The 57,671-nt window shown below is 67.1% G+C and carries 46 protein-coding genes and 1 riboswitch (1 of these 47 running past the window's edge); of the genes, 20 read left to right on the forward strand and 26 right to left on the reverse strand.

Annotation, left to right across the window (positions count from 1 at the left end):
• Nucleotides 1-705: 705 nt before the first annotated feature.
• Both NXI30_25860 and NXI30_25865 read right to left on the reverse strand, forming a co-directional pair.
• A complete protein-coding gene (locus tag NXI30_25860) occupies nt 706-1,863 on the reverse strand; it encodes an acyl-CoA dehydrogenase family protein (GenBank protein ID MCR9097658.1) in 1,158 nt (385 codons plus the stop codon).
• A gap of 2 nt (nt 1,864-1,865) precedes the next feature.
• The gene (locus NXI30_25865) at nt 1,866-2,999 is read right to left on the reverse strand and encodes an acyl-CoA/acyl-ACP dehydrogenase (GenBank protein ID MCR9097659.1); all 1,134 of its coding nucleotides are present in this window, start codon (nt 2,997-2,999) and stop codon (nt 1,866-1,868) included.
• A 729-nt stretch (nt 3,000-3,728) separates the two neighbouring features.
• Between NXI30_25865 and NXI30_25870 the strand changes: the two genes are divergently transcribed.
• Nucleotides 3,729-6,746, forward strand: coding sequence for an AAA family ATPase (locus NXI30_25870; protein MCR9097660.1), 3,018 nt, complete (start codon nt 3,729-3,731; stop codon nt 6,744-6,746).
• 7 nt (nt 6,747-6,753) lie between these two features.
• Here the strand turns inward: NXI30_25870 and NXI30_25875 are convergent, their stop codons facing one another.
• The 9 genes from NXI30_25875 to NXI30_25915 all read right to left on the reverse strand — a co-directional run bounded on the left by NXI30_25875 (nt 6,754) and on the right by NXI30_25915 (nt 20,298).
• Nucleotides 6,754-9,474 carry an ATP-binding protein gene (locus NXI30_25875; GenBank protein ID MCR9097661.1) on the reverse strand — a complete coding sequence of 907 codons (2,721 nt, stop codon included), beginning with the start codon at nt 9,472-9,474 and terminating at the stop codon, nt 6,754-6,756.
• A 34-nt stretch (nt 9,475-9,508) separates the two neighbouring features.
• Nucleotides 9,509-11,608 (reverse strand): MMPL family transporter, encoded by a 2,100-nt coding sequence (locus NXI30_25880; GenBank protein ID MCR9097662.1) that lies wholly within the window; start codon nt 11,606-11,608, stop codon nt 9,509-9,511.
• Nucleotides 11,609-11,756: 148 nt separating this feature from the next.
• Nucleotides 11,757-14,207: a class I SAM-dependent methyltransferase gene (locus NXI30_25885; protein ID MCR9097663.1), complete on the reverse strand. Its 2,451-nt coding sequence runs from the start codon at nt 14,205-14,207 to the stop codon at nt 11,757-11,759.
• A complete protein-coding gene (locus NXI30_25890; protein ID MCR9097664.1) occupies nt 14,204-15,298 on the reverse strand; it encodes a radical SAM protein in 1,095 nt (364 codons plus the stop codon). The genes NXI30_25885 and NXI30_25890 overlap by 4 nt, the downstream gene beginning before the upstream one ends.
• 249 nt (nt 15,299-15,547) lie before the next feature.
• Nucleotides 15,548-15,922, reverse strand: coding sequence for a hypothetical protein (locus tag NXI30_25895; GenBank protein ID MCR9097665.1), 375 nt, complete (start codon nt 15,920-15,922; stop codon nt 15,548-15,550).
• Nucleotides 15,923-15,968: 46 nt separating this feature from the next.
• Complete coding sequence (locus NXI30_25900) at nt 15,969-16,409, reverse strand: hypothetical protein (protein MCR9097666.1); 441 nt, start codon at nt 16,407-16,409, stop codon at nt 15,969-15,971.
• Between the two features lie 71 nt (nt 16,410-16,480).
• On the reverse strand, nt 16,481-17,251 hold the full coding sequence (gene sdhB / locus NXI30_25905) for a succinate dehydrogenase iron-sulfur subunit (GenBank protein MCR9097667.1): 771 nt from the start codon (nt 17,249-17,251) through the stop codon (nt 16,481-16,483).
• On the reverse strand, nt 17,251-18,966 hold the full coding sequence (locus NXI30_25910; GenBank protein MCR9097668.1) for an FAD-binding protein: 1,716 nt from the start codon (nt 18,964-18,966) through the stop codon (nt 17,251-17,253). The genes sdhB and NXI30_25910 overlap by 1 nt, the downstream gene beginning before the upstream one ends.
• 249 nt (nt 18,967-19,215) lie before the next feature.
• On the reverse strand, nt 19,216-20,298 hold the full coding sequence (locus NXI30_25915) for an agmatine deiminase family protein (GenBank protein MCR9097669.1): 1,083 nt from the start codon (nt 20,296-20,298) through the stop codon (nt 19,216-19,218).
• A 210-nt stretch (nt 20,299-20,508) separates the two neighbouring features.
• On the opposite strand from NXI30_25915, the gene NXI30_25920 reads away from it, so the two are divergent.
• The gene (locus NXI30_25920) at nt 20,509-21,480 is read left to right on the forward strand and encodes a homocysteine S-methyltransferase family protein (protein MCR9097670.1); all 972 of its coding nucleotides are present in this window, start codon (nt 20,509-20,511) and stop codon (nt 21,478-21,480) included.
• A 20-nt stretch (nt 21,481-21,500) separates the two neighbouring features.
• On the opposite strand, the gene NXI30_25925 is transcribed toward NXI30_25920, so the two are convergent.
• Nucleotides 21,501-22,484 (reverse strand): carbon-nitrogen hydrolase, encoded by a 984-nt coding sequence (locus NXI30_25925; protein MCR9097671.1) that lies wholly within the window; start codon nt 22,482-22,484, stop codon nt 21,501-21,503.
• A gap of 154 nt (nt 22,485-22,638) precedes the next feature.
• On the opposite strand from NXI30_25925, the gene NXI30_25930 reads away from it, so the two are divergent.
• From NXI30_25930 to NXI30_25940, 3 genes are all read left to right on the forward strand, one after another.
• Complete coding sequence (locus NXI30_25930) at nt 22,639-23,205, forward strand: hypothetical protein (GenBank protein MCR9097672.1); 567 nt, start codon at nt 22,639-22,641, stop codon at nt 23,203-23,205.
• A complete protein-coding gene (locus NXI30_25935; protein ID MCR9097673.1) occupies nt 23,142-23,732 on the forward strand; it encodes a hypothetical protein in 591 nt (196 codons plus the stop codon). The genes NXI30_25930 and NXI30_25935 overlap by 64 nt, the downstream gene beginning before the upstream one ends.
• Nucleotides 23,733-23,793: 61 nt before the next feature.
• Nucleotides 23,794-23,988: a hypothetical protein gene (locus NXI30_25940; GenBank protein ID MCR9097674.1), complete on the forward strand. Its 195-nt coding sequence runs from the start codon at nt 23,794-23,796 to the stop codon at nt 23,986-23,988.
• Here NXI30_25940 and NXI30_25945 read toward each other — a convergent pair.
• From NXI30_25945 to NXI30_25955, 3 genes are all read right to left on the reverse strand, one after another.
• On the reverse strand, nt 23,976-24,275 hold the full coding sequence (locus NXI30_25945; GenBank protein MCR9097675.1) for a TRL-like family protein: 300 nt from the start codon (nt 24,273-24,275) through the stop codon (nt 23,976-23,978). The genes NXI30_25940 and NXI30_25945 overlap by 13 nt on opposite strands.
• Nucleotides 24,276-24,461: 186 nt before the next feature.
• Nucleotides 24,462-25,661 carry a caspase family protein gene (locus NXI30_25950; GenBank protein ID MCR9097676.1) on the reverse strand — a complete coding sequence of 400 codons (1,200 nt, stop codon included), beginning with the start codon at nt 25,659-25,661 and terminating at the stop codon, nt 24,462-24,464.
• A gap of 10 nt (nt 25,662-25,671) precedes the next feature.
• On the reverse strand, nt 25,672-26,502 hold the full coding sequence (locus NXI30_25955) for a kinase/pyrophosphorylase (GenBank protein MCR9097677.1): 831 nt from the start codon (nt 26,500-26,502) through the stop codon (nt 25,672-25,674).
• A 127-nt stretch (nt 26,503-26,629) separates the two neighbouring features.
• Between NXI30_25955 and leuS the strand changes: the two genes are divergently transcribed.
• The 3 genes from leuS to NXI30_25970 all read left to right on the forward strand — a co-directional run bounded on the left by leuS (nt 26,630) and on the right by NXI30_25970 (nt 33,044).
• Nucleotides 26,630-29,278 (forward strand): leucine--tRNA ligase, encoded by a 2,649-nt coding sequence (leuS, locus tag NXI30_25960; GenBank protein ID MCR9097678.1) that lies wholly within the window; start codon nt 26,630-26,632, stop codon nt 29,276-29,278.
• Nucleotides 29,279-29,404: 126 nt separating this feature from the next.
• On the forward strand, nt 29,405-31,162 hold the full coding sequence (locus tag NXI30_25965; protein ID MCR9097679.1) for an ATP-binding protein: 1,758 nt from the start codon (nt 29,405-29,407) through the stop codon (nt 31,160-31,162).
• A 100-nt stretch (nt 31,163-31,262) separates the two neighbouring features.
• Nucleotides 31,263-33,044 (forward strand): ATP-binding protein, encoded by a 1,782-nt coding sequence (locus NXI30_25970; protein MCR9097680.1) that lies wholly within the window; start codon nt 31,263-31,265, stop codon nt 33,042-33,044.
• On the opposite strand, the gene NXI30_25975 is transcribed toward NXI30_25970, so the two are convergent.
• A complete protein-coding gene (locus NXI30_25975) occupies nt 33,041-33,475 on the reverse strand; it encodes a 6,7-dimethyl-8-ribityllumazine synthase (GenBank protein ID MCR9097681.1) in 435 nt (144 codons plus the stop codon). The two genes, NXI30_25970 and NXI30_25975, sit on opposite strands and share 4 nt — an antisense overlap.
• Nucleotides 33,476-33,592: 117 nt before the next feature.
• Nucleotides 33,593-33,746: riboswitch (FMN riboswitch) on the reverse strand.
• A gap of 136 nt (nt 33,747-33,882) precedes the next feature.
• On the opposite strand from NXI30_25975, the gene NXI30_25980 reads away from it, so the two are divergent.
• The 4 genes from NXI30_25980 to NXI30_25995 all read left to right on the forward strand — a co-directional run bounded on the left by NXI30_25980 (nt 33,883) and on the right by NXI30_25995 (nt 37,454).
• A complete protein-coding gene (locus tag NXI30_25980; GenBank protein ID MCR9097682.1) occupies nt 33,883-34,794 on the forward strand; it encodes an SDR family NAD(P)-dependent oxidoreductase in 912 nt (303 codons plus the stop codon).
• Nucleotides 34,795-34,809: 15 nt separating this feature from the next.
• The gene (locus NXI30_25985; protein ID MCR9097683.1) at nt 34,810-35,475 is read left to right on the forward strand and encodes a phosphoribosylanthranilate isomerase; all 666 of its coding nucleotides are present in this window, start codon (nt 34,810-34,812) and stop codon (nt 35,473-35,475) included.
• Nucleotides 35,476-35,620: 145 nt separating this feature from the next.
• Complete coding sequence (locus NXI30_25990; GenBank protein MCR9097684.1) at nt 35,621-36,760, forward strand: epoxide hydrolase; 1,140 nt, start codon at nt 35,621-35,623, stop codon at nt 36,758-36,760.
• Nucleotides 36,761-36,788: 28 nt separating this feature from the next.
• Nucleotides 36,789-37,454 carry a DUF2959 domain-containing protein gene (locus tag NXI30_25995; GenBank protein MCR9097685.1) on the forward strand — a complete coding sequence of 222 codons (666 nt, stop codon included), beginning with the start codon at nt 36,789-36,791 and terminating at the stop codon, nt 37,452-37,454.
• A gap of 60 nt (nt 37,455-37,514) precedes the next feature.
• On the opposite strand, the gene NXI30_26000 is transcribed toward NXI30_25995, so the two are convergent.
• From NXI30_26000 to NXI30_26010, 3 genes are all read right to left on the reverse strand, one after another.
• Nucleotides 37,515-37,724 carry a hypothetical protein gene (locus tag NXI30_26000; protein ID MCR9097686.1) on the reverse strand — a complete coding sequence of 70 codons (210 nt, stop codon included), beginning with the start codon at nt 37,722-37,724 and terminating at the stop codon, nt 37,515-37,517.
• Between the two features lie 231 nt (nt 37,725-37,955).
• Nucleotides 37,956-38,939: a glutathione S-transferase gene (locus NXI30_26005; GenBank protein ID MCR9097687.1), complete on the reverse strand. Its 984-nt coding sequence runs from the start codon at nt 38,937-38,939 to the stop codon at nt 37,956-37,958.
• Nucleotides 38,936-39,274, reverse strand: a complete 339-nt coding sequence (locus NXI30_26010; protein ID MCR9097688.1) for a nuclear transport factor 2 family protein — start codon at nt 39,272-39,274, stop codon at nt 38,936-38,938. The genes NXI30_26005 and NXI30_26010 overlap by 4 nt, the downstream gene beginning before the upstream one ends.
• A gap of 143 nt (nt 39,275-39,417) precedes the next feature.
• Between NXI30_26010 and NXI30_26015 the strand changes: the two genes are divergently transcribed.
• Nucleotides 39,418-40,011 carry a TetR/AcrR family transcriptional regulator gene (locus NXI30_26015; protein MCR9097689.1) on the forward strand — a complete coding sequence of 198 codons (594 nt, stop codon included), beginning with the start codon at nt 39,418-39,420 and terminating at the stop codon, nt 40,009-40,011.
• A gap of 21 nt (nt 40,012-40,032) precedes the next feature.
• On the opposite strand, the gene NXI30_26020 is transcribed toward NXI30_26015, so the two are convergent.
• Both NXI30_26020 and NXI30_26025 read right to left on the reverse strand, forming a co-directional pair.
• Entirely contained in the window at nt 40,033-42,453 is a 2,421-nt protein-coding gene (locus NXI30_26020) for a CoA transferase (GenBank protein MCR9097690.1), read from the reverse strand.
• A gap of 118 nt (nt 42,454-42,571) precedes the next feature.
• A complete protein-coding gene (locus tag NXI30_26025) occupies nt 42,572-43,450 on the reverse strand; it encodes a heme o synthase (GenBank protein MCR9097691.1) in 879 nt (292 codons plus the stop codon).
• A gap of 225 nt (nt 43,451-43,675) precedes the next feature.
• On the opposite strand from NXI30_26025, the gene NXI30_26030 reads away from it, so the two are divergent.
• The gene (locus NXI30_26030; GenBank protein MCR9097692.1) at nt 43,676-44,425 is read left to right on the forward strand and encodes a lysophospholipid acyltransferase family protein; all 750 of its coding nucleotides are present in this window, start codon (nt 43,676-43,678) and stop codon (nt 44,423-44,425) included.
• 499 nt (nt 44,426-44,924) lie between these two features.
• Here NXI30_26030 and ptsP read toward each other — a convergent pair whose 3' ends face one another.
• The gene (gene ptsP, locus NXI30_26035) at nt 44,925-47,300 is read right to left on the reverse strand and encodes a phosphoenolpyruvate--protein phosphotransferase (GenBank protein ID MCR9097693.1); all 2,376 of its coding nucleotides are present in this window, start codon (nt 47,298-47,300) and stop codon (nt 44,925-44,927) included.
• A gap of 220 nt (nt 47,301-47,520) precedes the next feature.
• Nucleotides 47,521-47,769, reverse strand: a complete 249-nt coding sequence (locus NXI30_26040) for a helix-turn-helix domain-containing protein (protein MCR9097694.1) — start codon at nt 47,767-47,769, stop codon at nt 47,521-47,523.
• A 391-nt stretch (nt 47,770-48,160) separates the two neighbouring features.
• Between NXI30_26040 and NXI30_26045 the strand changes: the two genes are divergently transcribed.
• Nucleotides 48,161-50,920 carry a hypothetical protein gene (locus NXI30_26045; GenBank protein ID MCR9097695.1) on the forward strand — a complete coding sequence of 920 codons (2,760 nt, stop codon included), beginning with the start codon at nt 48,161-48,163 and terminating at the stop codon, nt 50,918-50,920.
• Entirely contained in the window at nt 50,917-51,426 is a 510-nt protein-coding gene (gene rfaE2, locus NXI30_26050) for a D-glycero-beta-D-manno-heptose 1-phosphate adenylyltransferase (protein MCR9097696.1), read from the forward strand. The genes NXI30_26045 and rfaE2 overlap by 4 nt, the downstream gene beginning before the upstream one ends.
• On the opposite strand, the gene NXI30_26055 is transcribed toward rfaE2, so the two are convergent.
• From NXI30_26055 to NXI30_26065, 3 genes are read right to left on the reverse strand one after another with little or no spacing between them, the layout of a single operon-like run.
• Nucleotides 51,423-52,427 carry a 1-acyl-sn-glycerol-3-phosphate acyltransferase gene (locus tag NXI30_26055; protein ID MCR9097697.1) on the reverse strand — a complete coding sequence of 335 codons (1,005 nt, stop codon included), beginning with the start codon at nt 52,425-52,427 and terminating at the stop codon, nt 51,423-51,425. The two genes, rfaE2 and NXI30_26055, sit on opposite strands and share 4 nt — an antisense overlap.
• A gap of 4 nt (nt 52,428-52,431) precedes the next feature.
• Nucleotides 52,432-52,920, reverse strand: a complete 489-nt coding sequence (locus tag NXI30_26060) for a hypothetical protein (protein ID MCR9097698.1) — start codon at nt 52,918-52,920, stop codon at nt 52,432-52,434.
• 4 nt (nt 52,921-52,924) lie between these two features.
• A complete protein-coding gene (locus tag NXI30_26065; protein MCR9097699.1) occupies nt 52,925-54,178 on the reverse strand; it encodes a molybdopterin molybdotransferase MoeA in 1,254 nt (417 codons plus the stop codon).
• Nucleotides 54,179-54,426: 248 nt separating this feature from the next.
• On the opposite strand from NXI30_26065, the gene NXI30_26070 reads away from it, so the two are divergent.
• The 4 genes in view from NXI30_26070 to NXI30_26085 are tightly spaced (at most 4 nt apart) and all read left to right on the forward strand, a layout consistent with a single transcriptional unit that may run on beyond the window.
• Complete coding sequence (locus NXI30_26070) at nt 54,427-55,554, forward strand: ATP-binding protein (GenBank protein MCR9097700.1); 1,128 nt, start codon at nt 54,427-54,429, stop codon at nt 55,552-55,554.
• Nucleotides 55,551-56,996, forward strand: a complete 1,446-nt coding sequence (locus NXI30_26075) for a sigma-54 dependent transcriptional regulator (GenBank protein ID MCR9097701.1) — start codon at nt 55,551-55,553, stop codon at nt 56,994-56,996. The genes NXI30_26070 and NXI30_26075 overlap by 4 nt, the downstream gene beginning before the upstream one ends.
• A 4-nt stretch (nt 56,997-57,000) precedes the next feature.
• Nucleotides 57,001-57,657, forward strand: coding sequence for a thiamine phosphate synthase (thiE, locus tag NXI30_26080; GenBank protein ID MCR9097702.1), 657 nt, complete (start codon nt 57,001-57,003; stop codon nt 57,655-57,657).
• On the forward strand, nt 57,654-57,671 hold the 5' portion of the coding sequence (locus NXI30_26085; GenBank protein ID MCR9097703.1) for a NupC/NupG family nucleoside CNT transporter. 1,215 nt of this gene lie beyond the right edge of the window; 18 of the gene's 1,233 nt are visible here — the first part of the coding sequence; it begins with the start codon at nt 57,654-57,656; its stop codon lies off the right edge, out of view. The genes thiE and NXI30_26085 overlap by 4 nt, the downstream gene beginning before the upstream one ends.

Here is a 57,671-nt window from a genome sequence, read left to right on the forward strand (position 1 = left end):
GTGCCGCACTCGCCGAGGGTGGACGAGCTCTAGGACACGGGTACCAGCGGTCGAGTCATCTCTCCTCGAGTTCCAGCCGAAGGGAATCGGAGGACGCTGCCGCGATTTCGGCTCGTCGCCATCAGACTAGGGCTTTGGTTGGCATCAGCGCTCGCGCAGCAGTTCGTGCCGACGCTCGAACTCCGACGCCGACGCGTTGGGTACCGAGATACCGCGGCAGTCGGGAATCAGCAGGAGAGCCCTTCGGGCGCCGGCTCATCAGCAATGAGCTGCTCGGGCGTTTTCTCTGGGGTCCTCGCTCGTCGACGGAGTCATCTAAGAGCGTCCAAACCAAGGCACTAGAGGCTCTGGTTGGACCCGTAGCGTGGTCCGACGCACTTCAGCGGGCATTCCACTCGCAGATCAACGCCTCGATCTAGGGGCGCCGCGGGCTTCGAATCTGAGGGTCGGGGGTGCAAATTTCGTCGCGAAGCCCGAGCCACGAGCGGCTGCGGGAGCCTCACGTGCCAGTAGCGGTGGACGTCCTCGGCAGCCTGCACGATGGGGCGGAATCTCGGCACGCCGATCAACGATCGCTGGCACGGCTCACCCATCGGCGAGATTCACCCGAGAGTGCGGAGGACGAGCAGCTCATCCGACATGAGCTGCTCCGTCCAGGAATCGCGCGGCACGCGCGGGTAGGCCACACGCGCCAGCCAGCCCACCTCAATCCTTCGGCAACCCCAATATCCGCTCGGCAATAATGTTCCGCTGGATGTTCGGCGTCCCACCCCCGATCACGACCTCGGGCCAGTTGAGCGAGTACTTCGCCCAGGCGCCGCCGTCGACGGCGTCGTCCCCGCCCATCAGGGTCGAGGAGGAGCCGAGGATCTCGAGCGCGAGCTCGCCGAGACCGATCTCGAGGTCAGCCCGGTGGAGCTTGTTGATCGAGGTCTCGGAGCCGAGCGGCTCGCCCTTCAGCTGCTTGGTCAGGAAGCGCATGCCGTTCAGGCGCATCGCCTCGATCTTCGTTTCCGCCTGGGCGATCCGGCGACGGATCCCGGGGTCTTCGCTCATGGCGCGACCGCCGCGGATCGTGTTGCGCGCGAGTTCCTTGACCTCTTCGATCTTGCGGATCAGGCCGTGAACCTCGGCGATCGACGAGCGCTCGCTCGCGAGCGCCGAGATCGTGACCTGCCAGCCCTGCCCCTCGTCGCCGAGTCGGTTCTCGACGGGGACGCGGACGTTGTCGAAGAAGACCTCGGCGAACATGGCGCCGCCGCTCATGTTCTTGATCGGCCGGACCTCGATTCCGGGCGTGTCCATCTCGACCAGGAGACAGGTGATCCCGTCGTGCTTCGACTCGACCTCGGTCTCGGTTCGGACGAGCAGGATCATCATCTTCGACCACATGGCGATCGAGGTCCAGATCTTCTGGCCGTTGACGACGTACTCGTCGCCGTCGCGCTCGCACTTGCACTTGAGGCTCGCCAGGTCCGACCCGGAATCCGGCTCGGAATAGCCGGTGCACCACTGGTACTTCCCGTCCAGGATGTCGGGGATGTACTTCTGCTTCTGCTCTTCGGTTCCGTACTGGATGATCGAGGGACCGACCCACGCGAGACCCATGAAGCAGGAGCCGAGGGCGGGCGCCTTCCGCTTCGCCATCTCGTCCTTGAGGATCACCTGCTCCATGATTCCGCCGCCGCCGCCGCCGACTTCCTGGGGCCAAGAGAACCCGACCCAGCGGCGTTCGCGGATCGCTTTCGTCCACTTCGCCTGGAACTCGGGCGTGCGCTCGGTTCCTTCCGGCAGGTGCTCGTCGAGGAAGGACACGACTTCCTTGCGGAAGGCCTCTTCTTCTTCGGAAAGCTGGAAATCCATGGCTAGAGGTCTCCGAGGAGCGCGACGCGCTCGTAGTGATGGTCCGCGTCACCGAACATGGGCCGAACCCACTTGGCGCGCTTGAGATAGAGCTGGATGTCGTATTCCCAGGTGTATCCGACGCCGCCGTGCAGCTGGACGCCCATGATCCCGGCCTGCGGGAACGCATCGGCGCAGTACGCCTTGGCCCGAGACACGGCGACGCGTGCGTCGTCGGCGTCCTGGTCGAGCGCCCAGATCGCGTAGTAGACGAGGGACCGGAACGACTCGACGTCGACGTAGATGTCGGCGAGCGGATGCTTCACGCCCTGGAACTTGCCGATCTGCTCGTCGAACTGGACGCGCTCCTTCGCGAACTCGGTCGTGATCTCGAGCGCCGCTTCGGCCGCGCCGACCGCTTCCGCCGTCACGAGCGCCGCACCGAGATCGAGCAGCCACTGGATCGCGGGCCAGGCCGCGCCCTGCTCGCCCAGCACGCAGTCGGTTCCGACCCGCGCGTCTTCGAGGGTGAGGCTGCCGATCCGCTTCGTGAGATCCATCGCGTCGTAGTCGACGGCCGTGGCGCCCGCGGTCCCCTTCTCGACGACGACGAGCGAGAGCGACTGGGCGTCGGACCCGGACCGGACCGCCACGACGCTGAGATCCGCAGCGGCCGCGTCGGTCACGTAGCGCTTCTCGCCCGACAGGATCAGCTCGTCCCCGTCCGGCTTGGCGAGCGTCTCGACGCCTTCCGCCCCGAGCGTGTCGCTCCGCTCCATGAACGCGAAGGTCCCGACCTTCGAGCCATCGGCCAGGCCCGGGATCCAGCGCGCCTGTTGCTCCTCGGAGCCGAAGCGCTCGATCGCCTTGGCCGCGAGGACCGTTGAGATCAGCGGCGACGGAAAGAGCGAGCGACCGGTCTCTTCGAGGACCACGAGCAGCGTCTCGAGGTCGAGCCCGACGCCGCCGTGAGCCTCGGGCATGTTGAGGCCGACCCAACCGAGCTCGGCCATCCGAGCCCAGAGCGCAGGATCGGTTCCGGGGCCGCCTTCGGCCTCCACGATCTCACGCACGCGTTCGAGGGGCGCGTTCTGGTCCAGGAATTTCCGGACCTCGGCGCGGAGAAGCTCCTGCTCCTCGGTGAATCCGAAGTTCATTGGGGGGTCTCCAGGGGTGGAAGAGCAGAGTCCGTTCCGAATCGCGGAAACCTGAGGTCCGCTCGACGCTCTTTGAGAGAGCGCCCGGCCTCTCTCCCGGAGACGCAAGTCACGCGCATCTCAGCGGCAACTCCGCGATATTCGTATCGATCTACCCACGTTTTAGTGGATCCCTCGGCGCGTGCGCCGGCGGGTCGGCGCGAACCATAGAGGAAGCCATCCCATGCGGCGACACCCCCGAATCCCTGCTCTGATCGCGAGCCTGTCAGCGTGCGCCGCGCTCGCCCTCCCCTCGACCGCAGTCGCCGACGTCTCGATCGAAGCCCAGGGCCGCTTCACCCGAACCGGCCCGAAGCAGGTCCAGTCTGAGTTCAACGGCCGCCCGATCGATGGCGCCGCCGTGGAGCGCCCGTCCGGTCGGACGCTGACCGCGCGTGGCCGAAGACTGCACGCCCAGCCGACGCAGCGCGTCTCGGTTGGGATCATCGGCTGCCCGGGGTGTACCGAGGCGCTCGAAGCGGTTGGGGGGGTTGTGGTGGATGGGCGTAGGATGAAGGCCCGCCGCCCCCGATAGACCGCGTCCGCGCCCTCGCTCCCCGAGGGATTCGAAGCCAAGGCCTAACTTGCTGATTGAAACCCACCTGAACTTGTTCCGTGGAGATACTGGGCCGTGACGCTTGCGCGCTCGAACCAATGTGGCGTTCAAGCGGAGCAGACGGGGAGCCCATCATGCCGACGCTCGGATTCGATGACTTTGAAATCGACTTGGATCTATTCACGCTCACAAGGGGCGGCGTGCAGCTGGAGATCGGAGCGAGGCCGCTAAATGCCCTCATCTATCTGATCGAGAACCGACACCGAATAGTGAATCGAGAGACGCTTCGCGAACGAATCTGGAAGGGCGCTGAAGTCAGCGCATCGACGATTCCAACCTGCATCATGTCGATTCGGCAGGTGTTGACAGACGACCCCAAGAACCCCCGGTACATAACGTCTCACCGAACGCGCGGCTACCGCTTCATTGGCGCAGTTCGTGGCATAGGCCTAGCCACGGTCGCGGACACACGCGCCCAGCTTGAACGAATTCCGTTTGTGGGTCGAGAAGCTGAGATGAGTCGACTTCACGCAGCTTGGCGCAAGGTGCGAGTATCCGGGATCGGACGACTAGTGCTGGTGTCCGCCGAGGCTGGCATGGGCAAGTCTCGCCTACTCGAGGAATTCAGCGCCACGGCCTCGGTCGAAACACCAACGTATTCGACACGAGCCGCGCCCTCGGAAGGTGCCCTCCCCTTCCTACCGTGGGCGAACCTCCTCCGAAAAGCGGTCGCTGATTCAAGCTCGGGGTCAGACGTCGAGCGTTTCGCGCGAGCGCTAGGGGACGACATTCCCGAACTCGGCCTGCGACCATCAGAAGACGCCGGTGCTGATCGTACGCGACGCGTGAACTCGTTCAGACGATGGACCTCTGCGATCTGCGCGCTCAGCGAGAGGGGGCCCGCTGTACTTCTTATCGACGACATTCATCGACTCGACCACGACTCTCTTCTGCTGCTGTACTGGATCGCAGACGAACTAGACAGAACCCCACTATTCGTCATCGCGACGACACGCCCCAGGCCCGCATCGCAGGCGACGTCAGATCTAATCGCCGACATCGCAGACCTGCAGCTTTGCTCCCAACTCTCAGTGAGCCCACTAGAGCCCCCCGACGTCGAGACGCTGCTCGACCCTCTTGGGGACGATATCCCCTCAGTCGCGAAGAGCCTCGTTGCCCAGACCAACGGCAACGCGTTCTACGTTACGCACCTAATCCGAAGCCTCTCGGCCCTGTCTTCATCGAGCAACCGAGGATTCAGCTTGGATGGACTCCCACTACACGCTCGTGAGATCGTCGCAAGGCAACTATCGGACCTACCACGCCTCACGCGCACGGCCTTAGAAGCGGCATCAGTGCTCGGGGATCGTTTCGGCCCGGAGGCACTCTGCAAGACGGCCGGCTTCGACCTCGCAGATGCGCTCGACTATCTGCAGCCGGCAGTCGATGCATGGATACTCAGAGAACAGAGTGGGACGTTCATGTTCAATCACTCGATCCTCAGGGAATCCCTGTACAGGACGTTTCCGCCGCTCGATCGTCGGCGAGCGCACCTACGATATGCCGAACATCTGAAGGGCGCACCTAGCTCCAATCCCATAGCTGCGGAAGTTGCCCACCATCTCACACAGGCCTTGCCGGTCGGTGATGCAGCAGAAGCAATGGAGGCCACGCTTCAAGCTGCCGCACAAGCATCACAGCGCCATGCGTACTCGGAGTCGAAGCGCCTCCTTGAACAAGCAGTCGAGATCCACGACCGCAATCACCTTCCCCAAGAGCCTCGGGAACGCGTCGGCCTACTCATCGAGCTCGCCCAGGCGACTCTCTATTGTGGCGACCGCGAGTCGGCGCGCGCAATCCTGCTCGACGCCGCGGACATCGCTCGATCGGCAGGCGATTCCAAGGCTATCGCCACTTGCGCGCTTTCTCTCGCACCCGATTTCTTAACGATCGAGTTCGGCGTCCAGGACACGGCACTTATTCGACTCATCGAGGAATCTCTCGAATGCCTCGACCCAGACGACGAGGAGACCCGCGCGCTGCTTCAGGCTCGCCTTTCACTTGCAACCCAATGGAGCCAGGCCCCTCCGGCAAGAGACGAGCTGGCCGCTTCTGCTCTCTCGGCCGCAAGGAAGACCGGATCCAGGCACGCAGAGATTGGCGCACTTGCGGCCCTAGCGGAGACGCTAAATGGCCCCAGTAACGCCAGTAGACGATTACGGACCTGTAACGAACTGGAGAAGCTGTCGATCGACGTCGGCGACATCCCATCAACGCTCCTGTGCCATACGCGAAAGATCGCCGCCCTTTTGGAGATCGGCGACATCTCGAGTATCCGAACTGAGAACGCACTTCACAGAGAACTCGCATCACGGTACCAGCTTCCCCAGTACGGATGGCTTTCGATCGCTATCGACAGCATGCTGTCAGCGCTCGCTGGCGACCTTAGGCAGGCGGAATTGCTGGCAAGCGAGTATGTGCTGGTGGCGAAGAACAACCACGACATGAATGTCTTTCTGACATTCGCCGGGCAACGCGCATCATGGCAGCTTGAGCGAGACCAACCAGAACTTATCGTCCCGGTTGTCCGGTCTCTTTCCGCCGCGCAGCCGACAGTCATGTTCTGGAAGGCCCTGTTGATCTGGTCGCTGGCACTCTCCGGAAGCGGCGCAGAAGCTCACGGACAGCTAGAAGCCTTCGACAGCGAGTGCATGCGCAGACTGTCCTCAGAGCCAGGTGGCGGATTGGGAATCGCGGTGCTCGGGGAAGCGGCTGCAACGTGTGGGTCGCCACAGGTCCGATCGCGGCTAATCGACCACCTCGAGCCACTCTCGGAGCATTCTGCTTCCGCGGGATACGGCGTCACCTACTTCGGCTCGTTCGCGCGATACCTGGGTGCTCTTCTACGGGAACAGCAAGACTTCCGTCGTGCTCGCATGTACCTCCAGAATGCAGTGACGGAGGAAAGGGAGCGATACGCGCCGTCGTGGCACATGTACGCGCTTGCAGAGCTACTCAAGAACGAGATCGCCGCTGGCGCCGATTTCTCTGAGCTGGCCGAGCAGGCTCGCGCGGTTCTATGCGAGTACGATCGGCTCGCCCTGCCGCGTGCGAAACGACTTCTCGGTACAGCACTACAGATTGCAGCCTAGTCGAGCACTAGATCGGCGCGTACGGAATACGAAGCTCGAAGCGCGCGCCACCGAGGGCAGATTCGGTGACGAGGAGGTCTCCGCCGTGCTCTCGCGCAACGCGACGTGAGACGGATAACCCCAGCCCCGTTCCCGTGCCAGCAGCCTTGTCAGTTGCAAATGGCTCGAAGAGTCGATCTTGCATCTCGGGCGACACCCCGGATCCGTTGTCGTCCACGCATACAGTCACATAGTCGCCGACCGGTCGCAGCGCCAAGCTGATACAACCAGTGTCGTCTGCAACCGCGTCCCCCGCGTTCTTCAGCAGATTCAAGACGACCTGCGAGATTGCCGAGCGATCCGCGTTCACGGCCGGCAGCTCTTCAGATACCAACAACTTGAGAGAGACTCCACGCTCGCGGAACGCCGGAAGAACAAGAGCAGCGGTCGACTCTACACAGTCTCGAAGGTCCGTCCTTTCAACTTCCCCGCGACCAGGAGAGGCGAAGTCGCGCAAATCGCCCACCAAAGACTGTGTTCGCTCAAGCCCTTCAAGAACGATCTCGCCGAGTTCCACAATCACGTCCGTGGTCGCGGACAGGTCTACTTCGTCAAGACCGTCACCGGGCGTGCCTCCGTCGGCCGCGAGGTGTCGCTTGGTCGCCTCCGCAAGCTGCGTCGCAAGATCTTCGATTTCGCGACGCATCGTCCTGACCGCGTTTATCGCGAAGTTCACAGGGTTGTTTACTTCGTGCGCGATTCCGGCAGCCAACTCGCCAACCGCCGCAAGTCGCTCCGCTTCGACCAGCTGAGCTTCGGCCGCCTTCAAATCATCGAGCGTAGACTGCAGCTGGTCGTTCCGCTCCTCAAGCGCAACCTGAAGAGTCCGCACCTTTACGAGCCCCCGCACACGAGCCAGAAGCTCTTTCGGATGGAAGGGTTTGGTCACATAGTCGTCGGCCCCGAGTTCGAGACCGCGGATCTTCATCTCGTTCTCCGCCTTCGACGACACCAGCATCACGGGCACGCGGGAGATTTCGTCGTCCGACTTGATGGCCTCACAGAGCTCGGTGCCAGACATCTCCGGCATCATGATGTCCGTAACGACCAGGCTTGGTGACAGCTGCTTCGCGAGCTCGAACGCCTCGGCGCCGTTTCGGGCAAGCGAAACTGAGAACTCTTTCGACAGTAGGAAGTGAAGCAACTCTCTCATATCGGAGTTGTCGTCAGCAACGACGATCCTGGGACGGCTCCGGTCAGCGTGGGAATCCAAGACCGGATCGCTCCCAACCAGTCCCTCCCGCGAGGCCCACCTGTCGATTGTCCGCGCGGCGTCTAGAGCGATTCCGCCCGCCTCGAAGACACCTTCTCCCGCGGCTGCCGACGGAGGCGAAGCAGCATCCCTATCGTCGTCCACAAGGACCTGTTCCTCGATCTCGTCAGGCTCGCCGTAAGGAATGGTAAAACTCATCCGCGTGCCAAACCCGACACCTGCACTCTCCGCCCAGATCTGCCCCTCATGAAGCTCAACGAGCTCTCGTGCAAGCGCTAGTCCGATTCCTGTCCCTTCATGTTCTCGTGTTGCTGACCCGTCGACCTGGGCAAACCGATCAAAGACCCGATCAACGTCCTCAGCTGCAAGTCCGATTCCTGAGTCTCGACAATGGAAAACCACTCCTTCCTCATCCGGGTCAGGTCCGATCTCGACGACCACCTCACCCCCCGAAGGCGTGAACTTGAGCGCATTTCCAACAAGATTGACGACAACCTTCTCGAGCGCGTCAACGTCGACACAGGCGAGTGCCGGGCTGCCCGAAGACTGCAATGAGAGATCGACCCCTTTGCTCTCGGCCATTGGCCTAGCGCCTTCGACTATCGGTTCGACGATACTCCGGAGGTCGAGTTCACGACGGACAACGGAGAAGCGATCGCTCTCTAGCTTGGCCAGATCAAGCAGATTGTTGATCAGCTTCAACAAGCGCTGACCATTGACGTGCATGGTCTGAAGCGTGCGATCCGCAGTTGCCGAGAACTCGCCATGATCGCCGGCAAGCATCGACTCGAGCGGAGCGAGCATGAGCGTCAGCGGAGTACGGAGTTCATGATGAACGTTCGCGGAGAATCGGTCTTTCGCTTCGTCGAGGGAGGCAAGCTCGTCCCGAGCGGCCTCGATCTCCTTCCGCTGCTCGAACGTGACCACTCGAGTCTTTGAAAGGTAGTTGCAGCTGAACGCACTCTCGAGAGCGCCGGAGAGAATGAAGATCATTTGGATCACGAAAGCGCGCTGATCGAAAGCTGCAGGGGAGAGTGCTGTGGCAGCAACGAATCCCGAGACACAGAAGGTCGAGACGCCAACAGACCCGCGCACCGTGATCGGTTGAAGGACTGGCATGCCAACCAGCACGAAGATCAAACCCGCGAAGTATAGGGAGTCTGCGCGATCGACCGCGTAGACCATCCCAAGGATCTCCGCGGCGACTGCGCCGCAGACGGCAAGCTGGCAGAAGTTCGGGGAAGCGAATCGCCACTTCAGCAGGACGCCGACGACGAATACGTCGACCACGAACCTCAAGATAAAGAAGAAGGCGAAGTGATCCCGGAACGCCCAGTAGTCGAGGCCAACCCAAGCAACTTGACAGGTCAGGATGAAGGCGCACGTGCCCTTGAGCTGCTCGACAGCCGCGTCGTGCCCTTCAGCTCTCCAGTAGGCGTCATGCCTGTCTGCCCAACTGCGCTCAGCGTGATCCATGCCGCCATCCTCATCGGCATGAAAGCAACGGCTCCTAAGTGCGGGTGCCTTTACCTACGAATCTTAGGAGCGCCGGCAATGCCACAACATCAAACACGAAGCAGAGAGCCATTACGACTGCCGTGAGCACGCCCAGGGTCTTAGTAAAGACGAAGCTCGAGAAACCCAAGACAGCGAAACCAACACCTACCGCGATTGTGGTAGTGAGAAGCGCGGGGAGCGCTGACAGCGCGGCCGCCATCGGGTCGAGAGACTTTCGGGCAGCAGAGGCGACGTGGATCGTGTCGTCGACCGCGATGCCCAAGGCCAGGTTCACAACGAGAACAACGCCTGCGTCTAGCGGCAGCCCGATAAGAGCGATCGCGCCGAATGCAATTGCCAACGGGGCGAGATTTGCTGCAAGAGCCGCCGCAGCTATCGGAAGAGAACGAAAGATCGCAAGAAGCACCAACGATATCGAAAGAACTGCCAGACCTGCCCCTCTGAGCTGACCGCTTACCACCTGTTCCTCTGCTCTCGCGAACTCGAACATCACTCCGGTCGCTCGAGCGCCGTAGTCGTCGGGGCCGTTCTCGTCCCACCAGTTCTCTGCGCGCTCCGCCAACCCAAGGAGGTTCCCGGAGCCGTTGTCGCCGACGCGCACCCTGATGTTCGCGCGGGTTCGATCTGCGCTGATCAGGTCCTCGATCTGCTCCTCGCTCTCAAGCAGAAGCAGGTATTGCTCGACTTGCCCCCGACGTTCAATAGATGACGCGCCAGGCGAGTAGACTTCGTGAACCTGGCTGAGCGGATCGGCAATCGATACAACCTTCCCAACGCTGTGCTCAGACGAAAGAAATTCCGCGAGCGCACCAATCGACGAAATCACCTGAGGTTCTGTGACGGAACGGCCCTCAGGCGCTTCAATTACGACATTGATCGGCGATATCCCAGACAGTCGACTCCCGATCTCGTCATAGTCATCCCTAACGTTCGTGCCGCGCGGAAACCACTTAGTCACGTCAGTCTCTAGATTCAGCCTCGGAAGGGCAAGAGAGACGAGTGCGGCGGTCCCAAAGAGGAGAAGCAAGGCGACACCGGCGCGCGCGTTGGCCGCTCGAACGAAGTTCGCCGTTGCGAGGATCACTCTTTCGGCGACTGGGTGTGACGCCAGAATGAGCGGCCACGACGACAGAACCGCGACCGGCAGAGTCAACGCCGCTGCTGTGATGCCCAGAGTTCCTATTGCGCCGAGAACCCCGACATCTCTGAGTGCTTCAATATCTGTCGTCGATATTGCCAGAAAGCCTATCGCCGTCGTCACCCCAGAGAGCGCGACCGGCAGCGCGATCGCTCTTGCTTGAGCGCGGCGGTCTTCAGCCACGGCCGAGCGAGCCATCGCGAAAACCACATGGGACGCATAGGCGCACCCCAAGGCCAGCAGCACCGATGGGAGAATCATTGTCGAAAGACTTAGCGGGATCGAGAGAACGCTCATCGAGGCCAAGAGAACCGAACACCCCGCTACTCCAACGGCCATCGGAAGCAGCGCAAGTCGAGCGCTCCCAAAGACCACCGAGAACACGAGGAAGATTACGACCACGGTCGCGGCGCTGAAGCTGCTGACCTCCCTCGCTGTCCGAATGTTGATCTCCGTTCGAAAAATCGGCACTCCCGAAACGAAGACCTCTCCGCCGGCCTCCGTTGCGACGGATCGAACCTCGAGCACTATCGACTCAAATGTTCGATCGGGCTCCGCGTCGAGATAAACGTTGATCGCAGCCGTTCTAGCGTCGTCGGAGATCAAGGATCGCGGCGCAATACGATCGAGTTCGACCTCGGCTCGAAGTCTCGCAACCTCTGATTCGGAACTGGGGAGGCCCTTCTCAAGCGCCGCGTCCAACAGCAGCTCACCGCCGTCGCCGGACCGAATGAGCGGGACGGAGGCAAGGCTATCTACTCGGCGTACCCCGGCGATCTCCTGGAGACGCTCCGTCATCACCTCCACTCGCGTCAGCAGGTCTCGCGAAAATGGCTCGGCCGTAGAAATCGCTACAACTAAGAGCTCGTCGCCCCCGAAGTAGTCGAGGCTCTCCTTGTAGAAGTGCCAGGGCTCTCCTTCACGGTCGAGAATCGCGTCGGTAGACGTATCCACAGAAACGCGAGTCCCTAGCACTCCGCACGCCACGACGACCCCTAGCCAGAGCAGCAACCAAGCACGCGGAGAAGCGAATGCTGATGAGACTGCAAGACTGGGGAGTTCAGAACGATTGCTGCTGGTCACAAAGTAGCTGGGCCTCGCACTACTCTTCGGATCGTCTCGCTACTGCGAGCCACGCCTGTGCGGGTTCCCCGAAGACCGGGACGACCTCGAGAACATCTAGTCCAGCGGCAACTAGTATCCGCGAAAGCTCCACGTCATCCCAGAATTGGAACACACCTTGCTCCTCGAGGTCCAGAAGCCTTCCCGCGTCATTGATGAAGGTGCCAAGTGCTCTCGCAGCGGCAGCCTCTCCTTCTTCGCCGAAGGCACTAAGTGCTCGTCCTTCCCGCAGCTCCAGGACTCCGTCGACGCAGATTCGGGAAGTGTCCGCGTCCTTCCGAAGCGCGGATACCGCGAGGAGGCCGCCGACGCGCAGCAGCCGCCTCGCCCCGTCAAGCAACCGAATCGGATCTCGCACGTAGTTTATTACGAGAGACAACAACACGCGGTCAGCTACGCAGTCCCTTAGAGGTAGGCCGACGTCGCCCTCCGCCGGGCTCAGATCCGCCGAGATCCAGCTGCGACGATTGGCCGGCGATTCGGGGCGCCGAGACCTCGATCTCTTGAGCGCGTCTCGGACAAAATCGACCTCAATGATCTTCGGAATGGCTTCTGGCGGTCCAGATTCGTCTAGGTAGCGAGCAAAAGATCCGATCCCACTTCCGAGATCGACAACTGTGTGCTCGCTTCGAATCTCCAGCGCGTCTGCCTGTCGACCCATCAGATCTCGGAAAGATCGAGTCTCGATCACGAGCTCCATACCTAGCGTCCCGTCGCGACCCACCAGATAGTCACGCCAGAATCCGCGCACAGCTTCAGAGCTGGCCTCGAACTCCCTAAGTCTCCCGCGCTCGTTCCGTTGTCGTGCGCGCATTTCACGGTAGTCGGTACGACCTTCTACACTGGGAGCCCGGCCAGAGGAGAACCGAAATACCTCAGAGGCGACCCACTGAAATATCATCGCCGCTTCCTTGCTAGAACGAAGCTGATGACCCGTCTCGGCTACGACATGCCTACGATTCGAGGAATCGCCGAAGGAAAGCACATCGTCCACCCGGCGACGGTCCATCCATGCGTCGTGGCGCCCGGAGATCCAAGTCGTCGGCACCGAGACTCTCGCGAAATCTCGCCGAGAGTCTTCAAGAAAGGCGATTCGCTCCTCTAGTGCGTGCGAAGCCGTCCGATCAATATCTAGTAGCAAGCCCTGAACGTCTTGTACCCCGAACGACACTCCAGCTTCGGCACCGCCCAGGTAGTCGACGCCCCCGGAAATCACTCGAATCAATGACTGAGGATCCGTTGCGCCAACGACGCTTACCCAGCCGTCGAAAGCGTTGGTCTCGTCGTCTGCGAGAGCTCTTCTGGCCTCGACGGAGGCGACACTGAAGCTGACAACGAAGACTTTCGTGGCCCCTTGCTCGCGTCGAATGTACGAAGCGGCGCCGGCAAGGTCGACAGCCCCCTGAGAGAAGGTGTAGTTCAAGTTCCCCAGATGGGGCTCGGCACATTCAGGGTCGTTGTGTGACTCCCCACGTTTCCGAACTCCGTCGAAACGCAACACTCGCAGCGGTAGTCCCTCAGCCTCGAACTGAGCGACAAGCGCCCGCGCGAGGGGTAAGAGCGTTTCCTTCGTCTTACCCCAAGCGGACGGAATCACGACAGCAGGACATTGGGTTGGGCAGTTGGCTGTCTCGTCTAGAAGCCCCACCACCGGTTCGCCTTGGGCGTTTAGGAAGCCAACCACGCATGGGACAGCAGGAACTGAGCTTGTCCGCTCCGCTGAATAGCCTCGCCTGAGGTCGCCAAAGACCTCGTCGAAGTCTTCCGCGTTCGGCGCGACTGAGGGACGTCTGGGATACACAGCGAGACCGACGCGACAGCGTCTGGAACCGATCCGCGAATCGTCCACGCTGCAAACGGTCGCAAACGGTCTGATCTCCGATCTCTCCTCGACGACCACGAACTCGTCGCCGACACCGGTGGACTGGCCCTCGTCGAGTTCAACGCCAAGTCCGCCGCCCGACTCGTCGACCACCCGAGCCTCAAGCGCACCGGCACCGGACTCGCCGGGGCGAACGAGTCGAATCCTCCTCCAACCTGGCGCGTCTCGTCGGATTCGGTCTCGCCGCTCAGAGCGATAAACGACGCGAGGGGTAGAGGCTAACACCGTGACGTCTCCGCTACGTCCAGAGTCATCCGCCGCGACCATCAAAGAGAAGAAGTGCGGAACGTGACGTACGTACCCCGAGAGAAACAGCGCCTCGCCGATTTTCCCGAAGTTCCGGCACCGGACGCGAAGCTGCGAGTCGTCGACGGACTCGATAACCGCTTCTTCTCGCTCCACTGCCCGATTCGTCCCCCGCGATAGCAGGGTTCCTTGGTCGCGGAGAGACAGGAGAATACTTCGGATCTCTTGGGGGTCCGTGATGGCAACGGGGTGGAGCCGATCGAACACCTCCGGCGCCAGCACCTCGGCGACCGGCGAACTCATCGAGATTCGAGGCGCCGCGTACGATGCAACGGGGACCAGACGAACTGCTCCCAGTAGGATTCACAGATCTCGACCCAAGTGCGGATCTCTTCCTGGCGGATGAACTCGCGGACATTCACCATTAGCCAACTGTGGACAGCCTGCGAGTCGCGACAGCTCTTGCAATCGCCGGAGGTGCAGCAGAAGGCGACGCTCTCAGTATCCGCCGCGAAGGCATTGAAACCCGGCAGAACGGGCTTCCCGTTCTTTAGTCGGTCAGCGTGGTCGGGATGTGAAACGCTGATGCTCGGGCACTCGTCGTAGCCAAACATTCCCCATTCGGTGCGACCCGTAATCAATGCGCGCGAGTAGTACGGATGAGAGAGAACGGTGTCGGGATACTTCTGAGTTACGCGCAAGACCTCGTCAAGAAGACGAGTCTCGATATCGCGGCTTGAGTCGCTGGGACCTGAAGAGCCGTAGTCCGAGTAGTAGTTGAAGGACACGACGTTTCCATTGTCCGCGATACGAGAGATTGTCTCGTCGATTAGATCGGGCCTGTGAACGTCGAGCGCGTAGATAAAGGTTGCGCGGGAGTCGCCGCGATAGTTGGCTAGCGCGGTGTCGAACAACCCCTCGAACCGTTTTCCGTTCGGCGCGATAGCCCTCAAGCGATCGTCTTCGCCGACGCCGGAAAAAAGCGTCAGTGCGATAGCGACGTTCTCGAATCCGTCGCGAGGAAGCGGCCGAAGCCCGTTCGTGGAGATCGTCACGAACTCCATCGCGTCCTGGAAGGCTTCGACCCGCTCCGGATGTAACGTTGGCTCGCCGCCGATAAGCAACGCGGCCGTCACGCCGTCCGTAGCCTGCTCCTTAGCGAACAACCTCCACCGCTCTAGGCTCGGTGGCTCAGAAGTCCGTCGATCAAAATCCTTGGCGAAGAACCAGCAGCCATCGCACCGGATGTTACAAGCGTTGGTCAGATGGTATTCCGAACTCCGGACCTGGGCGCTTATCTGCCGCACGGTGTCGAAGCGCGAGCGAAGCCCAGGTTCATCGAGAAGATCGGCGAGCCGCTTCCTTCGCGGTCGTGCACTTGCTCCGGGTCGCACCAAGAATCTCCATGAAGGTCGGCCGCCAACAGCCTGAAATCCACAACGCAATTGCTCAACGGAAAAACCACATTGTAGATAGGATTTAACCCTAACCACAACGTCGTTCTAGCATACCCGAAACCAAGAATTCGGATAATTCAGAGCGATCGAAGGGATTAACCCACGGGATAACTGAAAGGTGCGGGCCTAGGGGCCGGTGCCCTCGATGGCCCCCTCATCTCCGCGGAGAAGATGTCATCCGCCCAGCTAGATCCCCGCCACAGCCCCGATCCCCATCACGCTTCCAACGATCGCGATGAGGTAGAGCACGGTGCCGACCAGCGGGTCGCGCTCGCCGCCACCCAGGTCGACCAGGAGCGAGCGAACGTGGTGCGCGCCCTTCCAGAGCGGCAGCACGAGAAGCGCGGCGAGCAGGAGCTGCGCGACCGGGATTCCCAGGAGGCTCGCGGTGAAGAGCTCCTGCGCGCGGACGTAGTTGAGGTTCATGGGATCCACGATTCCCAGGGGCATCAGGATTCCGATGACCAGGATCCAGCCCGTCATGAGCATGGTTCCGATCATGATCCCCTGGCCGAACATGAACCAGATGATGGGCTCGAGCTTGAGAAGAAGAGTGCGCATTAGAGGACGACTCCCGTGGAAGCGAGCGAGGAGGTAACGAGGCGCATCAGAAGATCACTCCGGCGAGGGCGAGGGAAACGACGAGGGTCAGGCCGATCCAGAGGACGTAGAGGCCCGCGTGGATCACCGGGCCCGGCGGCGGCTTCGCGGGGCCGATCGCCGGGGGCTGGGCCTTCGGGAAGAGTCGGAAGAACCGCACCGCCACGAAGATCACGCTGGCGAGCGCGACGACATGGAAGAGGATGTAGATCGGGTTCTCCAGCGCCTTCATCTGGGCCTGCCAGGCGATCGGACCGGCGCCGAGCTGGCCGACGATCTTGATCGCGAGGAAGCCGACGAGGAAGTAGATGATTCCCGTGGCGTCGAAGAGCAGGTAGGTCCGGATCCGCGGCGCACTCCACCAGGTGGAGGGCATCTGGGGCGGCGCGGTTCGGGTTCGACCCGGCTTCGGCGGGGCCATCGCTTCGGGGTGGGCAGGTCCAGCCATCGTTGGATCCTCTCTCTCTCTCGAATCTCTCGTGGGCAGCGCGGCGCTCGCGCGGCGCGCTCCGGAGTCTTCTAGTCGGCGGCGTGCGGGGCGCGGGGGAGGACGAGGCCCTTGGCCCAGTCGATCACCGCTCCGAACTTCGCCTGGTTCACGGCCGCGGCCGGGTCGACGCCCTTCGGGCAGACCTCGGAGCACTCGTTGGCGTAGGAGCAGCTGAACACCGTTCCCTCGCCGCGGAAGATCTCGTGCCGCTCTTCGGTTCCCTCGTCACGGGTGTCGAGGTTGTACCGGTGGCCCAGGGCGATCGCTGCCGGCCCGAGGAACTCGGGCTCGTTCGCGACGACCGGGCAGGCCGCATAACAGAGCATGCAGTTGATGCACATGCTGAACTGCTTGAAGCGACCGAGCTCCTCAGCGGACTGGGAGTAGGTCCCCTTCTCGTTGAAGTTCTCCATGTCCTCGGCGCGTTCCTTCACGCGCTTGATCCACGGCTTCACGCTCTCGAACTTGTGCATGAACCCGTCGAGCTCGACGACGAGGTCGCGGACGACGGGGAAGTTCGCGAGGGGCTCGATCTCGACGCGATCACCGTACTCGTCGAGCGCGGTCTTGCACGTCAGCTTCGGCTCGCCGTTGACCATCATCCCGCAGGAGCCGCAGACCGCCATTCGGCAGGACCAGCGGTGGGACACGGTCGAATCGAGCTCGTCCTTGATGAAGTTGACGGCGTCGAGAACCTTCCAGCTCGGATCGCAGGGAACCTGGTACTCCTGCGTGTAAGGCGCTTCGTCCTTGTCCGGATCGAACCGGGAGATCACGATCGTCTTTTCGGTCGTCGACATCAGTACTTCCGCTCCTCGGGCACCCACTTGCCGAGCACCACGTCCTTCTTGCCGAGCCGCGGCCCGGCGGCGTCGTGGTACGCCATCGTGTGATAGAGATATTCGTCGTCGTTGCGGGTCGTGAAGTCCTTGCAGGTATGCGCCCCGCGACTTTCCTTGCGGTGGGCCGCGGAGACGGCGAGCGTCTCGGCCACCTCGACCATGTTCGCGAGCTCGAGGGCCGTGATCAGCTCGGTGTTGAACACCTTGCTGTCGTCCTCGAGTCGCAGGTCGGCGACCCGGCTGCGCAGCTGCGCGACCGCCCCGACCCCGTGCTGCATCGAGTCCTGCTCGCGGTACACGCCGCAGGCCGACTCCATGATGTTGTTGAGCTCTCGTCGGATCGCCGAGATCTTCTCGCCGCCCTTCTTGCGGCCACGGAGATCGTCGACGCGGGCGGCTTCCTCTTCGGCCTGCGCCGTGAGGGCCGCCTCGTTCCCGTCGCCCGAGCCCTTGGAGAAGTCCATGGCGTGGCGCGCCGCAGCGGCACCGAAGACCAGGCACTCCGTGAGCGAGTTCGAGCCGAGCCGGTTGGCGCCGTTGATCGACACGCAGGCCGTCTCGCCCGCCGCGTAGAGGCCGGGGAGCTCGGTCGCGCCGTTGATGTCCGTATCCACGCCACCCATCATGTAGTGGACGACCGGGCGGATCGGAATCGGTTCGTGGACCGGGTCGACGCCGACGTAGGTCTTCGCCAGCAGGCGGACGAAGGGCAGCCGGGAGTCGATCTTGTCCTCGCCGAGGTGGGTCAGGTCGAGCTGGACGTACTCGCCGTACGGGCCCTTGAACCCGCGTCCCGCCTCGATCTCCTGGACGATCGCGCGCGAGATCATGTCGCGCGGTCCGAGCTCGGCCTTGTTGCCGACGCCGTAGTCGTACTCGACCAGGAAGCGCTCGCCCTTGTTGTTGCGAAGGAAGCCACCCTCGCCGCGCGTCGCTTCCGTGATCAGGATGCCCGTGCCGGGGAGACCGGTCGGGTGGTACTGGACGAACTCCATGTCCTTGAGCGGGACGCCGGCGCGGTAGGCCAGGGCCATGCCGTCGCCGGTCTTGATCGTGCCGTTCGTCGTGAACGGGAAGATCTTGCCGCCGCCACCGGTCGTCAGGATCACGCCCCGACCCAGGATCGTGTGGTACTCGCCCGTGCGGATGTCGAGGGCCGCGACGCCGCGGCAGACGCCGTCGTCGATCAGCAGCTTCGAGACGAAGTACTCGTCGTAGCGGACGATGTTCTTGAAGCGCATCGAGTGCTGGAACAGCGTGTGGAGCATGTGGAAGCCGATCTTGTCGGCGGCGTACCACGTGCGCTTCGTCGTCATCCCACCGAACGCGCGGGTCGCGACGGTGCCATCGTCGTTCCTGGAAAAGGGGCAGCCCCAGTTCTCGAGGAGCGCGAGCTCCTTCGGCGCTTCCTCGACGAAGAACTGGATCGAGTCCTGGTCCCCGAGGAAGTCCGAGCCCTTGACCGTGTCGTAGCCGTGGAGCTCGAGGTTGTCGTCGTCTCGGGCGACGGCCGCCGCGCCGCCTTCGGCGGACACGGTGTGACTTCGCATCGGATAGACCTTCGACACGAGGGCGATCGAGGCGTCGGGATGATTCTCGGCGGCTTCGATCGCCGCGCGCAGACCCGCGCCACCACCGCCGACGATGACGATGTCATGTCGGGAAACGTCCATGGGTGAGACCTCTTGAGAGTGAGGTTGAGCCGAAATAGGAAGGCCGGAAGCACCCGCCACGAAACGGGAGGCGTCGGCAGCGACTCGGAAATCGGGTCGCAGTAGCGGACCGGGACGGTGTCGGAGACCCCCGTCACACACTCGCCCCCGGGTTTTAACTTATAGAGAGGGCACTGGAAAGATGATCGAACGATCAACCCGCTCGGGATTTCCGGGGACTCGGGTGTAGACCCGATCCCCCCGCAGGGTTCAGCCCGAGACCGGGGCCGGGCGGAGCAACTTCGGCTCCTGCTGCGTGAGGCAATGCACCGCGCCCAACCCTAGAACGAGGTTTTGAGCAGGGATCGGAACGACGGGACGATCGAGCCCCAGCCCTTCGAGCACGGCGATCGCCTCGGCGTCGGTCGGCTGGCCGAACACGGGCACCAGCAGCCCGGCATTCGCGAAGTAGAAGTTGGCGTAGCTCGCCGGCGCCCGACCGTGGGGCCCCTCGAAGGCCGCCGGCATCGGCAGCTCGACGATCTCGAGCCCCCTCCCCCGCGCGTCCGTCATGCCCGCCAGCCGCGCCCGGTTCCGGGCCAGGGTCCGGTGGTTCGGGTCGGCGGGATCGGGCTCGACGACGGTCACGACGCGTCCGGGCGCGACGAATCGGGTCAGATCGTCGATGTGGCCGTCCGTGTCGTCCCCCTCGACGCCGTCCTCGAGCCAGAGGACCCGCTCGGCGCCGAACCGCTCCGCGAACATCGCCTCGAGCGCGGCGCGCGAACGGTCGACGCCCGGCCGGGCGCGATTGGGGTTCAGGAGACACGACTCGGTCGTCAGGATCGTCCCCTCTCCGTCCCCCTCGACCGAGCCGCCCTCGAGCACGAGATCGACGGGCTCGTGACGGATCCGCGTGACCCGCGCCATCCGGGCGGCGACGGCCGCGTCGTGGTCCCACGGCGGGTACTTCCCGCCCCACGCGTCGTACTCGAAATCGAGCAGGACCCGCTCCTCGCGCCCGTCCCGCCCCTGCTCGACCACGACGATCCCGCCGTGGTCCCGGATCCAGGCGTCGTCGGTCGGGATCCCGCGGAATCGGACGTCCGAGAGATCCGCGATCCCGGCGCCCGAGAGGCGCCCGCGGACGTGGTCCGCCTGCTCGGGACTCGCCACGTTGATCTCGACGGCCTCGCCCGGAAGGATCGCGCGGACCATCTCGCAGAACGCGTCCTCGACCGCCTCGAGCAGCCCGGTCCCCGGCCAGGTCTCCCGGCTGTGGGGCCAGGAGAGCCAGGTCGCGCGATGGGGCGCCCACTCGGCGGGCCAACGGCGCTTCGGCGGATCGAGCATCGCCGCTGGATACGGCAGCGACCGCGTGCTGACAAGCGGCGAGCGGCTCTGTGGGCGAGTTCACGGTCGTCCCGGTCGCGATCGAAGAAGATGCCGATTCGACACTCGCCCTTCGTGCACCGCGCCAATGGACCCGCCCGATCCCAGAGGATTGGTTCTGGAGCCGCCCAGCGCGGCGCACGATACTCACTCGAGCCCGAGGGAGAGCTCATGCCCCGATCGATCCGACCCCTCTTCGACGAACGCCTCTACGTGACCAACGCGGGCACCGAGACCTATCTCGTCTTCCAGCAAGGCTTCGATCTCCCGGAGTTCTGCGGATTCGTCGTCTACGAAGACGAACCCGCCACCCAGCGGCTCGCCCGGGAACACCTCGAGCCGATCTTCGAGAGCGCGGCCAGGAGCGGCTGCGGGCTGCTGCTCGACATCCTCTCGTGGCGGGCCCAACCCGACTTCCTCGCCCTGCTCGGGCGCCCGGCGGAGGACCTCGGCCGGTTGAACGCCCAGCTCGTCGAGTCCACCCGCTCGATCGTGCAGGCCTGGCGGAAGCGCAGCGGCGTCTCGGAGGACGACATGCCGATCCTGCTCTGCGCGGACGTCGGTCCTCGCGGAGACGGCTACCGGATCGAGGGGGACGAGGTCTCACCCGAGCAGGCACAGGCCTACCACACGCCCCAGATCACGGCGCTGGCGGCTGCGGGGGTCGACCTCATGAGTGCGCTCACCATGACGAGTGGCGCGGAGTCGATCGGCATGACGCGCGCCGCCGCCGAGGCCGGCCTGCCGATCATCGTCTCTCCGACCGTCGAAACCGACGGACGTCTGCCGGACGGCTGGAGCCTGGGCGACTTCATCGAGCGCGTCGACCGGGAGACCGACTCGGCGCCGCTCTTCTACATGGTGAACTGCGCCCACCCGAGCCACCTGCGACCGACCCTCGATGCGGCGCAGGACGCCGGAGCACCCTGGCTCGAGCGATTCAAGGGATTCCGCGCCAACGCGTCGAGCAAGAGCCATGCGGAGCTCGACGAGAGCACGACCCTCGACCGCGGCGAGCCGGAAGCGCTCGCGAGAGAGCTCGCCGAGATGAAGCGGCGCTTCGACCTCCGCGTCGTCGGAGGCTGCTGCGGCACCGACCACGAACACATGGATCTCGTCGCACGGATGACGCCGGCAGACTGACCGGACTTCCGAGCTCGCTCTCAGTCTCGCTCCGTCGAGCCGGAGGGGGCCCTGGCGACCCGCTCATCCGGCGTCGGCGCGACCCGGGGCGGATCATCCACGAAGCGCTTCCCGATCGCCTCATAGGCGTCGATCCGGCGATCACGAAGGAAGGGCCAGTCACGGCGCGTCCGCTCGACCTTGCCGAGATCGCACTCGACCACCAGCACCGCTTCGTCGTCGTCCGGCGCCGTCGCCAGCACGCGACCGAAGGGATCGACGACGAACGACGAGCCCCAGAAGCGGATCCCGTCGCCCGGCGCGCCTTCGAGCGTCTCGTGGCCGACCCGGTTCACCGCCACGACGAAGAGCCCGTTCGCGATCGCGTGCGCGCGTTGGATCGTCGTCCAGGCGTCGCGCTGGGCGCCGTCGATCTCGTCGCCTTCGTCGAACTGCCAGCCGATCGCGGTCGGGTAGAAGAGCATCTCGGCTCCGGCGAGCGCCGTCGCGCGCGCCGCCTCCGGAAACCACTGATCCCAGCATACGAGCACGCCTAACATCCCCGCCTCGGTCGCGTGGACCTGGAAGCCCAGATCGCCCGGCGTGAAGTAGAACTTCTCGTAGTAGAGCGGATCGTCGGGGATGTGCATCTTGCGGTAGCGGCCGGCGAGACGGCCCGCCGCGTCGAGGACCACGGCCGTGTTGTGGTAGATCCCGGCGGTTCGCCGTTCGAAGAGCGAGCCGACGATCGAGACCCCGAGGTCCGAGGCCTGCTTGGCGAGGGCCTCGGTCGTCGGCCCGGGGATCGGCTCCGCCCAGTCGAAGCGTTCCGGATCCTCGCTCTGGCAGAGGTAGGGCGTGCGGAAGAGCTCGGGGAGGCAGACCACGTCCGCGCCCTCGCGAGCGGCATCGGCGATCGCGTCCTGGGCGTGACGGAGATTGCGCGCGTGGTCGGGCTCGCAGCGCATCTGCACGACGCCCACCCGGCGGCTCGGGGCCCGGTCCTGTGGCTTCACGGCCTCCATCGGCGCTTGGATAAGCCACGCCCCGTGCCCGCGCAAGCACGTCGATCGGTGCGCTGGATCACAGGTCGCAGGGGCCTTCCACCCTCGTGACCGGAACTGTCATGCGCTGCCGCCACTCTCTTGCCGTACCCCCCGAAGACCGGAGTCCCCCAGCATGAGAAAGCGCGCAGACCAGCCCACCGATCAGGCCGAGTTCACCTTCTCCTCCGACTTCCGACGCCCGCGTGGCGTCCCAGCGTCCCCGCCGCCCGCGCGACAGCGAGCCGAGCGACGCTCGCCGCCGCCGCGCTCACGCCCGCTCTCGCCCTCTCTCTCTTCCTCCCGCCCGCCCGAGTTCGCGCACGAAATCTCGTCCGAGCTCCCGCGGACGCCCCGCCGGCGGCGCGGCGTCGCGCCGGCGAGTCGGCGCCTCGCGATCAGCCCCGAGGCCTTCGGCGGCTCCGAAAGCGACGCCTGGAGCTACGGCGGCGCCGTCGAGGTCGCGGTCGCGATCCTCGCGACGATGGCCTTCGGTCTCGGTTGGGCGGCGTACGAGCTCGACTTCGAGCTGCCGAGCGCCGCCCCGTCTGCCCAGTCGAGCGCGACGACCGTCGCGGGCGACTACGCTCTCATCGCCCCGACGACGCCCTTCGGCCTCGCGGGCGCCGAGGAAGCGGAGTGGACGACGACGAACGGGGACGCGCGGGGATTCACGCCGACCGACGACTCGTCGGCGCGATGATCGACGAAGCGCTCGAGAGGGCCTTCGAGCCCCCCTCCGACGAGGGCATCACGACGGCCACGGGCGAGCGGCGGGTCATCCTGATCGACGGGTTCAACGTCCTCCACGCGGTGCTCGATGAGAGCGAACGCGAGACCGGGTGGTGGCGCCGGACCCAACGGGAGCGGCTCCTGCGGCTCGCCGCCGGATGGCCGATTGCGACGGACGAGCTCTGGGTCGCCTTCGACGGTGCGCGCCCCGCCTGGGCCCAGTGGGCGGAGCCCTTCGTCCAGCTGGAGTCCCGCCCTCCGCGGGCGGCAGGCGGGCGACCGACGGGCCCCCTGGTCCACAGCGTCTACGTCGAGAGCGCGGACGACTGGATCGTCCGTCGGGCGCGGCGCTCCGCGGTGCCGGATCGAACCGTCGTCGTGACCCGCGACCGTCAGGTCGCCGGCCGGTGCCGGAGCGCGGGATGTGTCGTGTGGGCGCCGCAGGCGCTGCTGGCGGAGTGCCGCGACGCGGGGGATCCGATTCGGGGCACGCTCTGACCCGAAAGCGCCGCGAGCCAGCCACCCGCGTGCGCAGCAGGCGCCGGCGAGTCGGGCCGGCGTGGCAGCGAGCTCCAGCGGCGTCCGGACGGCGGACGCGCGGGCCGCGCGAGTCGAGTCCTCGATCCGCCACGGCGCCGCCCGAGCGCTCTTTCCTGCTCGCCGCCTGTGGGGCGAAGGCGGCGCGGCGCTCGACCCCGTCGTCGGGGTCGAGCGCCGCGCGAAGAACCTTCGGAGCCCCGACTACTTGCCGTAGACCTGGGCGCAGATCCTCGAAACGATGATGTAGCTCTCGATTCGGTTGTCGACGATCTCCACCTCGCGGATCCCGGCGCTCTGGGCGGCCTTCACGACCGACATGTCGCCGAAGGGGCCGATCAGGTTGAAGAGGAGCCACCAGGCGCAGGACTCCCCCTCCTTGAAGTTCGACGTCATGTCGACCTCGTTGATGTCGCTGATGTTCGCATGGGGCGTGATCGTCGAGATGCAGCCCGACGTCGCGAGCGATACGGCCAGCAGAATCACAACTATCGTCTTGTTCACGAAACTCTCCTCCTTGGTTCGCGCACGGACCTAGCCTGCGCACGCCGGATGGTACTGCGATCTGAAGGACCGCAAGGGCCGAACGCCTCGCAACCCTCGGATCCTGGTCACCCACCACGGAGCAGGACCGTGCGTGGAGGCCCCGGCAAGGGGGGTGTGATCACACCCGATCCGACGCGTCAGGACTCAGCGGCCAACGGAGAACAGCACTTCGCCGGCGCCGTCGAGCGTGCCGAACTGCGGCGTCTGGCGTCCATTGGACGCACCCGCCACGCGAGGTCGCACGAACTGACCGATCTCGCTCGCGGACACGTATCCGTCCGCGTTCGCGTCGGCTGCACCGCCGATCGCCTCGAGCAGGTAGGTCGTGAAGAGACCGCGTCCGCCGACCTCGATCGCCTGCTCGCCCTCACCGCCCGCCGTCATCATCTGAACGGCGCGGCGCGACGTCGCCTCCTCGAGGTAGTCGCCGCCGAGCGTCTTGACCGCGATTCCGCGCGTGAGGCCGAGGCCCGAGTAGCAGGAGTCCATCGCGTAGTAGAGATGCTTCGCCGGGATGCGCCGCGAGAGGTCCTGGATCTTCTCCATCGAGATCGCCGTCGAGAAGGCGTCGCCCGTGGTCGCGTCGACGGGAACGATATAGCCACGACGGTCTCCGCTCGCGAGCGTCTCGGTCTGCCCGTGACCGGCGAAGTAGATCAGCACCAGGGACTCCGGATCCGACTTCATGACGAGCTCGGTCCCGAGCAGCTTGAGCATGCGGCGACGGGTGGCATCGCCGTCGAACACCTCGATCACTTCATCGAAGCCGAGGGCCCGAAGCCGGTCGGCCACGCGTTGCGCGTCTCGCCGTCCGCCCTCGAGCGGCGGCCAGCTGGCGTAGTCGTCGATCCCGATCACGACGGCGATCTTGCGGCTGTATCCGCCCCGGTAGCGAGGCGCAGTCGGGCGAGCGCGAGAGGCGCGCGGATCGGCGGAAGCGTACCGGCCGTCGGGCGCGTCCTCGCGCTCGAGCGTCATCGAATAGCGCTCGTGCGAGAAGGCCCAGAACCCGGGCGTGACCGCCGTCAGGCCCAGCGTCAGGAACGCGTCCGCCCAGCCTGCCGGCGAGAGCTTCTGCGCACTCGGCTTGAGGCGCGCGTCACGGTATCCAGCCTTCTTGAACTCGACGAGGGCTGGATTGTTCGAGTTCACGGGGGTCGACCCGGCCTTCCGGACGGCCACCCGCATGGGCGTCTCCCCGACTTCCTCGCCGTCGACGTAGATCACGGCGCCGGGCGGGTCGGTCTCGAGGAGGACCTCCTGCTTCCACGGGTAGACAAGCGAGCAGCCGACGAAGAGCGGCAGGACGGCGACGGCCACGAGGAAGCGAAGGTCGAGGCGCATGGCGCCCATGTTAGCGGCCCTGGTCGCCGAAGGTCTCTTCGTAGGCGTCGATGATCTTCGAGGCGTTCTCTTCGACGGCGCGGCCGGAGACGTCGATCATCTTCCAGCCGTTGGCGCGGAAGAGCTTCCGGGCGCGGTCGAGCTCGAGCATGACCTGGTCGGGGTCGGTGTAGTCGCTCCCGGAGCTCCCGCGCATCGACCGCATCCGCGCGGTCCGGACGGAGAGGAGCGTGCCCGGATCGACGGAGAGGCCGAAGACGCGCTTCTTGTCGAGCTCGAGGAGCTCCGTCGGCGGATCGAGGCCCGGGACGAGCGGCACGTTCCCGGTCTTGTAACCGCGCTGGGCGAGATACATCGAGAGCGGCGTCTTCGACGTGCGCGACACCCCCGTCAGGACGATGTCGGCCTCGTGGAGCGTGCGCAGGTTGGCGCCGTCGTCGTGGCGGACCGCGAACTCGACCGCGTCCACGCGATCGAAGTAGTCCTCCGAGAAGCCGTGCAGGAGCCCCGGCTGATGTCGCGGCTCGACCTTGAGCTTCTGGGCCACGCGCATGATCAACGGACCCAGCAGGTCGACGGTCGAGACGTGGCGTTCCTCGGCCTCGCGCTGGAGCGCGTCGATCACCTCGCCTTCCACGAGCGAGAAGACGACGAGCGCCCCGACCTCCTCGGCCAGCGCGATCACGCGGCGCACCTCGGAGATCGTCCGCGCGTCCCGGAAGACCCGAAGCCGCCAGCGGTCGCGGAACTGGATCATCGCCGCGCGAACGGCCGCGCTGCCGGTGTCGCCGGTCCCGTCGGAGACGACGAAGACGGTCATGTCGTTGTTCTGCGCGGCCATCGCGCGAGACCTTATCGCGTTTCGTCGCGACCTCGCGGACGGAGGCCGCCGATCGACCGCTCCGGGTCCGCCGCAATCTCCCGGATTCATTGACGAATCGCGGCCCACCCCCCATTCTCTGCGGGCCATGGCCTACGACCCGTCCGCGATCGAATCGAAGTGGCAGCAGTTCTGGCAGGAACACGAGACGTTCCGCGCCGAGATCGACGCTTCGAAGCCCAAGTACTACGTGCTCGACATGTTCCCCTATCCATCGGGAGACGGGCTCCACGTCGGCCATCCAGAGGGCTACACCGCGACCGACATCATGGCCCGCTACAAGCGCATGCGCGGGTTCAACGTCCTCCACCCGATGGGCTGGGACGCGTTCGGCCTGCCCGCCGAGCAGTACGCGGTCAAGACGGGGACCCATCCGCGGATCACGACGGCCAACAACATCGCGAATTTCAAGCGCCAGATTCAGTCGCTCGGCTTCTCCTACGACTGGTCCCGCGAGATCGACACGACCGACCCCAACTACGTGAAGTGGACCCAGTGGATCTTCCGCAAGCTCCACGAGCGCGGGCTCGCCTACGAGGCGGAGGTGGCGGTCAACTGGTGCCCCGAGCTCGGCACGGTCCTCGCGAACGAAGAGGTGATCGACGGCAAGAGCGAGATCGGCAGCCACCCGGTCGTGCGCATGCCGATGAAGCAGTGGATGCTGAAGATCACGGCGTACGCGGATCGCCTGATCGACGACCTCGAAGGCCTCGACTGGCCCGAGCCGATCAAGAAGATGCAGCGCGACTGGATCGGACGATCCGAGGGCGCGAACGTGCGCTTCACCGTCGACGGTCACGCGTCACAAGACGGGGCAACGGAGATCGAGGTCTTCACGACGCGTCCCGACACGCTCTTCGGCGCGACCTACATGGTCCTCGCGCCGGAACACGCGCTGGTTTCGCAGATCACGACCGACGACCAGCGCGCCGCCGTCGAGGAGTACGTCGAGCGGGCCGCGCGCCGGAGCGAACGCGACCGCATGGCCGACGCCGGCGCGAAGACCGGCGTCTGGACCGGCGCCACGGCGAAGAACCCGGCGGGCGGCGAGTCGATCCCGGTCTGGATCGCCGACTACGTCCTCGCCGGCTACGGAACCGGTGCGATCATGGCGGTCCCGGGCCACGACGACCGCGACTGGGAATTCGCGCGGACCTTCGACCTCCCGATCGTCGAAGTCGTCGCCGGTGGGGACGTGACCGAAGGCGCGTATACGGGACCGGGAACGGCGACGAACTCGGGCTTCCTCGACGGGCTCGAGACCGCAGAAGCGAAGTCGAAGATGATCGGATGGCTCGAGAGCGAAGGCCTCGGCCAGGGCACGATCACGTACAAGCTCCGCGACTGGCTCTTCTCGCGCCAGCGCTATTGGGGCGAGCCCTTCCCGGTCGTCCACCACGAGGACGGAACCGTCGAGCTGATTCCCGAGTCCGAGCTGCCGCTCACGCTGCCGGAGCTCGAGGACTTCAAGCCCTCGGGCGAAGGCTACGAGCCGCCGCTCGCGCGCGTGAAGGAGTGGATCGAGACGACGGACGCGAACGGACGCCCCGTGTTGCGTGACGCGAACACGATGCCCCAGTGGGCGGGCTCGTGTTGGTACTTCCTCCGGTTCCTCGACCCCATGAACGACGAGGCGCCCTGGAGCGAAGAGGCCGAGAAGTACTGGATGCCCGTCGACCTCTACGTGGGCGGCGCGGAGCACGCGGTCCTCCATCTCCTCTACTCCCGCTTCTGGCACAAGGTCTTCTACGACCTGGGGCTTGTCTCGACCAAGGAACCCTTCCAGAAGCTCGTGAACCAGGGAATGATCCTCGGCGAGAGCTTCCGCTTCTACGACGACAACCCGAGCGACGATCCCGGACGGACGGCGACGCGGTACTCGAGCGACGTCGTGAAGGAGACGGACGACGGGCCGGTCCTCGAGGACGACGGGCGTGCACTCAAGGTCCGCTGGCTCCAACTGAAGGACGTGACCCTCGACGAGGATCGGAACGCCTTCCACCCGGAGGATCCGTCGCTCCCCCTCGAGCGGGTCGTCGAGAAGATGTCGAAGAGTCGCGGCAACGTGATCAACCCGGACGACGTCGTGCGAGAGCACGGCGCCGATTCGATGCGACTCTACGAGATGTTCATCGGCCCCCTCGAGAAGTCCGCGCCGTGGTCCACCGAGGGCATCCAGGGCATCTATCGCTTCCTCCAGCGCGCCTACCGGCTCTTCCACGAAGGTGACGACGAGAACGAGCGCTTCGCCGCCCCGGCCGAGGGTGCGGGGACGGACGACCAGCGACGCCTGACCGCCGAGACCATCGCGGGCGTGACCGAAGACCTCGAGAACATGCGCTTCAACACGGCGATCTCGAAGCTGATGGTCTTCGCGCGGGACATCACGAAGGACGGCGCACTCCCTCGGGAGAGCGCCGAGGCGTTCGTCCTGATGCTCTCTCCGATGGCACCGCATCTGGCGGAAGAGTTGTGGTCCCTCATGGGACACGAAGGCAGTCTCGCCTACGCGCCGTGGCCCACGGCCGACGAGGGCCTGCTCGTCGCAGACACGATCAGCCTGGTCGTCCAGCACAACGGCAAGAAGCGGGGTGAGATCGAGGTCGCCGCGGACGCCGACGAGGCCGCGATCGAAGCGGCGGCGCTGGCGGTCGAGAACGTGCAGAAGAGCCTCGGTGGGCGTGATCCGAAGAAGGTGATCGTCGTCCCCGGCCGTCTGGTCAACATCGTCGGCTGACGACGTCCTCGGCCCGCGCCACCCGGGCCGATCACGACCGGCCGCCGGACGACGCTACTCTGGATCGACTGTCCTCAGGGCGTGCGAGTCCACGGACCCGCACGCCCCACACCCGAGAGCCGACCCGTGGACGAACGGACGATCTACGCCTTTGGCACGATTTTCGTGGTCTCGATCGCGTTCCTCTCCGCCTTCTACGGGAAGGGGAACGGCGGGCGGTCGTGGGCGATCGCGTGGACGAGCCTGGTCGTGTCGGGCGCGAGCCGGACCTTCGTCGACGCCTCCCCGCTCCTCGTCCCCGCCTACACGGTCTTCGGCTCGATCTTCTCGCTCCTCCTGCTCCACGGCTCCTGGCGCTTCAGTCGCGGAGACGCCCGCCTGCCCCGCGCCGCGACGGTCGCTCTGCTCCTCGCGATCCCCCTCCGGATCCTCGCGCACCCCCATCTCAGCGAGCTCGCGAACCGCGCCCTCGGCTCGGCGCTGTGCACGGTGTGCGTGGTGCTCTCGTGCGCGCTGCTGCTCGATTCGCGGTCGCGACGCGTGTCTCCGTCGGCCCGCGCGCTGGGGTTCGCCTTCCCGACCATCATCGCCGTCTCCTGGGTGGACGGCATGGCGCCATGGCTCGGCATCGCGAACCAGACGGGGATCGCGCTGTGGTTCGCGGACGGGGTCGCGATCGCTGCCGTCAAGCTGAGCGCCTTCCTCTCGCGCCAACGCGAAGCCGCCGCCGCCCTTCACGCAGAGCTCGCCAACCACCTCCGAGCCATCGTCGAGAACTCGACGGATCTCGTCGCCGAGATCGACGAGAGTGGGACGATCCTCTACGCGAATCGGGCCCATCGAACCGTCCTCGGCCTGGACCCTGCCGAGGTGGTCGGCCTCCCCCGCACGGCGATCGCGATCTCGCCGAGCGCGGACGAACTCGCCGAGGCCGGGATCGAGCTCGACCCGGACGAGGACATGATCTTCGTCGCTCACAATCGGGACGACGGACGTGCCGTTACGCTCGAGTGCAGCTTCCACCGCGTCCGCGGCGCGTCGGGCGAGATGCGAACCGTCATCATCAGCCGCGACATCACCGAGCGGGCCGCCAAGGAACGCCACCGCGAAGAGCTCAACACCCGCCTCGAAGCCCTCGTCGAGTCGAGAACCGAGGAGCTCGGCGAATCCCTCCGCCAGCTCCAGGAGGCGAACCGCCTGGCTTCGCTCGGCACGATGGCCGCGGGGATCGCGCACCAGATCAACAACCCGATCGGCTCGATCCAGATGGGTGCCGAGTTCGCCCTCGCGACGCCGGAGGACGCCCCGGATCAACGCGATGCCTGGCGACGCGCCCTCGAGAACGCGATCGAGCAGGCCCAACGCTGCGGCCGGATCGTCTCGAGCATGCTCCAGTTCGCCCGCAACGAACCCACCAAGCGGAGCCACGAAGACCTCGCGGCGATCGTTCGCCGATCCTGCGACACGACGGAGGCCTATGCCGAGGCGCGCAATGCGCGAATCGAGACCCGCGGCCTCGACCTCTCGCTTCCCGTTCACGCGAGCGCGATCGAGCTCGAGCAGGCGTTCCTCAACCTGATTCGGAACGCGTGCGAATCGTCGAATCAGCCCCACGTGGTCGTCGTGACCGCGAGAAACGACGGCGAAATCGCGACCGTCACGATCTACGACGATGGCCGCGGAATTCCTCAGGAGACGATCGACCGCGTCCTCGATCCATTCTTCACGACGCGACTCGAGGCCGGCGGAACCGGCCTGGGACTCTCCGTCGCGCACGGTGTGATCTCTGACCACGACGGGCAACTCACGGTCGAGAGCACCCCGTCGAAGGGGACGACCGTCACGGTCACGCTTCCGCTCGAGAGCGACGCTACGCGGGACTGATTTCACCTCTGCCTAGCAGCATCCCTTCGGCTCTACGCCGTCGCGGTTGAGATCCGGTGCCGCTTCTCGATATCTTTCGGGTCGAGTTCGGGGGGAAGACTTGAGCGAGCGCTATTTTCTCGTCGTGGGGGCGATCTTCCTGATCGCGCTCGCGACTGCGATGACGCGATTGGGTCGGGGCCGGGGCGGGGCGGCCTGGGCGGCGGCGTGGACGTGCCTCTACGTGTCGGGTCTCGCGTCGACGCTGGAAGCCGATTATCCGGTCGTCCGCCCGCTCGTGCCTTTCTTCGGCACCTGCTTCGCCGCCCTGCTCTTCTACGGTGTCGGCCTCTTCACGGAACGCTCCCAGCGCTATGTCCCGAAGCTCATTGCGGCGACGCTCGCGGTCTCCATCGCCCGCGTAGTCGTTCGCCCCTTCATCTCGGAGGGCGCGAGCCAGCTCCTCGGATCCGTCGTGATCATCGCGGGCGTCGTCGCCTGCTGCCTCACCCTGCTCTTTCCCAGGGGCCGCGATCACACGCTCTGGGAGCGCGGTCTCGCGATCGGCTTCCCGGCGATCGCGGTCGTCTCCGGCTACTACTCGTGGAGCAAGTACGCGGGCGTGCCCGTGCCCCCTGCGATCCTCGGTTGGCTGGTCACCGGCATCCTGATGGGCAGTCTCAAGACCGGCGCCTTCATCGCACTCGCCACCGCCCGACTCGAGTCCCTCCAAAAGGAAGCGACCCGATCGATCGCCGTGCGAGACGAGTTCGCCGCGCGCTATCGCGAAGTCACCGAGCAGGCGAGCGACATGATCAGCGAGCTCGATGCCCACGGAACGATCCTCTACGCGAATCCGGCGCACGAAACGGCCCTGGGCATCCCCGCCGACCGCCTGATCGGCCGGGACGCCCGCTCGCTCGCGTTCTCCGGGCCGCAGGGCGCCGTGTACGGACCGGACGCCGAGCGCAACGACGGCCAGACGCAGATCTTCATCGTGCGACACGCGGACGGTCGGCCCGTCACACTCGAGGCCGTGTTCCGCCGATTCGTCGGACTGGACGGCCAGGAGCGAATCGTCCTCACCAGCCGCGACGTCACGGCGCGCGTCGCCGACGAACGCGAGCGGGAGGCGATCCGCAAGGAACTCGAGGACCTCGTCCAGAGTCGGACCGACGAGCTCCGGAGCTCGATCCACGCCCTCGAGGAGGCACAGCGCCTCGCGTCCCTCGGCACGATGGCTGCAGGAATCGCGCACCAGATCAACAATCCCGTCGGCTCGATCCTGATGAGCGCCGAGTTCGCCCTCGGCGCGGAGAACGACGATCCGAACCGGGAAGAGGTCTGGCGGGACGCGCTCGAGAACGCCTTCGATCAGGCTCGCCGCTGTGGCCGGATCGTCTCGAGCATGCTCCAGTTCGCGCGCAACGAGCCGACCGAAAAGCGGCCCGAGGATCTGGGCGCCATCCTTCGTCGCGCGTGCGAACTGACGGAGCGCTACGCCTCGGCGCGGGGAACGACGATCGACGCCGGCTGCGTCACGGGTTCGCTCCCGATCGTGGGCAGCGCGATCGAACTCGAGCAGGCCTTCCTCAACATGCTGCGCAACGCCGTGGAGGCTTCGCGACGGGGACAGACGATCCGCGTGAGCGCCCGTCGGACCGCGCGCCACGCGATCGTCCAGATCGCCGACGAGGGCAAAGGCATGCTGCCCCACGAAGTGGACCAGGTCCTCGACCCCTTCTTCACGACCCGGCTCGAGGCCGGCGGGACGGGGCTCGGCCTCTCCGTCGCGCACGGAGTGATCACCGACCACGAAGGCATCCTCGCGATCGAGAGCACACCCGACGTCGGCACGACGCTGGGCGTGACGCTTCCGCTCCTCGCCGGGGCTCCCGCCTAGCGCGGAACCTGCGACCGCGCCTTCTCGATCATCTGTGCGGCTCGACCCGCCTCCCGGCCCTTCTCGATGAAGTGCGCGCGAAAGAACGCGTCGTGCGTCTCGGTCTCCTGGTAGTTGTGGGGCGTCAGCACGACGGACAGGACGGGCACGTCCGCGTCCATCTGCGCGCGCATCAGACCCTCCACGACGGTCGACGCGACGAAGTCGTGGCGGTAGATCCCGCCGTCGACGACGAAGGCGCAGCCGACCACGGCGGCGTAGCGGCCGGTCTTCGCGAGATCCCGCGACAGGAGCGGAATCTCGAACGCGCCGGGAACGTCGTAGACGTCGACGTTCTCCGAGCCCACGATCTCGCCGAAGCCCGCGAGGGCCTCGTCGACGATGTCGGCGTGCCAACCCGCCTTCACGAATGCATAACGAGTGGGTGTCATCGGACTCTCCTCATCGATCGGGTCCGCTCCGACGGGAGTGGCCCGTGTCCTCACGAGCACCCAGAGCGCACCGATCGCGAGAAGGCGCGTCGCACACCCGTGCATCGCGTCTTCCGACGACCTTCTCTTTCATCCGGACTATCACCGTCGGCTCCGGCATCTCACCGGATCTGCTGACCTGACACGAACGGCGTTCGTGGCAGCGCTCGCGGGCTCGCGACTCGCGTCGCATACCGCCGGTGGGGACTTCCACCCCGCCCTGAGAATGCTTCGACTGTACCGGCAGAGGGTCGTCCCGCAACCGACCGGGCGTCCCCCCGCGACCCCACCCTCGCTACGCTCGTTCGTTCCGCAGTCGACGTCCGGTCCGCCGCCGGCAGGTCGAGCGCAAGTCGAAGGAGGTGCCCGTGTCCCAACCCCTCGAAGGCCGCGTCGCGATCGTGACCGGTGCCGGTCGCGGCATCGGCCGCGCGACGGCCCTCGCCCTCGCCGGCCGAGGCGCACGCGTCGTCGTGAACGACTTCGGCGGATCCCTGCAAGGCGATGACCCCGACGCGACTCCCGCCGCGGGCGTCGTCGACGAGATCCGGAGCGCCGGTGGAGAAGCCGCCGCCAACGCGGACTCCGTCGCCGAGTGGGCGGGCGCGGAACGCATCATCGAGACCGCACTCGACACGTTCGGCCGCCTCGACATCCTCGTGAACAACGCCGGTCTCTCGGCCTCCGCCCCCATCTGGGATCACGATCCCGAGCTCTTCGAACGCGTCGTCGCGAGCCACCTGCATGGCACGTTCTACTGTCTACGCGCCGCCGCGCCCCACATGAAGCAGGCGGGCTACGGCCGGATCGTGAACGTCGTCTCCCGGGCCGGACTCCTCGGCGTCCCCGGCCAGGCCGCCTACGGCGCCGGCAAGGGCGGCGTCTTCGGACTGACGAACGTCGTGAGCCGGGACCTCGCCGAGTTCGGGATCACCGTCAACGCCGTGAACCCCGCCGCGACCGAGACGCGGATGGTGACCGGCGCCATCGAGCGCTTCCGCAAGGAAGGACCCGACGGCGACAAGATGGCCGCCGGCCTCGTCGCCGCCCTCCAGCCGCCCGAGAACATCGCGCGCCTCATCGCATCGCTCTGTCACGAAGAAGGCGCGCGCTGGAACGGGGAGATCTTCTACCTGGAGAAGGACCGCGTCGGACTCTTCGACCCGCTGACCGTCACGCAGGACGCCACCCACGAAGGCGAGTGGACCATCGACGACTTCCTACGCCTGACCTCCACGTTCGAGCCTCACGGCCAGGCGGTCATCTACTCCGAAGACTGAAGCGCGAGCCGCACGATGTTCCGGATCAAGACCTGCTGCATCGCCTCCCTCGACGAGGCCCGGCTCGCGATCCGGCACGGCGCGACGGATCTCGGCCTCGTCGCGGCGATGCCTTCGGGCGTCGGGACGATCCCGGACGAGCGGATCACGGAGATCGCGCGCGCGATCGAACCGCCGACGCGGCGGTTCCTTCTCACGGCCGAGACGACCGCCGAAGGGATTGCCGAGGCCGTCGAGCGAGCGGGCGTCGACACGGTGCAGATCGTGGACCGCCTGCCCGCCGGCACCCACGCGCCGCTTCGCGAGAGATTGCCCGAGACCACCCTCGTCCAGGTCGTCCACATGCGAGGCGAACCGGACGTCGAGGCCGCCGGCGAAGTCGCCCCGCTGGTCGACGAACTCCTCCTCGACACGGGCAATCCCGACGCGCGAACGAAGGAGCTGGGAGGCACGGGCCGTCCCCACGACTGGTCGCTGAGCGCCGCGGTCGTCGCATCCGTCGACTGCCCGGTCTATCTCGCGGGCGGGCTCCGACCGGACAACGTCGAGGCGGCGATCGCGCGCGTCCGCCCCGCCGGCGTCGATCTCTGCAACGGAATCCGGACCGACGGACGACTCGACGAGTCGAAGCTCGTCGCGTTCATGGCCGCCGTTCGGCGCGCGACGAGCTCCATTTCCTGAATTCCAAACGAATCCAGCCGCCTGCTCGAAACGTCCGGGCGCCCGTGTCGCCCCCTCGACTTCGCCGATCCCATCTCCCATCCTCTCGCTTCGCCCGAACGTCCACCCTGGGCCCGACCGGCCCGACCCGCGGAGCGCCGACCCGATGAGCGAGATCACTCCCTTCGAAATCAACATCTCCGACGAGGAGATCGCCGACCTGAAGCAGCGTCTCGCCAACACGCGGTGGGCGAACAAGGAGACCGTCGACGACTGGGAGCAGGGCATCCCCCTCGCCTACGTCCAGGAAGTCGCCGAGTACTGGCGGAACGAGTACGACTGGAAGGCGCGCGAGGCCCTCCTGAACCGCTTCCCCCAGTTCAAGACGAAGATCAACGGGCTCGACATCCACTTCGTCCACGTGAAGTCGCCCGAAGAGAACGCCACGCCGCTCATCATGACCCACGGCTGGCCCGGCTCGATCGTCGAGTTCCAGAAGGTGATCGAGCCCCTCACGAACCCCGTCGCCCACGGCGGCAAGGCCGAGGACGCGTTCCACCTCGTCTGCCCCTCGCTCCCGGGCTACGGCTTCTCGGGCAAGCCGACCGAGACGGGCTGGGGGCTCGGCAAGATCGCCGACACCTGGGCGGAGCTGATGGCGCGCCTCGGCTACGACAAGTACGTCGCGCAGGGCGGCGACTGGGGCGCGATGGTCACGACCTGCATCGGCGGCCAGGACCCGACCCACTGTCAGGGCATCCACCTCAACATGGCGATCGCCCCGCCGACCGAGGACTCGCTCGACAACCTGGACGAGCTCGAGCAGAAGGCGCTCGCCGGGATGCAGCACTACCAGGAGAAGGACTCGGGCTACTCGAAGCAGCAGTCGACCCGCCCCCAGAGCCTCGGCTACGGCCTCGTCGACTCGCCGGTGGGTCAGGCCGCCTGGATCATGGAGAAGTTCTGGAGCTGGACCGACTGCAACGGCCATCCCGAGAACGCCCTCACCCGGGACGAGATGCTCGACAACGTGATGCTCTACTGGTGGCCCGCGACCGGCGCCTCGTCGGCACGCCTCTACTGGGAGAGCTTCAGCAACCCGCCGATGCAGGAGGTCGAGGTCCCGGTCGGGGTGAGTGTCTTCCCGCACGAGATCTTCAAGGCCTCTCGGCGCTGGTGCGAAGCCCGCTACAAGCAGCTCGCCTATCACAACGTGCTCGACAAGGGCGGCCACTTCGCCGCCTTCGAGCAGCCCGAGATCTTCGTCGACGAGGTCCGCGCGGCCTTCCGCGCGATCCTGGGCTGACGAACGCTCGAACCCGGAAAGAGACCCAATGACCCTTCGAAGCCTCGCCCCGCGTCTGCGGCTCCTTGCCCTGCTCGCGGCGCTCGTCGCCCTCGCCGGCTGTACCACGGCCTACTACTCCGCGATGGAGCAGATCGGTCAGCACAAGCGGGACATCCTGCGCAGCCGGATCGAAGCCGGCCAGGAAGACCAGCAGGAAGCGCAGGAGCAGATCAAGTCGACCTACGAACGCTTCAAGGAAGCCGCCGACTACGACGGCGGCGACTTCGAGCGGGTCTACAACGGCTTGAACGACGAGTACGAGGCCGCGCAGTCGCGGGCGGACGACGTGAGCGATCGGATCGAGTCGATCGAGGAGGTCGCCGCCGATCTCTTCGCCGAGTGGCAGGAGGAGATCGACCTCTACTCGAGCGCGTCGCTCAAACGCTCGAGCGAACAGAGCCTACGCGACACGAAGCGGCGCTACGAGAAGCTGATCGCCGCGATGAAGCGCGCCGAATCGAAGATGCCTCCGGTCCTGAACGCGTTTCGCGATCAGGTGCTCTTCATGAAGCACAGCCTGAACGCCCGGGCGATCGCCGCACTCGAGGGGACCGTCGGCGAGATCGAGAGCGACGTGGCGAACCTGATTCGCGACATCGATGCATCGATCCGGGAAGCGGAGAGCTTCCTGGACCAGTTCCCCGAGAGCTGATCGAAGCGCGCGAGGCGACCGGAAAGTGAACCGGTCGCCTCGCGAACGCTCGCGCGCCGACTAGTTCTCGTCGGCGTCCTCGGACGCTTCCGCCTCGCCCTCGGCGGGTGCGGGCGAAGCCGGGGCCGAGACCTCGGTGGCCGGCGGTGCCGACTCGATCGGCGGAGCCGTCGCGGCCTCCGTCTCCGAGGCCTCCTGGTTTCCGGCCGTGGCGGCACTCGCGGCGACGAGCGCCATCAGAAGCGTGATGAGAGAGAGCGTGAAACGCATTGGGGGTTCCTCCTTGCCAGGATACGGTCCCACGGCCCCTGCTCGCGCGCGGTGCGCTTCGTCACCCTTCCCGTCCGGGCGACCGCAAACCGGCAGCCCCGCCGAATGTGACGCCGCCCACCGCGCCATCGAGGGGCCCACGACCTTCCCGACCTCCGGATCGACGGCATGTGCGGCCCACCCACGGTCGCGAGACTCGCCGGGCCGTGCCACGGCGGGGTGCGCTCCACCTCACGCGAACGCGACCGACACCATCGCTCCGGGGGACCGCGCACGTCTGCGAGAGCGCCGACCTGGCGGCGCTCGACGAGGCGATGCTGCGTGCGGCGCGCCAATCGAGATCGGCCTCGGAACGCGCCGCTCGGAGCGCCGACGCGGAGTTCGCCCAGGAGACCCCGTCGGCACGTGAGGCGAAACAGGAGCGGTCACTCCCGAACTCGAATTCAATGAGAGCGGGCTTCGGCGATGGCGCTCGAACATCGACTCCATCCACGCGATCGCGGGATGGTCGGCCCAACGCGCCACCCACGCATCGTGGGCAGGCGACGCCCGAGCCGGAAACGAGAAGGGCAGATTCGGCGGCCGACCCAGCGGCATCAGGAGCGCGGCTGCCGTCAGGTCCGCGGCGCCGAACCGCCCGCCCACGAAATAGCCGTCCGCCGCGACCGCCTTCGCGGTCCGGTCGAGGGCCATCTCGATCGTCGCGAGCGCCTGCCGGTCCGTCTCGTCGTCGATCGACATCCGGTCGCGCAGCATCGGGATCAACCGGGGAAAGAGCCACGCATAGGGGACCCGTTTCCATCCGGGCTGCGCGGTCGAGAAGAGCGCCGCGGCGTAGCGGGGTTCCTCGAAGAGCCGGTGGAAGAGGGACAGCCGGACCGCGGATCCCACTTCGTCGTCGAAGTAGCGGATCCAGCTCTCGCATTCCTCGCGCTCCACCGCGTCGGCAGGAAGGAGCGGGCGCTCGGGACGGAGCGCGTCGAGTCGGTCGACGATTCGTGCCGATCCCGCCACGACTTCGTCTCCGATCACCACGATCGGCGTCGCCGACTGGTCGGAGAGCGCCTGCGTGACCCGCGCGTGGGGTCCCGGCAGCACCGCGACCCGCTCTGCCGAAAGCCCCTTGTGATCGAGCGCCCACCGCGCCTTCTCGTTGTAGTGCGAGAAGGCGAAGTGGATCAGCCGGATCGAAGGCTGCGTGCCCGCCGCGCTCACGGCGCCATCCGCGCCGCATCGAAGAGCAGCTCCATCGCGACGATCTCCTCTCCGCGGATCTCCAGCCGCTCCGCCATGGGAATCGGACCGCCTGCGAGCCCCAGGTCGAAATCGTACACGCTGATCACCTGCCCTTCTCCGGCCACCTGATGTCGCATCGCGAGACCCGCATGGCGGGACGCGAGCCCGGCGAGCATGGGTCGCAACGTGTCGGCCCCTTCGACCTCGCCGTTCGGTCCTCGGAAGCAGAGGTCTTCCGCGAACGGGACCTCGCTGAAGTCGCTTCGTTCGTCGAAGGCCCGATAGTAGATCGCCGCCGTCTCCAGATCCGTCATCTCAATCCTCCTGAGCCGCCAGGCCCGTTCCGCCGACCTCGCTGTCGGCTTCCGGAGGTCTACCCCGATCGAAATATGATGGCGAACATAAGTCACATCGACGACTCTGAAACGAGTCGAACCACCCCCCACCCGGAGGCCCCATGGGCTACTCGGCCGAACACACCGAACGCACGCGCCGACGGATCGTCGAAGCCGCCGGTCGTCTCTTCCGTCGCCACGGCTTCGCGGGCGCGAAGATCGACGAGATCATGGCCGAAGCGGAGCTGACTCGCGGCGGCTTCTATGCCCACTTCGATTCGAAGTCGGATCTCTTCGCAGCGGTCATGCAGGACGAGCTCGAGTTCACCCGCCAGCTCCGCCTCGCGGTCGAGCGCGATCCCGAAGGCGGCGCGGAAGAAGCGATCGCGTACTACCTCGATCCTGCGAATCGACGCAAGATCGCGCGCGGCTGCACCGTCGTCTCGAATGCCGCCGACCTCGCGCGGGCGAACGCGGCGACGCGCAAACGCTTCGCCCGCTCGTTCGACGACCTGGTCGTCGAGTTCGCAGCGATCGCTCGCGGGCAGTCCGAGGAGGAGCAACGGGCGCGCGGCCTCGCTGCGCTCTCCACCTGCGTGGGTGCCGTCGTGTTGGCCCGCGCGCTGCAGGGCGAAGACCGGATCGAGGAGCTGCTCGAGAGCGCACGAAGCGGCGCGCTCGCCGCCCTCGACGGGCGTGCCTTCGAGGTCGACTGAGCCCTCCCCCTCGACCGGGAGCTAGAGATCGAACGCCGGCCGCGTTCCGATGACCTGCTTCGCCTCGAGCTCCGCGAACTCCTCGTCGGAGATCCCCAGCTCTCCCTGGAGCACGTCCCGGTTGTGCTGACCCAGCGTGGGCGCGGCCCACGCGTAGACGCTCGCGGCCTCGTTCGAGAGCGTGAAGGGCAGACCGGCGTAGAGCATCTCGCCCTTGACCGCGTGGGTGAGCGGATGACGGAAGCCGCGGGCGTCGAGCTGCGGATTCGGCGAGATCATGTACCCGTTCACGAGGGTCGCCGCGGGCACCCCCGCCGCGACCAGCGCTTCGACCACCGCATCACAGTCCTGCTCGGCGAACCAGCCGGCCAGCGCGGACTCGATCGTGTCCTCCGCGGCACGACGCCCCACTTCGCTCGCATAACCCTCGTCCGTCGCCCAGTCCGGCCTGCCGAGTTTCTCGACCAGCGCTCGCCACTGGTCGTCGGTCTCGATCGCCAAGGCGACGTGCTTCTTCTCGAATCGCGTCTCCGTCTCCGACGGTCGCGTCTCGAAGACCGCCTGCGGCGACGCGACGGGACCGCGGTTCTCGCGCCGTTCGAGGAACTCGCCGTACGCCGTCCATTCGATGACCTGCTCGGCGGCCATGTTGAGCGCGGGCTCGACCAGCGGCACTTCGACCACCATCCCCTGCCCGGTCCGCTCGCGCTCCTCGAGACCCATCGCGAGGGCATAGACCGTGTGCATCCCGCCGACCGGGTCGCAGACGCCGCGCGGAATCAGGGGCATGTCTTCGTAGCCCGTGATCCAGGCGAGACCGCTCGCTTGCTCGACGTTCGGGGCGAAGCCGGTCCGGTCCTTCCAGGGCCCGTCGAGTCCCCACGCCGGCATCCGGACCGAGATCAGCCGCGGATTGATCTCGTGGAGCACCTCCCAGGTGAAGCCGAAGTTCTCCATCACCCGCGCCGAGAAGTTCTCGATCACGACGTCCGCATCTTCGAGGAGCCGGCGCAGGATCGCCTTGCCCTCCTCGGCGTCGAGGTTGAGCGTGATGCCCTTCTTGCTGAGATTCGCGCCCTGGAAGATCGGCGCCGTCTCCCAGAGCGCATCCGAGGGAACGGCACCGGCGAAGCGCATGCCGTCGGGGCGCTGGATCGACTCGATCTTGACCACGTCGGCACCGAGCGTCGACAGCAGGCACGTCGCGAAGGGGCCCGCCCAGAAGGCGGTCAGGTCGATCACCCGAAGCCCGTCGAAGGCCGGCTTGACCTTCGATTCGTCGATCGTCGCCTCGGACGTCGCAGGCTCGGGGAGCGCGGCCTCGATCTCGGCGCGATCCGCGCCGAGCGCAGGCGCTTTCCGGAACCCGGGTAGCGACAGACCATGGACCTGGTAGGGCGCGCGCGGCGCCTTGAACCCGTCGGGATGGTCGACGAAGACGCCTCGCTCCTGGAACTGGTCGAACTCGAGCACCGACTTCCCGTCGCCGATCGGCGCGACCGGGATCCGCATCAGCCCGGCGAGCTCGGTGACCTCCGCCATCGTCTGCGTCTTCGTCCAGCCGTGGATCACGTCGAGGATGAAGTCGAGGTGCTCCATCCGCGCCGACCCGTCGTAGAAGCGCTCGTCTTCGCCGACGTCCGGACGGCCCATCAGGGAGCAGAGATCCTTCCACTGCTGTCCGGTATAGGTGCAGAGGCCGATCCAGCCGTCCTTGCACGGCTCGATCGACGGCGTCTCGAGGGCGATCGGAATGGCGAAGCCGGGCACGAACTGCCCGAAGAGATCGTGGTAGGTCGTGAAGCAGAGACAAAGCGCCTCGAGCATCGACACGTCCGCGTGTACCCCGACCCCACTCACCCGCGCCGATCGCCAGGTCGCGAGCGCCGCCACCGCCACCGCCGCACCGGCGGAGTACTCCCCGAGTCGACCGGGCGCGTAGAGCGGACCGCGGTCGGGCAGACCGCGGTAGGCCGTCGACCCGACCTCGGCCTGGAGTGTGAAGTCCGTCGCCGGTCGCTCCGCCCACGGCCCGGTCCGTCCGTACGGCGAGACGGATACCAGGGAGAGCGCGGGATTCCGCGCGCGCAGCGCGGCGAAGTCGATCCCACGCGCCTCGAGCCAGCCGGCCCCACCGCTCTCAACGACGAGGTCCGCGGTCTGTGCGAGACGAAGAAAGGACGCCCGCCCGGTCTCCGTCTCGAGATCCCAATCGACGCTCCGCTTGCCGCCGTTCAGGAACTGGAAGAGCGCGCCGTCCCGGGTCGAGAGGTCCTGCCCGGAGCTGCTGAAGCGGCGCAGCGGGTCCCCCCCCGGTGCCTCGACCTTGATCACCTCGGCGCCGGCATCGACGAGCATCTTCGTCGCGTAGGGTCCAGCGATCTCCGTCGAGAGATCGAGGACGCGCAGGCCGGAAAGGGGATGGGCACTCGCTTCGGTCAAGGTCGACCCCTCCGCCGCAGGGGTGCGGCGAGGGATCGATCCTAACCGAGTGGAGGGGGCGCTCGCCCGTGAGCGAAGCGGCTCCGTGGGGCCGTCCCAGACTCCGGCCGGGCGTCGACTACGCGAAGACGATCAGGTCGACGAGCAGCGCCAGGAAGACCGCGAAGAGGAAGGCGAGCGACACGCGGAACACCCCCTGCGCCGCCTCGTCGGTCCTCTCCTGGAAGAGGCGCACGGACCGGTAGAGGAACCAGACCCCGCTCGCAGCGGCGACCCCGAAATAGATCGGGCCGGCGAGTCCGAGGAAATAGGGGGCAACGGTCACCGGCAGCAGGCCGGCGGTGTACCAGACGACTCGCTTGCGCGTCGCCTCGTCGCCGATCACCTCGGGCGGCATCGGGATCCCCGCGGCCTTGTAGTCGTCCTTCCGGTAGAGCGCGATCGCCCAGACATGGGGCGGCTGCCAGAAGAAGACGATCGCGAAGAGCGTCCAGCCGGCCGGGCCGATCGTCCCGTTGACGGCGGCGTCGGCGATCAGCGGCGCCGCTGCGCCGGCGGCTCCGCCGATCACGGCGTTCCAGATCGAGCGCGGCTTCAGCCAGACCGTGTACACGAAGACGTAGAAGAGGATCGAAGCGACCCCGACGAGCGCGGCGGGCATCCCGCTCACCGCATAGAGCAGAAGCGTCGAGAGCACGCCGAGCCCGAGACCGAAGACGAGCGCAGCGCGGGGGGCGATCAGGCCGGAGGGCAGCGGGCGGGACTTGGTCCGCTCCATCAGGGCGTCCTTGTCGCGCTCGATGTAGGCGTTCAGGGTGTTGGCCGACGCCGCGGCCAGCGCGATGCCCGTCATCACCAGGAACGTGAAGCCCAGGTTCGGCCAGCCACCCGCGGCCATCGGGAGCACGGGGAGCCCCGTGAAGAGCACCATCGGGAGAAGGCGCGGCTTCGTCAGGTCGAGATAGTTGCGGGCAATCGTGAGTGCGGAGTCGCTCATGGATTCCAAGGGTGCGCAGAATCGGGTCGGATCGGGGGGCCAGCGGGCACGAGGTGACATGACCCCGCGCGATCCGGACGGATTCACCCCCTCGGGACCTCGCCAGCGCAGGCCAACGGGTACCACAGGGACCTTCCCGACGCACCGCCACGAGACGCGGCGGCAGGGCGGAAGGTCGCCCGGTCGAGGGCCCGGCTCGCGGGGCTGGCCTAGCCTTCAGGCCCCATGAGCGAAGCGGCCCCGGCGACCGATTCCCGCCCCCCGAAGAGCGGCTCCGAGCAGCCGCCGGATGGGCTCCGCGCCCGCGGTCCCGTCGCGCGGATCGGGCTCTGGCTCTACGGCCTGGCGACGAGCGCACTCCTCCGCGTCCTGGGCGCGACCTGGCGGCTCGAGGTCCACGGCGACGACCCGCGCACGGCGAGCCCCTCGGATCCCCCGCGGCTCGCGGCCCTCTTCCACGAATCGATGCTTCCCTGCGCCTGGCTCTACCGGGACCGACGCTACAGCGTGGCGGTCTCGCGCAGCCGCGACGGCGACCTCATCCGAAGCACGCTCCTGGCCCTCGGCTACGCCGAGCCGGCCCGCGGCTCGAGCTCCCGGGGCGGCTCCGCCGCCCTGCGACAGATGGTGCGGCTGCTCGATGACGGCACGACCGCCGCCGTCCTGGTCGACGGTCCTCGCGGCCCCGCCCGCGTCGCCAAGACCGGCATCATCGCGATCGCGCGCCACGCCCGCGTGCCGATCCAACCCATCGCCTTCTCCGCCCGCCCGGCCCACCGCCTCGCGAGCTGGGACCGGAGCCTCCTCCCCTACCCCTTCGCCCGCGTCGTCGTCTACTACGGCGATCCGATCACGATTCCCGAAGACACGGCCGACGACCGCCACGAACAAGCCCTCGCCCGCCGCCTCGAACAGACCATGACCGACCTCCACCACGCCGCGGACGCGGTCCTGCTCGACCGGTCGCCACGGTGACGCTCGAGCACACCCGTCGTTCGCGGCGCGGTGACGGCCGCAGTGGATGGCTCGCCCCATAGACGAAGCGAAGTCGGATCCCGCGCAACGAGCTGACCATCCGACCCACTGGACACCGCGTCGGCTGGGCTGCGCTTGATTCCACTGCGGCCGCCCCCGAGCCACTCACTCGCGTCGAGGCAGGGCATCCGCCCAGCCCAACCGAGCACGCGCGTATCCCCTGCGAGCAAGCCCCTCCGAGGGAGCGAGGCGGGGTGTCTCGCGGCGAAATAAAGCGCAGGCCCGCACCCCATCCCCGCTAGCGAGCCGTACGACCAGCTCGCTTCACGAGATCGAAGAAGCTTCGGCTACGAAGGCCGAGCCATTCGCCGCGGGGCGCACCGTCTCGCGACCCTGACTGGGCAGTCAACGGCCAACGGATGCGCCCGTCGAAACACCCCAATTCGCCGCGGGGCGCACCGTCTCGCGACCGTGGCACGGCCTTCATCGGCCGACGGGACTACACGGGTGAGAGCGCCGCTTCGAGGAGCTGGTCCAGCCACTCGCCGATGTCCGGGTGCTGGGTCAGGCCGGCCGAGCGGAGTCGCGTCGCCGCGATCGCGTGGACCTCGGCGGCGGTCCTGGCGGCGAGTGCCGCGCGCGCGTCCTCTTCGACGTCGCTCGAGTCGAGGGCGCGGACGATCTCCTTCACGACGGGGATCGACGCCGGCGTCCCGGAGAGCTCGCCGATGCCGAGACCGACCAGGATCGGGACCGAGAGGGGGTTCGTCGCCATCTCGCCGCAGACCGAGACCGGGATGTTGGCGTCACGCCCCGCGCGGACCGACGACTCGATCAGGTGCAGGACCGCCGGGTGGAGCGAGTCGTAGAGATGGGCGACACGCTCGTTGCCGCGGTCGACGGCGAGCGTGTACTGGGTCAGATCGTTGGTCCCGATCGAGAAGAAGTCGCATTCCTCCGCGAGGGTCGCGGCGGTGATCGCCGCCGACGGGACCTCGATCATGATGCCGACCGGGAGATCCGGATCGAAGCGGCTGCCTTCGCGCTCGAGCTCGAGCCGGACTTCGTCGATGACCGCCTTCGCTTCGCGTAGCTCCGACAGGCTGCCGATCATGGGAAGCAGGAGCCGCACGTTGCCCAGGGTGCTGGCGCGCAGGATCGCCCGGAGCTGGGCGTGGAAGTGGTGGCGGTTCTCGAGGGTGAGCCGGATCGAGCGGCAGCCGAGCTGGGGGTTCTCCTCGTCATCGAGTCCGATGTTCGGAATCCCCTTGTCGCCGCCGAGGTCGAGAGTCCGGATCGTGACCGTGCGCGGCTCCATGTGCTCGACGACGCGATGGTAGAGCTGCTCCTGCTCTTCCTCGCTCGGGAAGCCGCGGTGGGCCAGCGCCAGGAGCTCGGTCCGGAAGAGCCCGACGCCCTCGGCGCCGTGCTTGTCGACCAGACGCAGGTCCGCGAGCAGCCCGGCGTTCGCCGACAACTTCACCCGGCGGCCGTCGAGGGTCTCCGCCGGGCGTTCGCGCATGGCGTCGAGGTGCTCGACCGCGACCTCGAAGTTGTGCTGCGCCTGTTCGAACTCGCCGATCAGCGCCTCGTCCGGCGAGAGGTAGAGCGTGCCGGTCGCGCCATCGACGATCGCCGTCTCGCCCTCGCGCACTTCCCGGAGCAGGCCGGACGCGCCGGTCACGGTCGGGATCTCGAGGGTCCGCGCGAAGATCACGCCGTGGCTCGTCCGGCCACCGTGCTCCGCCACGATCGCGGCGACCTTGTCCATCTCGAGCTGCGCGAAGATCGCAGGCAGGAGCTGGTCGACCACCACGACCGATCCGCGTTTCATCGGCTCGAGCTTGTCGCGCAGACCGAGGAGGCGCTCCATCACGCGGTTGCCGACGTCGGCGATATCGGTGCCGCGCTCTCGAAAGTACGGGTCCTCGATCCGTTCGAAGGTCTGGCGGTAGGTCTCGAGGACCTGGGCCAGCGCCGTGCGCGCGCTGCCGGTCGCGTCGATCGCCTTGGCGACGTTCGTCACGAAGCCCTTGTCCTCGAGGATCTGGATCTGCGTGTGGAAGACCGCGGCGAACTCGGGACCGAAGCGATCCTGCACGACGTCGCGCATGTCCTCGATCTCGCGGAGGGCGACGTCGATCGCGCGCTTGAAGCGATCGTGCTCCTCCTGCGTGTGGCTCGAAGGCTGATAGTCGAGGTGGGTCAGCTCGACGTCGCGGTCCATCTGGAAGATCGGGCCGATCGCGACGCCCCGCGCGGTCGCGAGCCCGCGGATCATCACGTTCTTCTCGGCGCGCGGCCCGCGCAGCCCCGCCTCGCGACGGCGCGCGCGGATCCGGTCGGAGGCGACGATCTTCTCGACCACGGTGCCGCGCTGATCAGCGGGGGAGGACATCAGCGCGAGGAGCTGCGCGTTGATCACGACCGGCGCCAGGAGCGAGGCGCAGGTCTGGAGCAGCTCGATGTCGGGCTCGTCGAAGCGGCGGGGCTCGACGGTCTGGATCACGATCACGCCGATCACGACGTCCTGCACGATCAAGGGCGCCGCGAGCAACGAGGCGAATCGCTCCTCGCCGGTCTCGGGGAAATAGCGGTAGTTCGGGTGGGACTTGGCGTCCTCGATCGCGATCGGCTCGCCGCGCTCGGCCGCCATCCCGACCAGCCCCTCGCCGACGGGCAGCTCGACCCGGCCGACCGCCTCCGCTTCGAGCCCCATGGTCGAGGCGAGCGAGAGGCTGTTCAGCTCCGGATCGACCGTGTAGATCGAACAGACGTCCGCATCGAGCCGCTTCGACACGAGATCCGTCACGTTCGCGAGGGTCTCCTCGAGATCGTGGGAGCGCGTGACGACCTCGGCGACGTCCGCGAGGATGGAAACTCGATCGGCGATGACGGACTCCGGGGGGCCTCGCGGGGACCGCGGCGGCGGGAAGAACGCGAAGGGTAGCAGCAGCGCGGGCCCGCGACGCGGCCAGCGGGGCGCAGGACGCGCGGAAGTCCCCGCCCCGAAACGCGAAAGCGCCCGAGGCGGCTGCCTCGGGCGCTCTCGAAGGTGCGGTGGAGCCGGCTGGGCTCCCCTCCCCGTCCATCGCTCAGTGCGAGGTCGGGAACCCCATGGGTCGCGCGACCGGCGGGAAGACCTGGTCCTTGTCCTCGAAGGAGAGGCCGAGCGCCAGGAGGATCTTCCGCTTGGTGTCCATGCGGCAGTTCATCCCCTTCTCGACGCTATGAATCGTTCGCAGGGCGACCTTGGCCTTCCGAGCCAGCTGCGCCTGCGTCATGAGCTTGTTCTCACGAAGCTCTCGAACACGGTTCGGTACGCGCTCTTCCTGAGCGTTCATCGAATCCATCACAATCACACCCCCGTTTTCCGATGCTCCAGGAGTTGCTCCCGGAGTACGTCACTTGAATCATTCGGCGATTCGTCGGTCCCGGGGCCTTTCTTGAGCAATTTCACCCCGTTGGAGCGTTTTTCGGCCGCTTCCCCGCGCGCCGCGTGCCGATGCAGAGGACTCGCGCGGAACCGGCGACATGGAGGCACTCGTCGCCGGTCCGTGACCCCTCATTGAGTGAAATGAGGGTTCGTGCACGCGCAACTGTGCGGCGGCGACCGGAAGGACCCGGCGGGCAGACGCCATCACGTAGGGGCTTCGACTCAGGATGAATCCCGAGGAGACAGGACCGCAGCAGCCCTTTGCTAGGTTCGTCCGCCTGTTCAGGGGGGTTCCGCCGGTGCGGCGCAGCTGGATGCGCCTGTTCTGGATGGCCGTGGTCCTGGTCGGCATCGTCGCCGGCTACCTCGTGTCCTCCGGCGTGGGCACGCGTCTTCTACACACCGAGATCGAGACGCAGCTCAGCCGCCTGCTCCAGGGCCCGGTCGGGATCGGCGCGGTCGGCCTGAGCTGGGAGGAGGGCCTGCGCGTCGAGGCGCGGGATCTCACCGCCTACCCGAGCCCCATCGAAGACACACCGCACGGGCTACGCGCGCGGCGCGTCGTCGCCTGGGTCGACCTCCTTGCCCTGATGGTCGGGCGACTCGAGCTCTCGACGCTCGTCCTCGAGGGCCCCCACGTCCGACTCGTCCAGGACGTCGACGGGGGCTGGGTCGGGCTGCCGCTGCCGGCGCCCTCGTCCTATCCCGACGAGGGCCTCGACGACCGGGAGCCCGCGGAGCGGGTCTTCGCGCGACTCGCCGAGCTCGACGGCGCCGCCTCACGCGTCGCCGACGAGTTCAGCGCCGCGGATCGCATCGTCGTCGTCGACGGAACCCTCGAGTGGATCGGCCCGCCGACCGCCGAGGGCACGCCCGCACGCCTGCGCGTCGAGCTCCTGAACGGAACCGCCGAGCGCCACTGGCTCTCCGGCGACATCGCGATCGACTGGCGCGGCGTGTTTCTCGACGGCGTCCACTCGCCCTTCCCCTTCACCCTCGGCGTGCACCGACCCGAGGGCCGCCACTTCGTCTGGAGTCTCGGCGTCGAGGACATTCCGCTCGCCGCCGCCGAAGCGCCGATCGGCGACCTCTCGGGCATCGCCGACATCGAGGGCACCCTCGATACCCGCTTCCGGCTCTTCACCGACACCGGCGGGCTGCACCGTCTCGCGGTCGAAGGCGCGATCGAGGATGCGACGATCGGACTGAAGCGCTCCGGCCTCCTCCTCGAACGGGAGCGCGTCGAGATCGAGGCCGAATTCGAGGTGGACCCGGTCGAGATCCGGCTCGTCCAGTCGCGACTCCAGGGCCCACAGCTCGCCATCGAGTTCCAGGGTTCGGTCCGTCGACCGATCCGCGAGCTGGCCCCCGCACGAATCGAGGCGCGGACCCGAAGCATCGACCTCGATGCGCTGCGTCGCTACGCCGAATCCCTCGCCGACGAGTCTCCCGAGGCCCTCACGATCGCCCGGCTGACCGAGCGCGTCGTCGCCGGCCGCGTGAAATCGATCGAGGTCGCGGGGACGGCGTCCCTCGGCGATTGGCAGGCCCTCGCCAGCGGCGAGGCGACCGACCTGCCGATCGGCTTCGTCCTCGGCGGATCCTTCGACCAGGTCGTCGTGAAGAGCGGGCCGCAGGACGCGCTCGAGAACCTCGAGGGCGAGGTCGAGTGGGTCGGTGACCAGATCCTCTTCAAGAACGGGCGCGGCACCTACCGCGGAACGAAGCTGCCCGAGATGAACGCCGTCATCAACGGCATGTCGAATCTCGCCCGCACCCGCCCGGAGGAGCGCGAGATCCTCCGCAGCCCCCCACCGCTCCCGGGACTCGGCCCGCTCTCGGGAATCCTCCGCCCGCGGAACCCGGACGCGCTGCCTCCGATCAAGGTCATCGCCCTCGCCCTCGATCGCCTCGAGCACCCGCTCTTCCGCTGGCCGATGGAAGACCTCGAGGTCCTGGTCGAGCCCCTCCGTCGCGGCATGGAGGTGACCGTCCGCAAGGGTCGGTGGGGCGGTGCGCGCGTGAAGGGCGAGGTCGTCTGGTTCAACGATCCCGAAGCCCCGTCCGTCTCTGCCACGCTCACCCTCTCTCCGCCGGATCCGCCGGATCCGCCGGCGACGCCCGCCGGCGACGGAACGGACACGCCTGCCGAAGTCGAGGCCCCGGCCGTGACGGAAGCGCCCGCCGATGGCCTCCTCGCCGACGGCCTGCCGGCCGCGCGATGGGCACAGGGGCGCTTCGAGATGGAGTTCCGCCCGCGGCGTTGGCTCCCCTTCCAGCGGGCGACCGGTCACGTCCGTCTCGAAGAGACCCGCATCCATCTCGACGATCTCGACATCGAGGTCGAAGAACAGGGCGCCCTCGCCGCGCGAATGGCACTCGACCTCGATCGCGACGACACCGTCGGCTTCGACACGAGCTTCGCGCTGACCGGCGCGCGCCTCGACGAGATCGGGCCCTTCGTCGCTCTGCCCGAAGGCCTCGCCATGGGACAGATCGAAGCGACGGGCTCCCTCGCGGGCCGCGTCCGCCCGAAGACCAACTTCATCGCCGAGCTCGAAGGTCGCGTCCGCGCGGACGCACGGGACGGCACGGTCCAGACGAGCCTGCCCCTGCTCTTCCGCCTCGCGAAGGCGACGGAGGGCTACAACCCCTTCGCGAACGAGGACCGCCTCGCCTACGAGACGATGGACGGGACCTTCGCGATCGATCGCGGCGTGATCTCGGTCGAGGACTTCGAGATCGAGGGCCCGCTCCGGGTCTTCGCCCGCGCCGACATCGACACGAACCCGAAGCCCGCCACGATCCGCAGCGTGGTCGGCATCTTCCTCTTCCGGAAGCCGTCGGCGCTCCTGGACAATCTGCCCCTCGTCCGCAGCTTCCTGCCCGGCTCCGAGCGCGGCCTCTTCGGCACCTACTTCGAGGTCGAGGGCGCGCTCGACGATCCGGACGTCGATGCGCTGCCGGTGCAGACGCTCATGTCGGGCGTGCCCGACGTGATCAAGGCGCCCTTCAAGGCCCTGAGGTACCTCTTCGACGGCGGAGGCGAGGACTCGTGAAGGCGCCGCCCGCCGAGCGAGCGCGCGACAAGGTATTGAGCCTCGAGGCCGCGAAGCACGCCGTGACCCGGGCCCGGCGTCGCGGAGACACGATCGTCTTCACGAACGGCTGCTTCGACCTTCTCCACCCGGGTCACGTGCGGAGCCTCGAGGCCGCACGCGCCCTCGGCGACCGTCTCGTCGTCGCCGTCAATCACGACGCGAGCGTGCGACGCCTGAAGGGACCCGATCGACCGGTCCAACCCGCGCGCGTGCGCAAGGAGATCGTCGCCGCCCTCACCGCCGTCGACTGGGTCGTGGGGTTCGACGGCGACACGCCGATCCGCGCGATCCGCGCCCTGCGGCCGGACGTCCTCGCGAAGGGCGGCGACTGGGCACTCGACGAGATCGTCGGACGCGAGGACGTCGAGGGCTGGGGCGGTCGCGTCGCCCGCCTTCCCCTGCTCGCGGGCCACTCGACCACGGCCACCGTCGCCGCCCTGCGAGACCGCAAGCGGCGGCGCTAGACGAAGCGGTTCGAGCTGCGCGCGGGGTCGTCGTCGGCGGGCTCCTCGGGCGCGCGCCGATACGGCTCGTCCAGGAGCGCCTCGATCCGTTCCGTGACCAGATCCGCGACGCCCCGGAACGCGAGCGCGTGGTCCCGCTCGGCGACGCCGGAGAAGGGCGCGTACGCCTCCTTCACGTGGAAGGCCGCGAGGTCTTCGTACCGGATCGGCGCGCCGATCCGGTAGGTCACGCGTCCCTTCCTGGCGAAGGGAGAGCCACCGGGATAGAGCGTGTCCGAGCCGTTGCAGCCGACGGGGACGATCGGGATCTGCAGGTGGAGCGCGATCTGTGCGATCCCGATGTGGCTGTCGAGGAGGCGGATCGAGCGCGTGCCCTGCGGAAAGATGAGCAGGTCGATCCCGAGATCCCGCGCCTCTTCGTTCAGCTCGACGAAGCGCGCCATCATCGCCAGGAAGAGCTCGCAGATGTAGTCGGCGTAGTCCCGATCCGCCGGCTCGAAGGGGAAGCCGAGCGGACTTCGCGGTTTGCGCAGCAGGAGCTCCGGGACGTCCGGCGGCTCCGGAAGCGGCGCCGCCTCGCCGGCGGCGCGTCGATCGACGACGTCCCGCAGGAGCGCGTACTCCTGATCGGTCGGCGTTCGCTGCAGGACCGACTGGAAATCCTTGGTGATCAGGTAGCCGCGCGAGACCGTCGGCAGCTGGAGCATGCTCTCCATGAACAGCGCGAGCAGTCGGTTCTCGTAGTACTTGCCCTTGACCCAGGCCGCCGTGAAGCGGCCCCATCGCTTCCAGATCGCGTACTGCCAGGGCCAGTAGTTGTATCGGTCCGTGTGGTTCATCGCGAAGATGACCGGGGCCTCGGGCAGGTTCTCCTCCCCTTCGATCTCGAGCTCCACGCCGGGCAGGTACACGTAGTTCGCGTGGAGCAGACGCCCGAGGATTCGTTGGGACAGGGGCCGCTGGGTCAGCCCCAGTCGCTTCAGGCGCGGCAGATCGAGCATCGGCCTAGCACGCCTCCGGCGGCGGAATCGCCAGCCCGAGCGCCACGCCGTCGACGTGCTCCGCCTGGATCGAAGCGAGCCAGGCGAAGGGATCCTCCTCGCCCCGGGCCACGCTCGCACGCGCGGACGCCAGCGCCGCCTCGCGGCGGAGCATCACGAGCGAACCGGCGGCGGCACTTCCGTGGACGATCGCGTCGGCTTCGGGCCAACAGGTGAGGGCGAGAACGACGTCCGGCTCGATCCCGCGCACGCCGACGAGGGCGAAGAGTACGCGCTCTTCGTCCGCCGCCGCGAGGGCCGCCACCCAACCGGACAGCGTCGATCTCGCTTCGGGTTCGCGCACCACGACGAAGCTCGCGGTGAGTACGTCGCGGGCGTGCTCGACCCGATCTCCGGGCGCCACCTCGAGGGGCACGAGCACGGCGGAGACGTTGCCCAGACGCGCCGAAACGGTCGTCGCCGACTGCGTCGCCCCTGCCCCGGAGAGCGCCATCGCGTCAGAATCCCCGCTCGTCCCGATCGAAGAACGTGGCGTCGAGGATCTGGACGTCGACCTCGGTTCCCGCCGTGACCCCGTCGGACTCGAGTGGCACGACGGCGAGGCCCTGACCGCGGATCATCGAGGTGAGCACGCCGGAGCTCTGGTTTCCGGTCAGGTGCGCGAGCACCCCGTCGCCGCTCCGCTCGAGGGTCACGCGAACGAAGTGGAGGCGACCGGCCTTCTTGCGGTAGTCGTCGGTCAGGGTCGCGCGAACGACGGGCCGATGGATCGCGCGATGGCCCATCATCCTGCGCAGCGCGGGCCGGACGAACTCCTCGAAGGTCACGGCGGTCGAGACGGGATTGCCCGGCAGACCGAAGACGAGCTGACCGGTCGACTCGATCACGCCGAACGCGAGCGGGAACCCGGGCTTCATCTTCACGCCCCAGAAGCGCAGCCGGCAGCCGACCTTCTCGAGGACGTCACGGACGTGGTCGTGATCGCCGACCGAGACGCCGGCGCTGCTCACGAGCACGTCGGCGCCGAGGCCCGCGCGCATCCGCGATTCGATGGCCTCGGGCGTGTCCTCCGCGATCCCGAGATAGATCGGCTCGGCGCCGATCTCGCGACACTGCGCCGCCAGGGTGTACGAGTTGGAAGAGACGATGCGTCCGCCGTCGGCGGGGCGATCCGGCTCGACCAGCTCGTCACCGCCCGAGAGGATCGCGACGCGCGGCCGCTGGTGGACGGAGACGATCGTTCGGCCCAGCGAGGCGAGCACCCCGAGATGGGCCGCGCCGAGGACCGCGCCTTCATCGATCAACCGGTCGCCGACCTCGAAGTCCTCGCCGCCATCGCGCACGTTCGCCCGTTCCGCGGGCTCGGTCCGGATCTCGACGGTCTCGGCGCCCTGGTCCGTATCCTCCTGCATGACGACCGCGTCCGCGGCGGGCGGGATCGGAGCGCCCGTGAAGATCCGCGCCGCCTCCCCCACGCCGAGGGGACGAGCCGCCTGACCGCCGGCCGGGACCTCGTAGGCGACCGGCAGGGTGCGCGGTGCCTCGGCGCTCACGCCGATCAGGTCCTCGCGACGGACCGCATAGCCATCCATCGCCGAACAGTCCGCCGGCGGATGCCGCCGCGCCGAGATCACGGCTTCCGCGAGCACGCGCCCGGCCGCGTCGGACGCGGAGATCGTTTCCGCGCCGAGGCGCGGCGTTTCTTCGAGGATCGCCGCCTGGGCCTCGGCGACGGTCAGTCCTTGCCGCATCGAGCTCCCGACTCCCCCGCGCGCCGCGCGTCGCCCACCAGCGAATCCTCCAAAGACTTCCGCATGGCCGTACGGTACCCGGTGTGAGCCGATCCGGGGAGCCCGTGAGGCGCGCGCCCGCGGGGTATCAACGGCGCGAGACCCCGTCCGGACCCCCGAAACCTGTGCCGATTCTGGACCTTGCAGCGATCCCACCCACCGCTAGATTCGCGCGCATCCGCCAACTGCCCAAAAAACAGGCAAAATTCATGAATCTCGACCTCCAGGGCATCTTCGATGCGCTCCTCGAAGGCGTCGTCGTTCTCGATGACGACGGCCGGGTCGAGTACAGCAACACCGAGGCCCGGCGCCTGCTCGACGCCGCCGTCCTCGAGGCCAGCGCCGGCAAGCGCCTGATCGACACCCTCGGCCCGGACCACCCCCTGTCCCGGATCGTCGACCGGGTCCGCGTCTCCGGTCGCCCCGCGATCCACGACGAAGTCGCGTTTCCTCGCCCCCTCGCCGCTCCGATCCCCGTCGACGTCTCGGTCTCGCTCCTCGGAAACGACCATCCGCGCCCCGGCGCACCGCGCCCCCTCGTCGCGACGATTCGGGACCGCAGCGCCGCCCGTTCCCTGCGCGAGGAGATCCGCGAGCGCGAGCGCCAGGAATCCTACGGACACATCGCCGCCGGCATCGCCCACGAGGTCAAGAACCCGCTCGGCGGCATCCGTGGTGCCGCCGAGCTCCTCTCCTACCGCGCGCAGGACGACCGCGCGCGGAAGGCCGCGGAGCTGATCGTCGGCGAGGTCGACCGGATCGCCGGGCTGGTCGACGAGCTGATGGTGTTCGCGCGCGGCGACGAGCTCGACCTCGAAGACGTGAACATCCACCAGCCCCTCGACTCCCTGCTCGACCTCCTCGAGCTCGAACGGGGCTACGAAGAGATCCACGTCAAACGCATCTACGATCCCTCGCTCCCGGAGCTGAAGGCGGACCCGGCCCGGCTCCAGCAGATCTTCCTGAATCTGGCGCGCAACGCGATGCAGTCGATGGAAGAGACCGGCGGGACCCTCACGCTCTCGACCGGGATGACCCTCGAACACCGGCTCGTCGGCTCCGACGGCCGACCCCGCCCGACCATCGAGGTCTGCGTCGCCGACACCGGACCGGGGATCGCGCCCGACATCCTCGACCGCCTCTCGACGCCCTTCTTCACGACCAAGCAGCGAGGCACCGGCCTCGGCCTCTCCGTCGCCCGTCATTGGATCCGTCGCCACGGTGGCCGCCTCCGCCTCGATTCCGTCGAAGGCGAGGGCACCCGAGCCATCGTCGACCTCCCCCTCGAGCCGCTCGTTCCGGCGCCGGAAGCGGACTCCCAGGAGCCCCTCGTATGAACTCCGCAACCGACGCGATGCGCGTCCTCGTCGCCGACGACGAAGCCTCCATCCGCTTCGTCCTCCAGGAGGTCCTCGAAGGCCTCGGCCATGAAGTGGTCGCCGTCGAGGACGGCGAAGCCGCGGCCCGCGAGCTCGCGAGTGAACCCTACGACCTCGCCTTCATGGACATCCGCATGCCCGGCATGACCGGGATCGAAGCGCTCCAGCAACATCGCGCCGCCGGCGGCGACGTCGCGATCGTGATCATCACGGCGCAGAACCTGCTCGACAACGCCGTCGAGTCGATGAAGTCGGGCGCCCTCGACTACCTGGTCAAGCCCTTCGCCCTCGCGGAGGTCGAAGCCCTCGCCGAGAAGGCGCGTTCCACGCGAGCGCTCAAGGACGAGGTCCGCTCGCTGCGGCGGCAGGTCGGACGCGCCGTCTCGCCGGGCGGCGATCGGCTCGTCGGGTCGAGCCCGGCCCTCCTCGAGATCTTCAAGACCGTCGGCAAGGTCGCGCCGCGCAACGTGCCCGTCCTGCTGACCGGCGAGAGCGGCACGGGCAAGGAGCTCGTCGCCCACGCGATCCACGCGGCCAGCCCCCGCGGCGAGGGCCCCTTCGTCGCGGTCAACGCCGCGGCGATTCCGCGGGAGCTCCTCGAGAGCGAGCTCTTCGGCCACGAGCGCGGTGCCTTCACGGGCGCGACCAGCGCACGGGCAGGCCGCTTCCGCGAGGCGTCGGGCGGAACGCTCTTCCTCGACGAGATCGGCGACATGCCCGTCGACCTCCAGGCGAAGCTCCTTCGGGTCCTCCAGTCGGGGGAGGTCACGCCGGTGGGCGGGCGCGATCCGATCGTCGTCGACGTCCGGATCATCGCCGCGACCCACCGCGATCTCGACGAAGGCGTGCGGGAAGGCTCGTTCCGCGAGGACCTGCTCTACCGCCTGCGCGTCGTACCACTCTCGATCCCGCCGCTTCGCGAACGGATCGAAGACGTCCGCACCCTCGCCCACCACTTCGCGGAGCGATACGCCCCCGAGCTGGCCGAGGGCCCGGTCAGCCTCCCGGACGCGACGGTCGAACGGCTCGAACGTCACACCTGGCCCGGCAACGTGCGCGAGCTCGAGAACGCGATCAAACGCGCTCTGGTCCTCTCGACCGACGAGGTCCTCGCGCCGAGCGAGTTCGACTTCCTCGAGTCGACGACCCCGGCGCCCGCCCCGACGACGAGCCTCGAATCCCTGGTGACGAGTGAAGTGGAAGCGCTGCTCGCGCGGAGCGAGGACGAGGGCGATCTCTACCGCGAGATCCAGGAGCGCGTCGAGCGACCGCTCCTCGAGGTCGTCCTCGAACGCACCGGCGGCAACCAGATCCGCGCCGCTGCGCTCCTCGGCATCAACCGCAACACGCTCCGCAAGAAGATCACCGAGCTCGCCATCGAGCTCCCGAAACGGGGCTGAGCCGTTGAGTGACCGCGCCGACCGCGGCCTCGACTACCGCGGACTCCACGTCCTGGCGGACGACGATCCGCGCTGGGCGAAGGACCCGGTCGAGCAGGCACGCGAGGCCTGCGCCGGCGGGGCCCCCGTCGTTCAGCTCCGCTCGAAGCACGCGACGGACCGCGAGGCCCTCGGCTGGGCACAGGCGATCCGCAGGCTCACCCGCGAGGCCGGCGCCCGCTTCGTCGTGAACGATCGCTTCGACCTCGCCCTCCTCGCCGAAGCGGATGCGGTCCACCTCGGTCAAGACGACCTGCCGCCGTCCGCCCTGCCGACGGACGTGCGCCGCCGGCTCGCCGTCGGTCGCTCGACCCACACGCCCGAGCAGCTCGTCGCGACCCGAGACGAAGACGTCGACTACGTGGCCTTCGGTCCCGTCTTCGGCACGACCTCGAAGGACTCCGACTACGATCGGCGCGGACTCGAGGCGCTGCGCGAGGCCGTGCGGCTCGCGGCGCCGCGACCGCTCGTCGCCATCGGCGGGATCACCGCGGATCGCGTGGCGTCGCTGCGGGAAGCCGGGGTCGCGGGCTTCGCGGTCATCTCGGTCGTGGCCGCGGCCGAAGATCCGGTCGCGGCGACGGCGGATCTCGTGGCGCGATTCGCGCGGGCGGAACGATGACTGAAGTCGGGCTT

The organism is bacterium, from assembly GCA_024742285.1.
Taxonomy (GTDB): domain Bacteria; phylum Myxococcota_A; class UBA9160; order UBA9160; family UBA4427; genus UBA4427.

Bases quoted from the DNA above. Each gene is read 5' to 3' on its own strand.
- NXI30_25895 (MCR9097665.1), bottom strand. From the start codon at position 15,922: ATGCGCACTCTTCTTCTCAAGCTCGAGCCCATCATCTGGTTCATGTTC.
- NXI30_26000 (MCR9097686.1), bottom strand. From the start codon at position 37,724: ATGCGTTTCACGCTCTCTCTCATCACGCTTCTGATGGCGCTCGTCGCC.
- NXI30_26075 (MCR9097701.1), top strand. From the start codon at position 55,551: ATGAACTCCGCAACCGACGCGATGCGCGTCCTCGTCGCCGACGACGAA.
- NXI30_25925 (MCR9097671.1), bottom strand. From the start codon at position 22,484: ATGGAGGCCGTGAAGCCACAGGACCGGGCCCCGAGCCGCCGGGTGGGC.
- NXI30_25955 (MCR9097677.1), bottom strand. From the start codon at position 26,502: ATGGCCGCGCAGAACAACGACATGACCGTCTTCGTCGTCTCCGACGGG.
- NXI30_25950 (MCR9097676.1), bottom strand. From the start codon at position 25,661: ATGCGCCTCGACCTTCGCTTCCTCGTGGCCGTCGCCGTCCTGCCGCTC.
- NXI30_25985 (MCR9097683.1), top strand. From the start codon at position 34,810: ATGTTCCGGATCAAGACCTGCTGCATCGCCTCCCTCGACGAGGCCCGG.
- NXI30_26025 (MCR9097691.1), bottom strand. From the start codon at position 43,450: ATGAGCGACTCCGCACTCACGATTGCCCGCAACTATCTCGACCTGACG.
- NXI30_25885 (MCR9097663.1), bottom strand. From the start codon at position 14,207: ATGAGTTCGCCGGTCGCCGAGGTGCTGGCGCCGGAGGTGTTCGATCGG.
- NXI30_26070 (MCR9097700.1), top strand. From the start codon at position 54,427: ATGAATCTCGACCTCCAGGGCATCTTCGATGCGCTCCTCGAAGGCGTC.
- NXI30_26060 (MCR9097698.1), bottom strand. From the start codon at position 52,920: ATGGCGCTCTCCGGGGCAGGGGCGACGCAGTCGGCGACGACCGTTTCG.
- NXI30_25870 (MCR9097660.1), top strand. From the start codon at position 3,729: ATGCCGACGCTCGGATTCGATGACTTTGAAATCGACTTGGATCTATTC.
- NXI30_26015 (MCR9097689.1), top strand. From the start codon at position 39,418: ATGGGCTACTCGGCCGAACACACCGAACGCACGCGCCGACGGATCGTC.
- NXI30_26040 (MCR9097694.1), bottom strand. From the start codon at position 47,769: ATGAACGCTCAGGAAGAGCGCGTACCGAACCGTGTTCGAGAGCTTCGT.
- NXI30_25990 (MCR9097684.1), top strand. From the start codon at position 35,621: ATGAGCGAGATCACTCCCTTCGAAATCAACATCTCCGACGAGGAGATC.
- NXI30_25920 (MCR9097670.1), top strand. From the start codon at position 20,509: ATGCCCCGATCGATCCGACCCCTCTTCGACGAACGCCTCTACGTGACC.
- NXI30_25875 (MCR9097661.1), bottom strand. From the start codon at position 9,474: ATGGATCACGCTGAGCGCAGTTGGGCAGACAGGCATGACGCCTACTGG.
- NXI30_25995 (MCR9097685.1), top strand. From the start codon at position 36,789: ATGACCCTTCGAAGCCTCGCCCCGCGTCTGCGGCTCCTTGCCCTGCTC.
- sdhB (MCR9097667.1), bottom strand. From the start codon at position 17,251: ATGTCGACGACCGAAAAGACGATCGTGATCTCCCGGTTCGATCCGGAC.
- NXI30_25910 (MCR9097668.1), bottom strand. From the start codon at position 18,966: ATGGACGTTTCCCGACATGACATCGTCATCGTCGGCGGTGGTGGCGCG.
- NXI30_25860 (MCR9097658.1), bottom strand. From the start codon at position 1,863: ATGGATTTCCAGCTTTCCGAAGAAGAAGAGGCCTTCCGCAAGGAAGTC.
- NXI30_26030 (MCR9097692.1), top strand. From the start codon at position 43,676: ATGAGCGAAGCGGCCCCGGCGACCGATTCCCGCCCCCCGAAGAGCGGC.
- NXI30_26065 (MCR9097699.1), bottom strand. From the start codon at position 54,178: ATGCGGCAAGGACTGACCGTCGCCGAGGCCCAGGCGGCGATCCTCGAA.
- NXI30_25975 (MCR9097681.1), bottom strand. From the start codon at position 33,475: ATGACACCCACTCGTTATGCATTCGTGAAGGCGGGTTGGCACGCCGAC.
- leuS (MCR9097678.1), top strand. From the start codon at position 26,630: ATGGCCTACGACCCGTCCGCGATCGAATCGAAGTGGCAGCAGTTCTGG.
- NXI30_25865 (MCR9097659.1), bottom strand. From the start codon at position 2,999: ATGAACTTCGGATTCACCGAGGAGCAGGAGCTTCTCCGCGCCGAGGTC.
- NXI30_25900 (MCR9097666.1), bottom strand. From the start codon at position 16,409: ATGGCTGGACCTGCCCACCCCGAAGCGATGGCCCCGCCGAAGCCGGGT.
- NXI30_25915 (MCR9097669.1), bottom strand. From the start codon at position 20,298: ATGCTCGATCCGCCGAAGCGCCGTTGGCCCGCCGAGTGGGCGCCCCAT.
- NXI30_26010 (MCR9097688.1), bottom strand. From the start codon at position 39,274: ATGACGGATCTGGAGACGGCGGCGATCTACTATCGGGCCTTCGACGAA.
- NXI30_25930 (MCR9097672.1), top strand. From the start codon at position 22,639: ATGAGAAAGCGCGCAGACCAGCCCACCGATCAGGCCGAGTTCACCTTC.
- NXI30_26055 (MCR9097697.1), bottom strand. From the start codon at position 52,427: ATGCTCGATCTGCCGCGCCTGAAGCGACTGGGGCTGACCCAGCGGCCC.